Source organism: Stenotrophomonas sp. KH_029 (assembly GCF_057839765.1).
Genome location: NZ_CM174498.1, coordinates 422,501 through 479,267, shown reverse-complemented (window position 1 = coordinate 479,267; position 56,767 = coordinate 422,501). Strand labels below are relative to the sequence as shown.

The 56,767-nt window shown below is 67.3% G+C and carries 49 protein-coding genes, 3 rRNA genes and 1 pseudogene (2 of these 53 cut by a window edge); 21 read left to right on the top strand and 32 right to left on the bottom strand.

Annotated features, from left to right (window positions below; genetic code table 11):
- From hglS to AC3ITM_RS02110, 10 genes are all read right to left on the bottom strand, one after another.
- Positions 1–1,121, bottom strand: partial view of a 2-oxoadipate dioxygenase/decarboxylase HglS gene (gene hglS, locus AC3ITM_RS02155; RefSeq protein WP_489268062.1) — the 5' portion only. The gene continues 253 nt to the left of window position 1, outside the view; the window shows 1,121 of its 1,374 coding nt (coding positions 1–1,121); the start codon lies at positions 1,119–1,121; its stop codon lies beyond the left edge, outside the window.
- A gap of 199 nt (positions 1,122–1,320) precedes the next feature.
- Positions 1,321–1,863, bottom strand: coding sequence for a hypothetical protein (locus tag AC3ITM_RS02150; protein WP_489270006.1), 543 nt, complete (start codon positions 1,861–1,863; stop codon positions 1,321–1,323).
- Between the two features lie 6 nt (positions 1,864–1,869).
- On the bottom strand, positions 1,870–2,619 hold the full coding sequence (locus tag AC3ITM_RS02145; RefSeq protein WP_489268060.1) for an HAD family hydrolase: 750 nt from the start codon (positions 2,617–2,619) through the stop codon (positions 1,870–1,872).
- 48 nt (positions 2,620–2,667) lie between these two features.
- On the bottom strand, positions 2,668–3,081 hold the full coding sequence (locus tag AC3ITM_RS02140; RefSeq protein ID WP_489268059.1) for a hypothetical protein: 414 nt from the start codon (positions 3,079–3,081) through the stop codon (positions 2,668–2,670).
- Between the two features lie 155 nt (positions 3,082–3,236).
- Entirely contained in the window at positions 3,237–3,656 is a 420-nt protein-coding gene (locus AC3ITM_RS02135) for an EF-hand domain-containing protein (protein WP_489268057.1), read from the bottom strand.
- A 217-nt stretch (positions 3,657–3,873) separates the two neighbouring features.
- Positions 3,874–4,254 carry a hypothetical protein gene (locus AC3ITM_RS02130; RefSeq protein WP_228887369.1) on the bottom strand — a complete coding sequence of 127 codons (381 nt, stop codon included), beginning with the start codon at positions 4,252–4,254 and terminating at the stop codon, positions 3,874–3,876.
- A gap of 62 nt (positions 4,255–4,316) precedes the next feature.
- Positions 4,317–5,045, bottom strand: coding sequence for a M15 family metallopeptidase (locus AC3ITM_RS02125; protein ID WP_489268055.1), 729 nt, complete (start codon positions 5,043–5,045; stop codon positions 4,317–4,319).
- A complete protein-coding gene (locus tag AC3ITM_RS02120; RefSeq protein ID WP_489270005.1) occupies positions 4,999–6,528 on the bottom strand; it encodes a serine hydrolase in 1,530 nt (509 codons plus the stop codon). The genes AC3ITM_RS02125 and AC3ITM_RS02120 overlap by 47 nt, the downstream gene beginning before the upstream one ends.
- 148 nt (positions 6,529–6,676) lie before the next feature.
- On the bottom strand, positions 6,677–9,703 hold the full coding sequence (locus AC3ITM_RS02115; RefSeq protein WP_489268053.1) for a TonB-dependent receptor: 3,027 nt from the start codon (positions 9,701–9,703) through the stop codon (positions 6,677–6,679).
- 43 nt (positions 9,704–9,746) lie between these two features.
- Entirely contained in the window at positions 9,747–11,234 is a 1,488-nt protein-coding gene (locus tag AC3ITM_RS02110) for a transglutaminase-like domain-containing protein (RefSeq protein ID WP_489268051.1), read from the bottom strand.
- Positions 11,235–11,367: 133 nt separating this feature from the next.
- Between AC3ITM_RS02110 and AC3ITM_RS02105 the strand changes: the two genes are divergently transcribed.
- From AC3ITM_RS02105 to AC3ITM_RS02080, 6 genes are all read left to right on the top strand, one after another.
- Positions 11,368–12,807 (top strand): SH3 domain-containing protein, encoded by a 1,440-nt coding sequence (locus AC3ITM_RS02105; RefSeq protein WP_489268049.1) that lies wholly within the window; start codon positions 11,368–11,370, stop codon positions 12,805–12,807.
- Positions 12,804–13,910, top strand: a complete 1,107-nt coding sequence (locus tag AC3ITM_RS02100; protein ID WP_489268047.1) for a dipeptide epimerase — start codon at positions 12,804–12,806, stop codon at positions 13,908–13,910. Before AC3ITM_RS02105 ends, AC3ITM_RS02100 begins: the two co-directional genes overlap by 4 nt.
- Before the next feature lie 121 nt (positions 13,911–14,031).
- A complete protein-coding gene (locus AC3ITM_RS02095) occupies positions 14,032–14,880 on the top strand; it encodes a MurR/RpiR family transcriptional regulator (RefSeq protein ID WP_489268045.1) in 849 nt (282 codons plus the stop codon).
- A 15-nt stretch (positions 14,881–14,895) separates the two neighbouring features.
- Positions 14,896–15,672 carry a L,D-transpeptidase family protein gene (locus AC3ITM_RS02090; RefSeq protein ID WP_489268043.1) on the top strand — a complete coding sequence of 259 codons (777 nt, stop codon included), beginning with the start codon at positions 14,896–14,898 and terminating at the stop codon, positions 15,670–15,672.
- Positions 15,669–16,967, top strand: coding sequence for an APC family permease (locus AC3ITM_RS02085; RefSeq protein WP_489268041.1), 1,299 nt, complete (start codon positions 15,669–15,671; stop codon positions 16,965–16,967). The genes AC3ITM_RS02090 and AC3ITM_RS02085 overlap by 4 nt, the downstream gene beginning before the upstream one ends.
- A 104-nt stretch (positions 16,968–17,071) precedes the next feature.
- Complete coding sequence (locus tag AC3ITM_RS02080; protein WP_489268039.1) at positions 17,072–17,419, top strand: hypothetical protein; 348 nt, start codon at positions 17,072–17,074, stop codon at positions 17,417–17,419.
- A gap of 24 nt (positions 17,420–17,443) precedes the next feature.
- On the opposite strand, the gene yiaA is transcribed toward AC3ITM_RS02080, so the two are convergent.
- Positions 17,444–17,881 carry an inner membrane protein YiaA gene (gene yiaA / locus AC3ITM_RS02075; protein ID WP_228887358.1) on the bottom strand — a complete coding sequence of 146 codons (438 nt, stop codon included), beginning with the start codon at positions 17,879–17,881 and terminating at the stop codon, positions 17,444–17,446.
- A 175-nt stretch (positions 17,882–18,056) separates the two neighbouring features.
- On the opposite strand from yiaA, the gene AC3ITM_RS02070 reads away from it, so the two are divergent.
- Positions 18,057–19,205 (top strand): PQQ-dependent sugar dehydrogenase, encoded by a 1,149-nt coding sequence (locus AC3ITM_RS02070; protein ID WP_489268037.1) that lies wholly within the window; start codon positions 18,057–18,059, stop codon positions 19,203–19,205.
- A 66-nt stretch (positions 19,206–19,271) separates the two neighbouring features.
- Here AC3ITM_RS02070 and AC3ITM_RS02065 read toward each other — a convergent pair whose 3' ends face one another.
- The 5 genes from AC3ITM_RS02065 to tsaD form a co-directional block, all read right to left on the bottom strand.
- Positions 19,272–19,907, bottom strand: coding sequence for a hypothetical protein (locus AC3ITM_RS02065; protein ID WP_489268035.1), 636 nt, complete (start codon positions 19,905–19,907; stop codon positions 19,272–19,274).
- A 90-nt stretch (positions 19,908–19,997) separates the two neighbouring features.
- Positions 19,998–22,172: a beta-glucosidase BglX gene (gene bglX / locus AC3ITM_RS02060; protein WP_489268033.1), complete on the bottom strand. Its 2,175-nt coding sequence runs from the start codon at positions 22,170–22,172 to the stop codon at positions 19,998–20,000.
- A gap of 138 nt (positions 22,173–22,310) precedes the next feature.
- Positions 22,311–23,588, bottom strand: a complete 1,278-nt coding sequence (locus tag AC3ITM_RS02055) for a mechanosensitive ion channel family protein (RefSeq protein ID WP_489268031.1) — start codon at positions 23,586–23,588, stop codon at positions 22,311–22,313.
- A 17-nt stretch (positions 23,589–23,605) separates the two neighbouring features.
- Entirely contained in the window at positions 23,606–23,980 is a 375-nt protein-coding gene (gene folB, locus AC3ITM_RS02050) for a dihydroneopterin aldolase (RefSeq protein ID WP_228887353.1), read from the bottom strand.
- A gap of 299 nt (positions 23,981–24,279) precedes the next feature.
- Positions 24,280–25,305 (bottom strand): tRNA (adenosine(37)-N6)-threonylcarbamoyltransferase complex transferase subunit TsaD, encoded by a 1,026-nt coding sequence (gene tsaD, locus AC3ITM_RS02045; protein WP_228887352.1) that lies wholly within the window; start codon positions 25,303–25,305, stop codon positions 24,280–24,282.
- Positions 25,306–25,471: 166 nt separating this feature from the next.
- On the opposite strand from tsaD, the gene rpsU reads away from it, so the two are divergent.
- The 7 genes from rpsU (at position 25,472) to AC3ITM_RS02010 (ending at position 31,554) form a co-directional block, all read left to right on the top strand.
- Positions 25,472–25,687: a 30S ribosomal protein S21 gene (gene rpsU, locus AC3ITM_RS02040; protein WP_002808376.1), complete on the top strand. Its 216-nt coding sequence runs from the start codon at positions 25,472–25,474 to the stop codon at positions 25,685–25,687.
- A gap of 139 nt (positions 25,688–25,826) precedes the next feature.
- The gene (locus AC3ITM_RS02035; protein WP_228887351.1) at positions 25,827–26,273 is read left to right on the top strand and encodes a GatB/YqeY domain-containing protein; all 447 of its coding nucleotides are present in this window, start codon (positions 25,827–25,829) and stop codon (positions 26,271–26,273) included.
- Positions 26,274–26,375: 102 nt separating this feature from the next.
- Positions 26,376–27,314 (top strand): YihY/virulence factor BrkB family protein, encoded by a 939-nt coding sequence (locus AC3ITM_RS02030; protein ID WP_489268026.1) that lies wholly within the window; start codon positions 26,376–26,378, stop codon positions 27,312–27,314.
- Between the two features lie 64 nt (positions 27,315–27,378).
- Complete coding sequence (gene dnaG, locus AC3ITM_RS02025) at positions 27,379–29,106, top strand: DNA primase (protein WP_489268024.1); 1,728 nt, start codon at positions 27,379–27,381, stop codon at positions 29,104–29,106.
- Positions 29,107–29,126: 20 nt separating this feature from the next.
- Complete coding sequence (locus AC3ITM_RS02020) at positions 29,127–29,648, top strand: protein tyrosine phosphatase family protein (RefSeq protein ID WP_489268022.1); 522 nt, start codon at positions 29,127–29,129, stop codon at positions 29,646–29,648.
- 8 nt (positions 29,649–29,656) lie between these two features.
- Positions 29,657–30,658 carry a bile acid:sodium symporter family protein gene (locus AC3ITM_RS02015; protein WP_489268020.1) on the top strand — a complete coding sequence of 334 codons (1,002 nt, stop codon included), beginning with the start codon at positions 29,657–29,659 and terminating at the stop codon, positions 30,656–30,658.
- Positions 30,659–30,732: 74 nt separating this feature from the next.
- The gene (locus AC3ITM_RS02010) at positions 30,733–31,554 is read left to right on the top strand and encodes a calcium-binding protein (protein ID WP_489268018.1); all 822 of its coding nucleotides are present in this window, start codon (positions 30,733–30,735) and stop codon (positions 31,552–31,554) included.
- 23 nt (positions 31,555–31,577) lie between these two features.
- Here the strand turns inward: AC3ITM_RS02010 and cyoE are convergent, their stop codons facing one another.
- The 4 genes from cyoE to AC3ITM_RS01990 are packed head-to-tail and all read right to left on the bottom strand — an operon-like array spanning position 31,578 to position 35,030.
- The gene (gene cyoE, locus AC3ITM_RS02005; protein WP_489268016.1) at positions 31,578–32,471 is read right to left on the bottom strand and encodes a heme o synthase; all 894 of its coding nucleotides are present in this window, start codon (positions 32,469–32,471) and stop codon (positions 31,578–31,580) included.
- Positions 32,472–32,475: 4 nt separating this feature from the next.
- Complete coding sequence (locus AC3ITM_RS02000) at positions 32,476–33,681, bottom strand: COX15/CtaA family protein (protein ID WP_489268014.1); 1,206 nt, start codon at positions 33,679–33,681, stop codon at positions 32,476–32,478.
- Between the two features lie 11 nt (positions 33,682–33,692).
- Complete coding sequence (locus AC3ITM_RS01995; protein WP_489268012.1) at positions 33,693–34,268, bottom strand: hypothetical protein; 576 nt, start codon at positions 34,266–34,268, stop codon at positions 33,693–33,695.
- Positions 34,269–34,295: 27 nt separating this feature from the next.
- A complete protein-coding gene (locus AC3ITM_RS01990) occupies positions 34,296–35,030 on the bottom strand; it encodes an SURF1 family protein (protein WP_489268010.1) in 735 nt (244 codons plus the stop codon).
- Between the two features lie 57 nt (positions 35,031–35,087).
- Here AC3ITM_RS01990 and AC3ITM_RS01985 point away from each other — a divergent pair, with 57 nt between their 5' ends.
- Entirely contained in the window at positions 35,088–35,306 is a 219-nt protein-coding gene (locus tag AC3ITM_RS01985) for a twin transmembrane helix small protein (protein ID WP_228887342.1), read from the top strand.
- A gap of 55 nt (positions 35,307–35,361) precedes the next feature.
- On the opposite strand, the gene AC3ITM_RS01980 is transcribed toward AC3ITM_RS01985, so the two are convergent.
- The 5 genes from AC3ITM_RS01980 to coxB all read right to left on the bottom strand — a co-directional run bounded on the left by AC3ITM_RS01980 (position 35,362) and on the right by coxB (position 39,604).
- Positions 35,362–36,237 carry a cytochrome c oxidase subunit 3 gene (locus AC3ITM_RS01980; RefSeq protein WP_228887341.1) on the bottom strand — a complete coding sequence of 292 codons (876 nt, stop codon included), beginning with the start codon at positions 36,235–36,237 and terminating at the stop codon, positions 35,362–35,364.
- A 21-nt stretch (positions 36,238–36,258) separates the two neighbouring features.
- A complete protein-coding gene (locus AC3ITM_RS01975; RefSeq protein WP_489268009.1) occupies positions 36,259–36,852 on the bottom strand; it encodes a cytochrome c oxidase assembly protein in 594 nt (197 codons plus the stop codon).
- Complete coding sequence (locus tag AC3ITM_RS01970; protein ID WP_228887339.1) at positions 36,849–36,983, bottom strand: DUF485 domain-containing protein; 135 nt, start codon at positions 36,981–36,983, stop codon at positions 36,849–36,851. Before AC3ITM_RS01970 ends, AC3ITM_RS01975 begins: the two co-directional genes overlap by 4 nt.
- A 7-nt stretch (positions 36,984–36,990) precedes the next feature.
- Entirely contained in the window at positions 36,991–38,601 is a 1,611-nt protein-coding gene (gene ctaD, locus AC3ITM_RS01965; RefSeq protein WP_228887338.1) for a cytochrome c oxidase subunit I, read from the bottom strand.
- A 64-nt stretch (positions 38,602–38,665) separates the two neighbouring features.
- A complete protein-coding gene (gene coxB, locus AC3ITM_RS01960) occupies positions 38,666–39,604 on the bottom strand; it encodes a cytochrome c oxidase subunit II (RefSeq protein ID WP_489268007.1) in 939 nt (312 codons plus the stop codon).
- 505 nt (positions 39,605–40,109) lie between these two features.
- Between coxB and putA the strand changes: the two genes are divergently transcribed.
- Positions 40,110–43,334: a bifunctional proline dehydrogenase/L-glutamate gamma-semialdehyde dehydrogenase PutA gene (putA, locus tag AC3ITM_RS01955; RefSeq protein WP_489268005.1), complete on the top strand. Its 3,225-nt coding sequence runs from the start codon at positions 40,110–40,112 to the stop codon at positions 43,332–43,334.
- A 100-nt stretch (positions 43,335–43,434) separates the two neighbouring features.
- Complete coding sequence (locus tag AC3ITM_RS01950; protein ID WP_489268003.1) at positions 43,435–44,169, top strand: ThuA domain-containing protein; 735 nt, start codon at positions 43,435–43,437, stop codon at positions 44,167–44,169.
- Positions 44,170–44,458: 289 nt separating this feature from the next.
- Here AC3ITM_RS01950 and AC3ITM_RS01945 read toward each other — a convergent pair whose 3' ends face one another.
- Positions 44,459–45,802 carry an outer membrane protein transport protein gene (locus AC3ITM_RS01945; RefSeq protein ID WP_489268001.1) on the bottom strand — a complete coding sequence of 448 codons (1,344 nt, stop codon included), beginning with the start codon at positions 45,800–45,802 and terminating at the stop codon, positions 44,459–44,461.
- 225 nt (positions 45,803–46,027) lie between these two features.
- Between AC3ITM_RS01945 and AC3ITM_RS01940 the strand changes: the two genes are divergently transcribed.
- Positions 46,028–46,720, top strand: a complete 693-nt coding sequence (locus tag AC3ITM_RS01940) for a rhomboid family intramembrane serine protease (RefSeq protein WP_489267999.1) — start codon at positions 46,028–46,030, stop codon at positions 46,718–46,720.
- 165 nt (positions 46,721–46,885) lie between these two features.
- Here the strand turns inward: AC3ITM_RS01940 and AC3ITM_RS01935 are convergent, their stop codons facing one another.
- Positions 46,886–48,325 (bottom strand): S41 family peptidase, encoded by a 1,440-nt coding sequence (locus AC3ITM_RS01935; protein ID WP_489267997.1) that lies wholly within the window; start codon positions 48,323–48,325, stop codon positions 46,886–46,888.
- Between the two features lie 171 nt (positions 48,326–48,496).
- Positions 48,497–49,822 (bottom strand): murein hydrolase activator EnvC family protein, encoded by a 1,326-nt coding sequence (locus AC3ITM_RS01930; RefSeq protein WP_489267995.1) that lies wholly within the window; start codon positions 49,820–49,822, stop codon positions 48,497–48,499.
- A gap of 100 nt (positions 49,823–49,922) precedes the next feature.
- Between AC3ITM_RS01930 and AC3ITM_RS01925 the strand changes: the two genes are divergently transcribed.
- The 3 genes and pseudogenes from AC3ITM_RS01925 to AC3ITM_RS01915 all read left to right on the top strand — a co-directional run bounded on the left by AC3ITM_RS01925 (position 49,923) and on the right by AC3ITM_RS01915 (position 53,873).
- Entirely contained in the window at positions 49,923–50,585 is a 663-nt protein-coding gene (locus AC3ITM_RS01925) for a DUF4097 family beta strand repeat-containing protein (protein ID WP_489267994.1), read from the top strand.
- Between the two features lie 53 nt (positions 50,586–50,638).
- A pseudogene (locus tag AC3ITM_RS01920) lies at positions 50,639–52,356 on the top strand (M28 family metallopeptidase).
- 393 nt (positions 52,357–52,749) lie between these two features.
- Positions 52,750–53,873, top strand: a protein-coding gene (locus tag AC3ITM_RS01915; RefSeq protein WP_489264972.1) for an IS3 family transposase whose coding sequence is annotated in 2 segments (ribosomal slippage) — positions 52,750–53,002 and positions 53,002–53,873 — 1,125 coding nt in all. Because the reading frame shifts where the segments join, the coding sequence is not laid out codon by codon here.
- A 385-nt stretch (positions 53,874–54,258) separates the two neighbouring features.
- Here AC3ITM_RS01915 and AC3ITM_RS01910 read toward each other — a convergent pair.
- The 4 genes from AC3ITM_RS01910 to AC3ITM_RS01895 all read right to left on the bottom strand — a co-directional run.
- Positions 54,259–54,762, bottom strand: a complete 504-nt coding sequence (locus AC3ITM_RS01910; protein ID WP_489267993.1) for an REP-associated tyrosine transposase — start codon at positions 54,760–54,762, stop codon at positions 54,259–54,261.
- Between the two features lie 339 nt (positions 54,763–55,101).
- Positions 55,102–55,216, bottom strand: a 5S ribosomal RNA gene (rrf, locus tag AC3ITM_RS01905).
- Between the two features lie 131 nt (positions 55,217–55,347).
- Positions 55,348–55,462: ribosomal RNA gene (rrf, locus tag AC3ITM_RS01900) — 5S ribosomal RNA — on the bottom strand.
- Positions 55,463–55,634: 172 nt separating this feature from the next.
- A 23S ribosomal RNA gene (locus tag AC3ITM_RS01895) occupies positions 55,635–56,767 on the bottom strand; it runs 1,748 nt beyond the window's last position.

Genomic DNA, 56,767 nt, shown 5'->3' with positions numbered 1-56,767 from the left:
ACCGCGGCCGGATCGGCGCGACCGGCGGCGGTGAGGGCGTAGCGGTAATAGCCCAGGCCCTCGCTACGCAGGGTGGCGTGGTCATCGGGGAAGGCCTGGAAGGCCGCCGCCAGGCGGGTCGGGTAATCCTGGCCGGTGCTGCCGGCGCCGCCGCTGTCGCGCGCCTGGGCCAACAGCTGGTCGTACAGCGCGCGGCCCTTGCGGGTCAGTGCCAGGCCGCGCTGTTCGATTTCGCCAAAGCGCGCGGTATGGGTGCCGGCGTTGCCCGATGGCGCAGCGCCGGAGGGGAAATGCACGGTCTCCTGCAGTGCCTTGAAACTGGTCTGGCGCAGCAGGATCGGGCAACGGCGCGGCGGCGGGCCTTCGACCACGGCCTTGGCATCGATGCCGCGGGCGAGCATGGCGGCCTGGGCGGCGTCGATGTCCAGGGTGCGCGGGGTGAGGTGGTTGATATGCGGGCCGCGGAAGCAGACCACGTCGGCGATCAACCGGTGCGCATCGTGCAGGGCATGGTAGGTATCCAGCGACACGGTGGCATCGCCGTGCCAGCGGAAGGTTTCCAGCGATTCGATGACGAAGCGGCGGGCGTCGGCATCGTTCAGGCCACCGTCGCGCTCGGCCTGTGCGATCAGTGCCAGCGCGGTGTCGGTGAAGATCCGGCGCCGGGCCAGAATCTGCGCGGCGGTGTCGCGCAGGGCGGCGTCCTCGATCAGTTCCAGCCGCAGCAGCGAGGTGAACACGCGGAACGGGTTGTGCGCCAGCGCCTTGGCGGTGCGCGGGCGGAACGCGGTGGAATGCACCGGCACGCCGGCCACCGACAGGTCGTAGTAGCCGACCGGGTGCATGCCCATCACCGCGAACAGGCGGCCCAGCGTGGCCAGCTCTTCGGCGCTGCCGACGCGGATGGCGCCGTGGCGTTCCTGGCCCAGGCGGGCGCGCTCGTCGGTGCGGTCCAGTTGTTCGGCCAGCGAAGGATCGGCGGTGAGCACCGCGTCGTTGATCTCGGCCACCAGGTCGACCAGGGTGCCGTACAGCGGCACTTCGGTGCGGTACATGGTGGACATCGCCTGGGCGAACAGGCTGCGGATATCGTCGGGTGAAACGAAACGGTCGGTGCTCATCACGTACTCGGCAACGGATCACGGGGGAGGTACGGCAATCGCGCATTGTCGCCGAGGTGGTCGGTTACGGCCATCTGCATAGCAGCAAAGGCACAAGCCGGTTCGTGGGCGCCTTGGGGTTGGCGCGAACGGCATCCACGCATGGCGTGGATCTACGGGAATCCCGGCGTAGATCCACGCCGTGCGTGGATGCGCACCCTCACCGCCCGGCAGGCGCCTCGGCCGCCGCGCGCTGGCGCTGGGCGCGGTCGCCGAGCTGGCGCTGCAGGGTGGCATCCAGTTTCACCGGGCGGTCCCAGTGGTCGTGGCTGGCCACGATGGCGTGGCGCAACGCGCGCCAGTGCAGGTTGGTGGGCGTGACCGGCAGGTCGTCGAGCACCGCCTGCCAGCGCCTGGGCTGGCCTTCCTCCGCTACCGCGCGGCTCCACGCCTGGACGCTGTCGCGGCAGGAGCGCTCGATCGCATGGGCCCAGAAACAGGCGAAGTAGATATCCCCGGCCTGCCAGCCATGGGTGTACATCAACGCGGCGATATAGCCGCGCGACACGCCGGCATAGCGCGCCACCTCGTCCAGGAAACTGTCCGGGTAGCGCTCGGCGTAGTGGTTGATGTCCTGCAGCTGGGCGTCGACCCAGGTATCGCCGGTGTGGACCTGGTAGGCCTCGGATTTTTCGGCGGTCTGCTGCGCAGCCGCCAGCGCCGGCAGCACCAGCAGCAATACCAGCAGGCCCAGGCGCAGGATCACCGGTCAGCCCTGCGCGGCCTTGGCTTCGATCGCGCGCAGTGCCTGCGGCCAGTCGAAGGCGGTGGGCGCATCGACCATGCGCGGCTCGTCATCGGCCACACCGTGCTGGGTTTCGTGCGCCCAGGTCACCGCATACGGGGTATGGATGCCCCAACCGCCGAGGGTGACCACCGGCTCGATATCCGAGCGCAGTGAATTACCGACCATGCAGAACCGCTGGATCGGCAGGTCGAATTCTTCCAGCACGCGCGCGTAGGTTTCCGGATCCTTTTCGGACACGATCTCGATGCGCGGGAACAGGTCGCGCAGGTTGGCCAGTTTGATCTTGGCTTCCTGGTGGAACAGATCGCCCTTGGTGATCAGCACTACCGGATACTCGCCGGCGATCTCGGTGACCGACTCGCGCACGCCGTCGATCAGCTCCACCGGGTGGCGCAGGGTGGCATGGCCGATGTCCAGGATCTGCTGCAGGTCGCGCGCGTTGATCATCTGCTGGGTGATCTCGATGGCCGCCTCGACCATCGACAGGGTCATGCCCTTGACGCCATAGCCGAACACGCCCAGGTTGCGCTGCTGCACTTCCAGCAGGTGGCGCGCGGTGCGGGTGTCGTGCACGTCGATGTAGCGCGACAGGATGTCGAGGTAATCCTGCTCGGCCTGGCGGTAGTAATCCTCGCTTTTCCACAGCGTGTCGTCACCGTCAAAACCGACCAGACCGATGGCGCCGGTGGGCGCGGGTGTGGAGGTCATCATGCGGCAAGGATAGCAACAGCGGCCGGCCGGCCCAATCACGGCCCCGGCTCACTGCCCAAACGGGCGCGGGCCGTCCCAGCCCAGCACGCCCGGTTGCGGCGGATCGATGCGGGTCAGCTGCCAGTCGCCCGGCCCCCGCCAGCTGAGTTCGCGATAGCTGCAGTCCAACAGGCCGTTTTCCTGCCACCACGCCATCAGCGCGGCCGGGGATTCCAGATCCGCAGGTTGGTACTGGAACGGCAGGCCGCGGGCATTGAGGTCGGCCAGCATCCGGCGCAGCGCCGGGTTGGCCCAGCGCGGGCCGTGGTCGTCGAAGGCCAGCGTGTCGTAGGCGGTGTCGGCCTGCCCGCCGGCAGCCAGTACTACCTGGCCCGGGCGCAGGTGGGATACCCGCTGCGGTGCCGCCTGGCCGGGCGCGGGGAAATACACATCGAAGGGAGGCCGGCGGCCAGGATGTTCCATGCCGGCATCATAGTAAAAAGGGGACCGGTGTAATCAAGCGGGCTTGACTACACCGGTTCCCTTGAAAAAGAAGGGCGGCCGAAGCCGCCCTCCCCCTCCTTGCCGGCCGCCGGTGTCCAGCGGTGGCCGGCCCTTCTGCCTTGCTCCGGGTTGGCTTACTTGCCCGGCTGTGCGCCACTGCCGGACGCGGCGCCCTGCTGGGCGGCCACGTACGACTTGTATTCGTCCGGGGTGAGCTGGCCATCCTTGTTGGTGTCGGCCTGGTCGAACACCTGGGTCAAGCCGGCGTTGACCTGCGCTTCGGGCTTGCTGATGTTGCCGTTGCCATCGGTATCCACGCTGGCCCAGGTCTGGCCGCCACCACCGCCACTGGCCTGGGCCGAGGCCTGCGCGGCGGCACCGGCGGCCGAATCGGCGGCATCACCGGCCTGGGCGGCGGCCTGTTCGGCCTGCGCGGCCTGCTGCTGTGCCTGCGCGGCGCTCTGCTTGGCCGTCTGTGCCATCGCCGGAATGGCCAGCACGCTGCCTGCGGCGACGATCAGGGCGATCAGGGGCTTGCGGTTGCGAATAGTCATGGGTGGTCTCCTGGATGGTGGTGTCGCACGGTTCGTTGTTTCCGCACGGCCTCCACCCTGCCAGCCCGTTTGTGAATCGACATTGCGCCGCGATCGGCCTGCCCACGCGGCCTTAACCACCTGCGCGAGTACGTGCATTACCGCCTTGGTTAGGGCCAGGTGAGCGCAACGTAATACGGCCATTCAACCGGCGCGGATTTAACCGGATGCAAACGTCCTACGCGTCGTCGCTGGCGTTTTTTTCGCCTGAGCGCGAACTGAACAACAGCCAGCCCAGCGACACGCCGGCCAGCGCACCGGCCACTTCCAGCACTACCCGCGAGCCCAGTTCGTTCGGATCGTGGATGCCGGCCAGGAACAGCCGCGCATACAACGGCGACTCCAGCCGCATGATGCCCATGTAGAACAGTTTCCAGCTGTCGATGCCGGCCGCGCCGATCACCGCGATCACGCAGGCCCAGCCGATCGCATGGCCTGCCGACCAGCCGGCCCAGCGGCATACCCGGTGCCACAGCGCATACACCAGCAGCCCGAGCAGCAACGCGATCAGCCCCGCTTCCAGCGTTCCCAGCAATCCAAAATGCAGCGGCAGGTTCATCGTGGTCCGATCAGGCGGTCAGGCCGCATTGTAGCGGTGCACCGCGCCGGGCCGCGGCGCGCTCAACGCACCGGGACGTCGTAGGCGGTGTGCGGCGACGGCTCCGGGCTGAGGGTGTAGTGCCACCACTCCAGCGGATAGTTCTTGAAGCCCTGCCGGGCCATCGCCTGGCGCAGCCGCTGGCGGTTGTTGTACTGGTCCGGGGTGATGTCCGGCGCGTCGGTATGCGCGCGCGGGCCGAAGAAATCGAAATCGGTGCCCATGTCCAGCGCGGTGCAGCTGCCGCTGCGGCAGTCCAGCAGGGTCAGGTCGACGGTAGCGCCGCGGCTGTGGCCGGAGCTTTCGGCGATGTAGCCGCCCAGCAGCGCGGTTTTTTCCAGCCCGGGGTACTGCCGTGCCTTGCGCGACTGCTCCAGCGGATCGTGCGCCCAGTCGACGAAGGCCTGCACCGATTGCGCCGGGCGGTAGCAGTCGAACAGGCGCAGGCCATAGCCGTTGGCGCGCAGGTCGGCATCGACCGCGGCCAGCGCCTTGGCTGCCGAGGCCAGCAGGAAGCACTTGGGCGCCTCGTAGCCGGGCACCGGCCGGCCGGTGAAGTTGTTGCTGCCGGCGTAGCGCATGTCCAGATCGATATCCGGGGCCAGGCTGCGGATGTCGACCATCCCGGCCTGGGCGGTGGTGCGCACCAGCGCGATCTGCACCGGCTGTGCCGCGGCGATGCCGGCGGCCGACCACAGCAGGGTGCTAAGGACAATCGCCGCTACGGGTGAAGTGCAGGTCCTGGTAGTCATAACTGAAGTCGATATCCGGATCGATCGCGGCAAGCGCGAGGGTGGTCGGGTTGCCCGGCTGCACCTGCAGCCAGGGTTCTGCATCCGCCCCGAGGGTATCCCACTGCACCAGCCAGCGCGAACCGAGCTGCATCACCGTGCCGCGCAGGGCCGGGGATTTGTCCACGCTCAGGCGCAGCCGCCCGCCGTCCATGCAGACGCTGGCCGGCCCCAGCCAGGGATCGACGTAGCGCCCCTGCCAGGCGGCGGTGGCCGCGGCGGTGGCCGGTTGCCGCGCGCGGGTGTCCGGCCGTACCTGGCCGGCCGCGTGGCGCTGGTCGCGTTCGGCCGCCAGCTGGGCGGCATAGTCGAGCACGCCAGCGGCCGCGCCCGGCGCGGCGTAGTGCTTCAGCGCGGCCTGCATCAGCGCGGTGCGCGCCTGCTCGGCCTCGCCGTTGATCAGGATCACCACCCCGGTGCGGCGGTCGGGCAGCAGGGCCAGCGAGGAGTACATGCCCGACAGCGTGCCGGTATGGGCCACTTTCCACTGCCCGTCCATGTCCGACAGGCGCCAGCCGTAGCCGTAGGCGGAGAAGTGCGCGTTGTCCCACCGCCGTTGCCGCTCGCCGATCGGCATCGGCATGTGCGCGGTCCACAGCGCGCGGCGCTGGGTGTCGCCGAGCCAGCCGGGCACCAGCGCCGGGTCCAGCAGCACCTGCATCCAGCGGGTCATGTCGTTGAGGCTGCAGCGGATGCCGCCGGCGGCCATCGAGGCCAGGTCCGGGCTGAACGACGCGTCGGCGGCGGTGACCACGTTGCGGCCCTGGCGCCGGGTATGCGGCTGGGCCACATTGCCCACCGCGCGCACCGACCAGCGGCCGGCCTGGCAGCGGGTCATGCCCAACGGGATGAAGATTTCCTCGCGCAGCAGCTGGTCGTAGGGCTTGCCCGCGGCGGCGGCGGCGACTTCACCGGCCACCACATACATCAAGTTGTCGTAGGCATAGCCGCTGCGGAAGCTGGTGACCGGCTTGAGATGGGCCAGCCCGGCGATGATGTCCTGGCGGGTGAAGGCATTGGGTTCGGGCCACAGCATCAGATCGCCGGCGCCCAGGCCCAGGCCGCTGTTGTGGATGAGCAGGTCGCGCACCTGCATCTGGGTGGTCACCCACGGGTCGTACATGCGGAACTGCGGCAGGTGTTTGACCACCGGGTCGTTCCAGTCCAGCACGCCGCGGTCGACCAGCCGCGCCAGGACGGCGGCGGTCATCGCCTTGCTGTTGGAGGCGATCTTGAACAGGGTGTCGGCGTCGATGGCCTCACCGCTGCCGGCGATACGCTCACCGCGCGTGGCCGAGAACACCGGCTTGCCGTCTTCGACCACGGCCATGGCGATACCGGGCAGCTGCGCGTGCGCGACGGTCTGGTCGAGCATGCGGTTGAACAGCACCGTGCGCTCGTCGGTGTCCGGCACGGCGGCGGAGGCCGGCAGCATCGCCAGCATGCAGGCCAGCGCGCAGGTGATGCGGTGGCGGTAAGCGTGGGCTGGCGATGCAGCGGGCATGTCGGGTCCCTTCAGCGCAGGCGCCCTGCCATGACAGGGCGCCTGCCGTGATGCAGCGCACCGGCCAGCGGCCGGGCGCTGCGCTGGATCAGAAGTTCCAGGTCGCCATCAGCTGGGTGTAACGCGGCGCCTGCCAGCGGGTGCCGGTGTTGAAGGTGTTTTCGCGTACCTGACCGGGCTGGCTCTCATAGCGCTGGTGCACGTTGACCACGGTCTGGTTGTTGAACAGGTTGTACACCGACAGCCGCACGCTCAGGTCCACGCCCTCCACCGGCAGGCGCCAAGTCACATTGGCGCCCATGGTCCAGGTCCAGGGCAGGCGCCCGAACGCGCCGCGTGGCGAGTATTCGAACTGGCGCTGGCTGTAGGGGCCCGAACAGTTGGCCACGCACAACCAGCCGGTGCCGCCGCCGCTGCCTTCGCTGGAGGTACTGCCACCGGCGACGGTGTCGTTGGGCCACATCACGCCGAAGGCGGTGATCGGGCCACCGGACTGCACCTGCAGGGTGGTGCCGAACGACCACTGTTCGTTCAGCGCATAGGCGGCGCGGAACTTGAACTGGTGGCGGAAGTCGTTGAACAGCACGCCGTAGCGTTGGTTGTTGGAAGGGTGGTCCCAGTGCTGGACCATGCCGGTATCGCCGTAGTTGGTATCGGAGTTGACCGGCCCCTCGAAGTTGCCGTCGCTGCGCGACCACAGGTAGGACGCATTGAACATCCACTTCTCGTCCCAGGCGCGGTCGATCTGCAGCTCCAGTGCCTTGTAGGTGCGCTTGGGCTTGGAGTAGCCGACCACCTCGCCGCTGCCGCCCTTGCGATAGCCGCTGTTGGCGGTATCGATGGTGATCCAGCCTTCCTCGGCGCAGCCGATGCTGGAGTCGCCCCAGATGGTCAGGCTCTCACCCGGGTTGGCGATCGGCCACAGCGTGCTCGGGGTCGGCCCGCACGGGGTGTAGTTGATGCGCATGTCATCCAGCGCGCGGGTCATGCTGCGGTAGGTCGCGTTGACGCCCCACGACCAGGCCTGGTTGATCATGGACTGGAAGCCGAGGATGTACTCGTCCTGGTAGACCGCCTTGAGGTCCCGGTCCACGCTCTGGCGCAGATCGGCCGCCCCGGTATTCATGCGGGTGTCGACCGGGCCGATCTGCTGGCCGATGACCGGCGCCATGTACGGCGCGCCGGTGATCGGATTGGCCTGCTGCTGCCAGCCATCGAGCACGTAGTAGGAGTATTCGTCGGTGAGGCCGCCGGCGAAGTTGACGTTGATGTTGTTGGTGACCGGCAGGTAGTAGCGGCCGGCATTGCCGAACAGCTTGGTGCTGCCGTCGCCCTTCATGTCCCAGGAGAAGCCGAAGCGCGGGGCGATCAGGTCGTCCATCTTGATGAAGGCATCGCCATCGGCGGTGCGGTTCTCGAAGCGGTCCCAGCGCACGCCCAGGTTGAGCATCAGGTTGGGGGTGATGTTCCAGATGTCTTCCAGGTAGAAGGCATTGGCTTCGGTCTCGAAGGTGCCGCCGGAAACCCGGTTGCGCCCGCGCAGCATCTCGGTGACGCCGGCCGGTACGTAGGCGCCGGCACCGTCCCAGACTTCATCGCCGGGGCGGGCGACATAGGCGGTGTAGCTGAGCTGGGTGGGCCCGGGATAGCGGGTGGCCTGCTTGGTGGTCATCAGCTCGCGGTCCACGCCGAAGCGCAGCAGGTGCTGCCCGAGTTGCCATTCGAAATCCAGCCGGGCCACTTCGCGGGTGTCATCGCGCTCGGCCACGGCCGCGCCGGTGGGATGGCAGCCCGGCCGCAGGCCGTTGAGTTTGTACAGCCGCGAGGCGTAGGTGCTGTCGGTGAACACCGGGCTGCAGGCTTCGTCCAGCGAGGAGCGGGTGAAGGCGCGCTGGTTGTTCTCGCCGACCATGGCGCGCGCGGTGAAGGTTTCGCCGAAGTGGCCGGTGTAGGCGGCCGACCAGTTCCTGCCACCGCTCTCGGTGACCGAATCGCCACCGTAGGCACCGATCTCGGCATCGTCCCAGTCGTAGTTGTAGGACGCGTTGGTGACCTCGCCCTCGTCGGAGAACGCCAGCAGGGCCAGGCTGTGGTTGTCGGTGATGTTCCAGTCCAGCTTGGCGCCCCAGAAACCGTTGTCGGCCTTGTTGTCGAACCAGGTCAGCGCGTCGGAGGAGGTGTTGTGGCCCTTGTCGCTGCGGTCTTCGTACATCGCAAACAGGAACAGCTTGTCCTGCACCAGCGCGCCGGAACCCCACACGTTGGTCTTGAAGAAGGAGTTGTCGTCGCGGCTGGCATAGGAATGGGCGGTGCCGTCGCGGTGGAAATGGTCGCGCCCGCTGGAACGCCAGGCGCTGGGTTCGGCGGTGACTTCGATGCCGCCCTGCAGTTCGTTGCTGCCCGAGCGGGTCACCGCGTTGATCACCCCGCCGGTGGAGCGGCCGAACTCCACCGAATAGCCGCCGGTCTTGACCTGGAACTCGTTGAAGAAGGCGAACGGTGCGCTGGAAAAGCCGCGCCGGGTATACATGTCGGTGACGTTCAGGCCGTTGATGAAGACCGCGTTCTCGGCCACCGACGAACCGGCGAAGGACAGCCCACCGAACGACGAATTGCCGCCGACCACGCCCGGGGCCAGCAGTGCCACCGCCGACAGGTCCTGGGCCACCGGCAGGCGCGAGATCTCCTGCCGGTTGACGTTGAACGAGGTCTCGGTCGAGTACACATCGACCCGGTTGATGACACGGGTGCCCACCACCTGCAGTGCATCCAGGTTGACCACCCCGCCGCCGCCGGCCAGGTTGACCGTGGTGGTGCCGCCGACCGCCACGCTGACCGCGACCGGTTCGCCGAGCGCCTGCCCGTCGCGGCTGAGCTGCAGGCGATAGTCGCCGATCGGCAGCTGGCCGAGGCGATAGCTGCCGTCGGCGTTGACCGTCACTGTGCGGGTCAGGCCGGTGCCGGTGCTGATCACGGTGACCTGGTCACCGGCCGTGGCCCGGCCGGCCACCGCCCCGCTGACATTCTGTGCCGAGGCCAGGGTGGGCAGCAGGCTGCCCAGACAGACACCCAGTGCGGCATACAGCGCCGCCCGCTTCATACGATGTGCATTCATTCCCTGCTCTCTCCTGCAGATATGGAATCGTGGATACCGCCGTTTACCGCGTGGCCTCCAGTGGCACGATGCGCGACTGGAAGTCGTAGTTCCATTGGTCGAAGTACAGGTTGCCGCCGGACCATTCGGCCTCGCCCCGCTGCGAATCCACCGTGTCCGAACGGTCGTGCCGCTTGGCCGGCACCAGCGGCTGGGCGTAGTCGTCGTTGAAGGCGATGCGGTAGGCATCCAGCCCGCCCAGGTAGAAATCGCGCAGCGCCGGCTGCGGGCTGTCCAGGCGGCCGGTGGTCACGTCCATCGGCACCCAGCCGTACGGCGCCAGGTACACCGCGCCCCAGTCGTGCAGGTTGTTGTAGCCCACCGCATCATCGGAATAGACCATGCCCGACTGCCAGCGCGCCGGAATGCCGTTCAGGCGCAACAGGGCCATCAGCAATAGGGTCTGCTGGCCGCAGTCGGCATGGCCGGCGTGCAGCGCGTAATCGCTGATGTTGGAGAGGGTGGAGTACTCGCGCGCGCCGCCCCAGGGAATCTGGTCCACCGCGTCGAACAGCCTGGCCACGATGCGGTAGGGGTGGGTTTCATTGCCCACCACGCGCTGCGAGAACGCGCGCAGCGCCGGGGTGAACTGGATGTGCGGCGCGCGCTCGGCCAGGTAGGGCTGCAGCGCCGGGTCCCGGGGCGTGGGCAATACCTTGGCCGGGTCGATCGGGATGTGCCGCGCGTACACCGTGACCTGGTAGCGGATCTGGAACTGGGTCGGCGTGCCGGCCACTGCCTTGCGCTCCAGGTAGGCGGTGCGCTGCAGGGTGGCGTCCGGGGCGATGCGTGCGCCGGCCGGGGTGCTGGCGATCCACTGGATATCCTGCTGCTGGCCGGGGATGGCGCGCGGGTACGGAATCCAGGCGCGGATGGTCTCACCGGCCGGTACCGCGTCGGCCTTGACCACCAGCGACTGGGTCACTTCGACCCGGCGCGGCACCACGCTGCTGCCACCACTGGCGCGCGCGGCGGCGACGATTTCTTCGTGGTGCGGGCCAAGATGTTCGTAGGGACCGTCCTTCGGCAGCGGAGCGTCGGGCGCGCGCCGCGCACGGGCCTGGGCGCTGACCCGGAACAGATTGGACGGCGCGCGCTTGAAGTAGCGGCGCTGGCCATTGATATCCAGGTGTTCGATCAGGCCGGCGGCATCCCAGCGCGCGAATTCGTCCTCGCGCAGGTCCGGAATCTGCCGTCGCAGCTGCGCCTTGGCCGCCTCGGCATCCAGGCTGAAGTCCAGCCGCATGCGACGCATGCGTTCGCGCTGGAAGGCGTAATCGCGCCGCGCGGCGTCATCCAGCGCGGGATCCTGCAATGCCGCGGCGATCTGCACATCGGCGGCGGCGAAGGCACCGCGGTCGATCTGCGCGACCAGCGCCGGCAACGGCGTGGCTGCACCGGCGCACAGCGGCGCCAACGCCAGCAGCAGGCAGGCCGCGGCGCGCCGAGGGGCGGTAGGCAAGGAACGCGGTTTGCGTGCAGCAGGATCCACGGCGACACTTCCCAAGGTGCGGGTGGTAATCGCTGTGTAACACGGGCCTGAGAGCCGGTCAATAATTTATTCTTGCTTTCGCTGAAAAAAGGAATAAATATTCCTGACGCTTCCTGAGGAGGGTGACCGCTTGATGATCCTGGCTTCCCCCCACCGCCGTGCGCGGTCCCCGTGGCTGGCACGCGCGCTGTTGAGCGCGCTGCTGGCCGCCACCACGGCAGGCAGCTGGGCGCAGGTGCCGGTCGACGCCGATGTCGGCGGGGTGATCGGCCTGCGCGAGGCCTACCTGGAGCCGGCGTTCTGGGCCGCGCGGCTGCCCGACCCGGACCGGGTCATCCTCGACCGCGCCGGCATCGATGCGCAGAACGCGCGGATGCGTGCCCACGACCGCTCCATCCACGACCTGCGCGCCCTGCCCGCACAGCTGCCGCGTGCGCAGGTGCTGGCGCAGATCCAGGCGCTGTCGAAATGGCCGGACAAGGCCACGTTCGGCCAGGACGGTGCGCCGATCGCCCCGGCGCAACGCAGCGCGGCCATCACCAACCTTGCCCTCGACGCCATCCCCGCGCAGCGGCCATTGCAGTACGGCCTGGTCACCCACCGTGCCGCGCTGCGCGCCTTCCCCACCCCGCTGCGAGTGTTCACCACCCGGGGCGACACCGATATCGACCGCTTCCAGGAATCGGCGCTGTTCCCCGGCGATGCGGTGGCGGTGCTGCACGAAAGCGCGGATGGGCAATGGTGGTTCATTACCAGCGAGCGCTATTCGGCCTGGATCGAGAAACGCTTCGTCGGCATCGGCGATGCCGCCACCGTGCTGGGCTATGGCCAGCGCGGGCCGTACCGGGTGATCACCGGCGCCACCGCGTACACCGCCTACACCCCCGAGCAACCGCGCGTGTCGCGGCTGCAACTGGACATGGGCGTGCGCCTGCCGGTGCTGGCCGACTGGCCGGTGGAGCAGACCGTCAACGGCCAGCAGGCGCACGCCGGCTACGTGCTGCAGCTGCCGGTACGCAACGACGACGGCAGCCTGGCGCTGGTCCCAGCGCTGCTGCCGCGTTCGCAGGACAGCGCGGCCGACTACCTGCCGCTGACCCCGCGCAACCTGCTCGCCCAGGCCTTCAAGTTCCTCGGCGAACGCTATGGCTGGGGCCACGACTACGACACCCGCGACTGCAGCGGCTTCGTCTCGGAGATCTACCGCAGCTTCGGCGTGCTGATGCCGCGCAATACCAGCGCGCAGGCGGTCAGCCCGGCACTGGACCGGATCGCCTTCGCGCCGGAAGACGGCAAGGCCCGGCGCGACACCGCGGTCGGGCAACTGCAGGTCGGCGACCTGGTCTACATCCCCGGCCACGTGATGGTGGCCATCGGCCATCTGGACGGCCGCACCTGGCTGATCCACGACACCGCCGGCGGCAGCTGGTCCGGCGCCGGCGGCAAGCGCGTCCAGGCCCACCTCAACGGCGTGTCGGTGACCCCGCTGGAGCCGATGATGGCCAGCGACACCGTCAGCTACGTCGACCGCATCACCAACATCCAGCGCATCCGGCCACAGACCCCTGAATGAAGATCACCGACATCGAACTCGGCATGCTGCGCGTGCCGCTGAAAACCCCGTTCAAGACCGCGCTGCGCACCGTGGACACCGTCGAGGACGTGGTGGTGCTGGTACGCACCGACAGCGGCCACACCGGTTACGGCGAGGCCGCGGCCACCGCGGTGATCACCGGCGACACCCACGGCTCGATCATCGAAGCCATCGACGGCTTCATCAAACCCCGCCTGATCGGCCAGGACGTGGCCAACCTCAACCACGTCTGCGCGCTGATCCAGGGCTCGCTGGAGCGCAATACCAGCGCCAAGGCGGCGGTGGAGATCGCCGTCTACGACCTGTGGGCGCAGCTGCACAACGCCCCGCTGTACCGCATGCTCGGCGGTGGCGACCCGGTGATCACCACCGACATCACCATCAGCGTGGACTACATCGACAAGATGGTGGCCGACTCGCTGTCGGCGATCGACCGCGGCTTCGAGTCGCTGAAGATCAAGGTGGGCAAGGACATCGGGCTGGACATCGAGCGGGTCAAGGCCATCCACGCCGCCGTACAGGGCCGCGCCCTGCTGCGCCTGGACGCCAACCAGGGCTGGACCGCCAAGCAGGCCGTGCATGCCATGCACGCGCTGGAGGAAGCCGGGGTGGTGCTGGAACTGCTGGAGCAGCCGGTCAAGGCCGCCGACATCAGCGGCCTGAAGTACGTCACCGACCGGGTCAACACCCCGGTGATGGCCGATGAAAGCGTGTTCAACCCCGGCCAGGTGTTCGACCTGATCCAGCAGCGCGCCGCGGACATCATCAACATCAAGCTGATGAAGACCGGCGGGCTGTCCAACGCCATCCGCATCGCCGACATCGCCGCCATCTACGGCGTCCCGTGCATGATCGGCTGCATGATCGAATCGAGCATCAGCGTGGCCGCCGCCGTGCACCTGGCCGTGGCCAAGAGCGATGTGATCACCAAGGTGGACCTGGACGGCCCGTCGCTGGGGCAGTTCAACCCGGTCACCGGGGGCGTGAACTTCAACGAGTCGGAAATCACCATCAGCGATGCGCCGGGGCTGGGCATCACCGAGGTACGCGGGTTGGAGATGATCAAGCCGCAACGGTGGTGAGCGTTGTATCCGCCTCGCCGGTCGCCTACGGTAGCGCCACGCCATGCGTGGCTGCCGTTCGCGCAATCCCACCTGCCGCAGCCGCCCATGGGGTGGCTCTACCGGACCTGATGCCCCACCCATGCCGCCCCTGGTGAAAATCCGCTCCGAGCGTGACCACATGTCGGCGATCGAACGCCGCATCGCCGACTTCATCCTCGACAACGCCCACCTGCTGCGCGACTACTCTTCCCAGCAACTGGCCAGCGCGCTGGGCATCAGCCAGTCCAGCGTGGTCAAGTTCAGCCAGAAGCTGGGCTTCAAGGGCTACCCGGACCTCAAGTATTCCATCGGCGAAGCGGTCGCCCGCGCCGGCAACGACCCCGCCACGCGCCCGCCCACTCCGGCCGCGACCGACGACTACGCCCAGATCGCCGAGCGGCTGCGCCTGAGCAAGGCCGCCGCCGAGGAAGAAACCCGCCTGGCCAACCCGCAGGCCGACGTCGAGGCCATCGTCCAACTCATCGACAGCGCGCCCAAACTGTTCGTCTACGGGCTCGGCGATGACGGCCTGTATGCCCGCGAATTCGCCATGCGCCTGTCCCTGCTGGGCATGCTCACCGTGCACCACGCCGACCCGATCCTGATGATGGCCAACCTGTCGGCGGCGCGCCCCGGGGACGCGATGCTGGTGTTCTCCGAGTTCGGCAAGCTGCCGCAGCTGTTCCAGCTCTCCCGTCAGTTCCAGGACATGGGCGGCAAGGTGGTGTCGATCACCCGGCACAGCGCCAACCCGCTGCGCGCCCATGCCGATGCCAGCCTGGTGCTGTGCGCGCACGACCCGGCGCCGCACGTGGCGCAACTGCTGTACCGTTCTTCATTGCAGTCCCTGCTGGACTTCGTCTTCGTGCTGCTGTGCCACGCCAACCCGGACCGCCACCGCCAGCTCGGGGTGAACCTGGAACGGATCGAACACCTGATCGATACCTGATTGCCGGAGTAAACGATGCTGCCGTTGCTGCGTACCGCCCTCGCTGTCACCGCATTCGCTGCCGCACTGCCCGCCGCTGCGCTCACTCCCCTGCCACCGATGGCAATCAGCCAGCAGGCCATCGTGGTGGTTACCGACAGCTGGGATGCCACCCAGGGCCGGCTGCAGGCCTATGAGCGCAAGGGCATCGACGGAGCCTGGCGCCCGCACGGCCCTGCCTTCACCGTAGCCGTTGGGCGCAACGGCAGTGCCTGGGGCATCGGCCGTGCGTCGCTGCGCAACCAGGGGCCACAGAAGAAGGAAGGCGACGGGCGCAGCCCCGCCGGTATCTTCGAGATCGGCCCGGCGTTCGGGTACGCACCAAAGATCGCCAGTGCCATGCCCTACCAGCCGATGACGGCCACCCACTACTGCATGGATGTACCCGGTTCGCGCTACTACAACCGCATCGTCGATGCCCGGGACGTCGGCACCGCCGCAGTGAAAGGGTCCACCGAACCGATGCGGCTGGACCTGCACAACAAGGGCGATGTGCGCTATCGCGAGGGCTTTGTGATCGAGCACAACAGCAGCCACACCCCTGGCGCCGGCAGCTGCATCTTCGCCCACCTCTGGCGCACGCCGGGCGAGGCCACTGCCGGCTGCACGGCCATGCAGCCCCGGCACATGAAGGCCCTGCTGGCCTGGCTGAAGCCGGATACCCGCCCGGCATTCGTCCTGCTGCCGAAGGACGAGTACGAGCACCTGCAGTTCGCATGGCAGTTGCCGGCCCTGACGGGAGCGAAGCGTTGAGCGCCCCGGCCGAACCGCAACTGGAACGCGCAGTCAGCCGCTGGCAAATCGTTGGGCTGTCGATCAACGATGTGATCGGCAGCGGCATCTACCTGCTGCCCGCCGCCACGGTCGCCCTGCTCGGGCCCTTCAGCCTGTGGGGCGTGGTGGCCGCCGGTGTCGTGGTGGCGCTGCTGGTGCTGTGCTACGCGCAGGCGGCCAGCTACTTCGACGAGCCCGGCGGCAGTTACCTGTATGCGCGCGAGGCGTTCGGGCGGTTTGCCGGCTTCGAGATCGGCTGGATGATCTGGCTGACCCGGATCAGCTCGGCGGCTGCGCTCAGCAACGCACTGGCCGATGCGGTGGCGCGGTTCTGGCCATGGGCCGGCCACGACATCGGCCGGGTCGCGATCATCGTGGTGTCGCTGGGCTTCCTTACCGCAGTGAACGTGGCCGGGGTGCGCTCGGCTGCACGCACCGGGGTGATCCTGGTGATCGGCAAGCTGCTGCCGCTGCTGCTGTTCGTGGCGATCGGCGCGTTCTATGTGGACCTGGACCTGGCTTTCTCGGGCGTGCGCCCGGACCCGCACGACCTGCAGCGCATGGGCGAGGCGGCACTACTGCTGCTGTACGCCTACGCCGGCTTCGAGAACATTCCCGCCGCCGCCGGCGAGTACAAGAACCCGCGCCGCGATATTCCCTTCGCGCTGATCACCATGATCATCACCGTCACCGTGATCTACGGCGCGGTGCAGTTCATCGCGCAGGGCACGCTGGCCGGGTTGGCCAGCTCGCCCACGCCACTGGCGGACGCGGCCGCCAGTTTCGGCGGGGTTGCGCTGGCGCTGATCCTCACCGTGGGCGCCACCATCTCCATCCTGGGCACCAACAGCAACACCATGATGATGGGCCCGCGCTTCCTGTTTGCGTTGGCCCGCGATGGCTACGGGCCGAAGATTCTGGCGCACGTGCATCCGCGTTTCCGCACGCCGGCGGCGGCGATCGTCACCCAGGGCCTGATCGCGCTGGCGCTGGCGCTGTCGGGTTCGTTCGTGCAGCTGGCGCTGCTGTCGATGACCACGCGCCTGTTCGCCTATATCGGCACCGCCGCGGCGGTGATCGTGCTGGCGCGTCGCTTCGCCAACCGGCCCGGTGCGCTGAAACTGCCTGGCGGGCCGTTGATTCCGGTACTGGCGCTGCTGCTGTGCCTGGCGCTGTTTGCCAGTGCCAGCTGGCAGAACATCGCCGCCGCCGGCATTGCCTTCGCCGTGGGCGCGGTGATCTACCTGCTGCCGCGCAAGGACCAGGTGCGCTGACCGGTGCGCGGGTGGATGGCACTTGATGTGTCATTCACCCGGTCGGCCCGCGACGTTAACCGGTGCCTGGCTATGGTGAAGCCTCACCCCACCGGAGCCAGCACATGAGCCCTGACTACCAGATTCCCGGCCGGGTGCCGGAAGACGGCCTACCGCGCCAGGCGGTATCGGACTATTGGCGCGAGCGCTTTCCCAGCGAGCCCTACTACGACAACAGCCAGTTCTTCGATGACTACGAGCCGGCCTACCAGTTGGGCCACAACTCCCGCGCCGCCGAGATGATCCGCGCCTATGAAGAGGTGGAAGCCGAATTGCAGACCCGCTGGGCCAGCGAGCGCGGCAACAGCCGGCTGGCGTGGGAACAGGCACGCAATGCGGTGCGCCGCGGCTGGGAGGAATCCACCGCGTTGCGCCAGGCGCACCTGGACAAAGGCGTGCCGCGCGGTACCTGAGGCACCGCGCGGCCGGAGGCGCGCTTATTCGCCGCTGGGCAGCGGCGGGATTTCACGCTCATCGGCGCCCGCGGCCAACAGGTCGCGGGTGTTCTTCTGCACGGCCACCGCGCCGAACAGGCTCAGGGCGAAGGCCATGCCGTAGAAGCCCTTCTCGCTGAGCAGCAGGGTGGCGTTCCACAGGCCCACCAGCAGCAGCAACAGTGCGGCCAGCAGCGCAAACCAGCACAGTGCGTAATACAGGCCGCTGACCGGGATGGCCTCGACGCGATCGCGCACGCTCTTCTGCAGCGACACCGCGGCAAACAGGCCGAACAACAGCAGGGTCAGGTAATACCCCTTCTCGTTGAGGGCCATCTCGGCGTTGAACAGGCCGACCAGGTAGGCCACCGCGCCCAGCAGCAATGCCGTCCACGAGGCGGCGATGAAAGCGGGGGACGGTTTGTGCACCTGTTGCTTCATTGTTCAATCTCCAGTTGAGGGCGGCAGTCCGTGCAGGCCGCGCGCAGGCGGCGGCGCCAACGTTAGCCGATCCGGGCAGGCGCGCCTACCGTGGGTGACGTATGGTCCACGCTGCCGCGGCGGGCATGGTGTAAAACTCATGGCTGGCCATCGCATCCCCACCCGGAGATATCCCATGACCCGCAAGCTGCTGCTCTCACTCGCCGTCACCCTTACCCTGCCCCTGTTCGCCACCGCCTGCGTGGCGGCCGACAAGGCCGCCGCCCCGGTGGTGAAGAAAGCCCAGTGGCCATTTGCCGCCACCGAGGCCGGAACCTTCAAGGAACCGTGGGCGATGAGCTTCCTGCCCGATGGCAGCCTGCTGGTCAGTGAAAAGGCCGGCGCCCTGCAGCATGTGGACCTGAAAACCGGCAAACGCGCCGCCATCGGCGGCCTGCCCAAGGTGGCCTATGGCGGCCAGGGCGGCTTTGGCGACGTGCTGCCGCACCCCGGCTTTGCGAAGAACCAGCTGCTGTACGTGAGCTACGCCGAAGCCGGCGAAGGCGATACCCGCGGCGCCGCCGTGGGCCGCGCCCGCCTGGTGCTGGCCGCCGATGGCAGCGGCACCCTGCAGGACTTCAAGGTCATCTGGCGCCAGAGCCCCAAGGTGGAAGGCGGCGGCCACTACGGCCACCGGCTGGCGTTCGGCCCGGACGGCAAGCTGTGGATCACCTCCAGCGAACGGCAGAAGTTCGACCCGGCCCAGGACATGGGCGGCAACCTGGGCAAGATCATCCGCCTGAACGACGACGGCAGCGTGCCGGCCGACAATCCGTTCGCCTCGCAGGGCGGCACGGCCGCGCAGGTGTGGTCGCTGGGCCATCGCAATGCGCTGGGCATCGCCTTCGATGCGCGCGGCAAGCTGTGGGTACACGAGATGGGCCCGGCCGGCGGCGATGAGCTGAACCTGATCGAGCGCGGCGCCAATTACGGCTACCCGGTGGTGTCCAACGGCAACCATTACGATGGCCGCGAGATTCCCGACCATGCCACCCGCCCGGAATTCGCCGCGCCCAAGGTGAGTTGGACCCCGGTGATTTCCCCGGCCGGTTTCATCATTTACAACGGCACGCAGTTCCCGCAGTGGCAGGGCAGCGGCTTCATCGGCGGGCTGTCGTCCAAGGCGCTGGTGCGGGTGGCCTTCGATGGCGACAGCGCGCGCGAAGCCGAACGCTTCGACATGGGCGAGCGCATCCGTGAAGTGGAACAGGGCCCGGACGGTGCGATCTGGCTGCTGGAAGACGGCAGCAACGGGCGGTTGTTGAAGCTCACCCCGAAGGGGTGATGCGCGTCGGGGGTACCGACCAACGGTCGGTACCTACCGGATTGATGGCCGCCCAGGCGGCGCCCATCAATCCTGCACGGTGATGACCTTGACCTCTGAACGGGTGCAGGCCTTGTCCAGGCATTTGCCACCGATCCAAACCTGGCCCTTGCCGATCATCGCCCCTTCCCAGTTCACGAACAGCCCGTCGAAGGTCTGCGCGGCAATCGCCTTGGCAATGTCGGGGGTGATGATCTGCTGGTACTCGCGCTTGAAGGTGGCCGCGTCAGTCACCTGGCGCTTCTTGCCGCCCACGTGCACCAGCAGCGGGTAGCGCATCAGTGCGGCGACGGCATCGACATCATTGGCGGCCACGCTGCGCTGCAGATCGTTGAACACGGCCTGGTAGGCGTCGGCATCGCCGAGCAGGCTTTCAATGCGCTGGCGCGCATCGCCCTGGCCTTCTTCGGCCTGGGTATCGATGGCATCGGATGCGTCGGGGCTGCCGTTGACCGGTGCCGGCGGGGCGGCGTCGGGGGCCGGTTCGGCGCCGGCGTTCACGGCATCGGGGGACAGCCCGGCCGCCGGCACGCTGTCGCCGGGGGTGGCAGCGGTGGCCGGCGCCGCGGTGGCCGGCGCGGCGGTCGCATCGGCCGGCGGCGGGGCCGGCTGCGCGCACGCCGCCAGCATCAGGGTGGGAAACAGGATCCGGGTCAGGCGCATGTGCAGCTCCAGGGTTTCGCGGGGGCGACAGCGTAACCGCCCCGGCGTCACCCGGCGATGACGGGCCGGCCCAACCACGAGGCCGGCCGGTCAGCCGGCCAGCAGCTCGAAGCTCACCGGCTCGCCGCTGGCCGAAGACGCGCAGACCCACAGCTCGAACTGGCCCGGCTCGGCGCCGAACACGCCATCGCGGCCGGTGAAGCCCAGTGCATGGCGGTCCAGGCGGAACTGCACCTGGGTGCTTTCACCGGGCTGCAGCGCGACCTTGCGGAAATCCTTGAGCTCGCGCACCGGCCGCACGCGGCTGGCGACGCGGTCGTGGATATACAGCTGCACCACTTCCTCGCCGGCTACCGCACCGGTATTGGTCAGCGTGGTGGTGATGGACAAGGTGTCGTCCCAACCCAGCGTGGCGCTGCTCAGCTGCGGCACGCCATAGCTGAAGGTGGTGTAGCCCAGGCCATGGCCGAACGGATACAGCGCCGCGTTCGGAATCTCGCGCCAGCGCGCCTTGAACTCGGACATGGTCGGCAGCTCGGGGCGGCCGGTGCGCGGGTGGTTGTAGAAGAACGGCTGCTGGCCGGACACCTGCGGGAAGCTCACCGGCAGGCGGCCGGAGGGGTTGTAATCGCCGAACAGCACATCAGCCACCGCCGGCCCGGTCTGGGTGCCCAGGTACCAGGTCACCGCGATCGCCTGCGCGTTGCGCACCGCGCCCTGCAGCGCCAGCGCGCGGCCATTGCGCAGCAGCACCACCAGCGGCTTGCCGGTCATCGCCACCGCCTCGGCCAGCGCCTGCTGCGCGGCCGGCAGGGTGATTTCCACCCGCGACTGCGCTTCGCCGCTGTAACGCTGCGGCTCGCCCAGCGCCAGCACCACCACGTCGGCGCGCAATGCGGCCGCCACGGCCTGCTCGATGCCGTCCTGCAGCGGTGCTTCCAGCGCGCAGCCGGGCACGATTTCCAGCAGCGACGTGTCGCCGATCGCCGCCGTCACGCCATCCTCAAGGGTGACGTAGCGCGACTTGTCGCCAAACAGCGTCCAGCAGCCTTCGATGTTGTCGCGGTCCTGCACGAACGGGCCGATCAGCGCGATCTTCTGCCCGGCCTTGCGCAGCGGCAGTACCGCATCGTCGTTCTTGAGCAGCACGATCGAGCGCCGCGCCGCATCGCGCGACAGCGCATCGTGCGCGGCCAGGTACGAGGTGTCCGCTTCGCGGGCCAGGTCCAGCGAACGGTAGGGGTCCTCGAACAGGCCGATGGCCTCCTTCAGGCGCAGGATGCGGCGTACCGATTCGTCCAGGGTGGCCATCGGCACTTCGCCGCTTTCGACCAGGCCCGGCAGGTGCTCGGCATAGAAGCCGCTCTGCATGCTCAGGTCCAGCCCGGCGGTGAACGCCTTGGCGGTGGCGTCGCGGTCATCGGCGGCGTAGCCGTGCGCGACCAGCTCCATGTCGGCGGTGTAGTCGGAGATCACCACGCCGGGGAAGTTCCATTCACCGCGCAGGATGTCGGTCAGCAGTTCGGCATTGGCGCTGGCGGGCACGCCATTGATGTCGTTGAAGGACGACATCACGGTCAGCGCGCCGGCTTCGAAGGCCGCCTTGAACGGCGGCAGGTGCACATCGCGCAGGGTCTGCGGGGAGATGTCGACCATGTTGTATTCCATCCCGGCCATCACCGCGCCGTAGGCGGCAAAGTGCTTGGGGGTGGCCAGCAGCGCATCGGCCGCGCGCAGGTCCGGGCCCTGGAAGCCGCGCACCCGGGCGGCGGCGAACGCACAGCCCAGCACCACGTCTTCACCGGCGCCCTCGGCGCCCCGGCCCCACCGCTGGTCGCGGGCGATGTCCACCGCCGGCGCATAGGTCCAGTGCAGGCCGGCGGCGGTGGCTTCCACCGCGGTGGCGCGCGCGGTGCGCTCGGCCAGTGCCGGCTCGAAGCTGGCGGCCTCGCCCAGCGGGATCGGGAACACGGTGCGCATGCCATGGATGACATCGGCGGCCAGGATCACCGGGATGCCCAGCCGGCTCTCTTCCAGGGCAACCTGCTGGATGCGGCGGCCGGCTTCCACGCCGACGCCGTTGAACAGCGACCCCACCTTGCCCTCGCGGATCTGCTGCAGCACCTGGTCGGCATTGCTGACATTGGCCTCGGGGTTCACGTCCGGGGCGAACGGCCGGACCATGTCGGCGAACACACCCAGCTGGCCGACTTTTTCTTCGACGGTCATCTGGGCAATGAGGGTTTCGATGCGATCGGCGGCCACCGGCTGTCCTTATGAAAACGTTTACAAGGCCGAGATTCTAGCGTTCCCGGGCCCGTTGTGAATGGTTTTTGCGTTCATTTTTCTTCCCCGGGGGAAAGAACCCCGCCGCCACGAGCATGGCGGCGGGCGCAGGCGAGCTTACTCCGCGGCGGCCAGGCGTTGCCGTCCGGCCATCAACATCGCATCGCTGGAGGCCTGGAACACGCGCAGCCCGAACACCGGCAGGATCGCCAGCAGGTGGTCGAACACATCGGACTGGATGCCTTCGTACTCGCCCCAGGCGGTGGTGCGGGTGAAACAGTAGACCTCCAGCGGCAGGCCCTGGGTGGTGGGCTCCAGCTGCCGTACCAGCAGGGTCATGCCGGTATGGATGCCCGGATGCTGCTGCAGATAGCGTTCCACGTAGGCGCGGAAGGTGCCCAGGTTGGTGACCCGGCGCGCATTGACCGGCGCTGCGCCCCTGGCCAGCAGCCCCTGGTTCCACTGCTGCAGTTCGGCCTGCTTGTCGCGCAGGTAATCGCCCAGCAGCGCGAACTGCCGCAGCTCGTCCAGCATCGCCGCATCGACGAAGCCGACGCTGTGCTGGTCCAGGTACAGCGCGCGCTTGATCCTTCGCCCACCGGCCTCCTGCATGCCGCGCCAGTTCTTGAACGACTCGGTGACCAGCTTCTTGGTCGGGATGGTGGTGATGGTCTTGTCGAAGTTCTGCACGGTGATGGTGTGCAGGGCGATGTCGATGACATCGCCGTCGGCGTTCTGGCTGGGCATTTCGATCCAGTCGCCCAGCCGCACCCGGCCATCGCCGCTGATCTGCACGCTGGCCACCAGCGACAGGATGGTGTCCTGGAAGACCAGCATCAGCACCGCGGTGGCCGCGCCCAGGCCGGTGACCAGGTAGCGCAGGTCCACGCCGGCCAGGGTGGCCACGATCAACAGCCCGGCAATGACGAAGATGACGATCTTGCCAACCTGCAGGTAGCCCTTGATCGGCTTGTTGCGCGCGTCCGGGCGGCGCTCGTAGATGTCGTTGGCGGCGTCCAGCGCATGCGCGATCGCCAGTGCCACGGTCAGGATCGCCCAGGCCTGGCAGGCACCGATGACGAAGGCGACCAGCGCCGGCGGCAGGTCGGGCACGATGCCGATGCCCGCGGCGATGACCTGGCTGGGCACCACGTTGGACAGGCGCGAGACCACCCGCATCACGTTGCTGCCGCGCCCGCCATTGGCGCTGCCGCCGGGCAGGCGGTTGATCAGCCCGCGCAGGCCGCGCAGCAGCACCTTCTTGGTGATGAAGTTGGCCAGCCAGGCGGCCAGGCCCAGGGCGGCCAGCACCAGCAGGGTGTAGGCCCAGGGCCAGGGTTCCAGGGTGTTCTGCAGGCCGTCCAGCCAGCGGGTTGCCACAACTGCATCCAACATCGTGTATCGATCTCCGTTCAGGGGGTTGCCGGGCCGTGCCCCGCACTGCTGCGCTCGATGATCACCCCGACCGCCCGCGCGCCGCGCACGGCACCGGGCTTGCTGAGTTTCAGGCGCAGCCATTGCACGTTGAACTCGGCCAGCACGATCTCGGCAATGCGTTCGGCCAGGGTTTCGACCAGGCCGAAATCCGAGTCGCGCACGAACTGCTCGATGCGCTTGCTCACCGCCTTGTAGTTGAGGGTATCGGCGATGTCGTCGCTGGCCGCAGGCCGGCGGTTGTCGAAGCCCATTTCCAGATCGAAGCGCAGGGTCTGGCGGATCCGCCGTTCCCAGTCGTAGATCCCGATCAGGGCATCGATCTCCAGCCCTTCGATGAATACCTTGTCCATAGGAATGCCACGTGGAAGATGGCGACCATGGTAACGGGACGGTCCGGAACCTGCCGGGAACCGCGCCCCCGGACCAGCGGGCGCCGTTTGTTCCAGCGCGTCGCCACGCGCCCCTGTGTCGCCGCGCAGCCCTCGGCATGCTTCGTTCTTTGCCGTCGCTGCGCCCGCGCCCTGGGCGTCGCTTCGCCGCCATCCACCGCGTCGTACGGTTGCGCTGCACGCTCACCGCCGGCTGGATGTCCGGCCATGAAGCGGTCACTCCGCTGCTGCGCGATTGCCCGATCCGGGCCCGGCCAGCATTACACCGCCGGCAGCGTGGCCATGTCCCAGCGCGGGGTGACCTGCACCTGCGGCGGGTTGTGCTGGCCGGCCTGCAGCCGCAGCGCGCCGGCGAAGGCGATCATCGCGCCGTTGTCGGTGCACAGCGCCGGGCGCGGGAAGCAGGCGCGGCCGCCGCGGCGGGCGGCCATCTGCTGCAGCTTGGCGCGCAGGCGCTTGTTGGCGCCCACCCCGCCGGCCACCACGATCACCTCGGTGCCGGCCGCATCCAGCGCGCGCTCGCACTTGATGGCCAAGGTGTCGACCACCGCATCTTCAAAGCCACGGGCGATGTCGGCGCGGGTCTGCTCGCTCTGGTCGCTGTCGCGCCAGGCCAGCAGCACCTGGGTCTTCAGCCCGGAGAAGCTGAAGTCCAGCCCCGGGCGGTCGGTCATCGGGCGGGTGAACCGGTACTTGCCCGGGGTGCCGCGCTCGGCCAGCGCGGCCAGCTGCGGGCCGCCCGGATAAGGCAGGCCCATCAGCTTGGCGGTCTTGTCGAAGGCCTCGCCGGCCGCATCGTCCAGGGTCTGCCCGAGCAGGCGGTACTGGCCGATCCGGTCCACCGCCACCAGCTGGGTATGCCCACCGGACACCAGCAGGGCCACGAACGGCGCCTGCGGCGGGTCGTCCTCCATCAGTGGGGCCAGCAGGTGGCCTTCCATATGGTGGACCCCCACCGCCGGCACCTCCAGCGCCCAGGCCAGGGAACGGGCCACGCCGGCCCCCACCAGCAGCGCCCCGACCAGGCCGGGGCCGGCGGTATAGGCCACCCCGTCGATGTCGGCCACGGTCATGCCGGCCTCGGCCAGGGTCTGCCGGATCAGCGGCAGCAGCTTGCGTACGTGGTCGCGGCTGGCCAGTTCAGGCACCACCCCGCCGTACTCGGCGTGAAGGGCGATCTGGCTGTAGACCGCATGGGCGCGCAGCGCGGCAACGCCGGACAGGGCGGTGTCGTACACCGCCACGCCGGTCTCATCACAGGAAGATTCGATACCAAGGACTCGCATAACGCGTATTATGGACCGCTTGAGGCCCGGCAGAGGTACCGCCAGCCCATCCGACACCACCCGTGGCCAAGAAGTTCGCCGGGGTGGGTTGCAACTTCTTTTGTCGCCGCTATAATGTGCGGCTCTCACCGGGCGTGACCCGGTTCTACTGTGTCCCGGAGATTCCATGCCCAGCGTTAAAGTCCGCGAGAACGAGCCCTTCGAGTTTGCGCTCCGTCGCTTCAAGCGCACCTGCGAAAAGGCCGGCGTGCTGGCCGAAACCCGCAAGCGCGAGTTCTACGAAAAGCCGACCCAGGAGCGCAAGCGCAAGGCTGCCGCTGCTGTGAAGCGTCAGCTGCGCCGCTCGTCGCGCGACGTTACCAAGCGTCAGCGCCTGTACTGAGTCGGACGCAACTTCGATGCGACAGGCTTCGGCCTGTCGTGGCGGAGCCGAAGCCGGAACGCGCGAGCGTTGCCGGCTTTTTGCGTTCCAGCCGACTGGCGTCCCAACCCGCCCTTTCCGACCGAATACGAGGTGTTCCATGAGCCTGAAGCTGCAGCTCACCGATGACATGAAGACCGCCATGAAGAGCGGCGAAAAGCACCGCCTGGGCGTGATCCGCCTGATGCTGGCCGCCATCAAGCAGCGCGAAGTGGACGAGCGCATCGAGCTGGACGACGCCGCAGTGCTGGCCGTGCTGGAAAAGATGGTCAAGCAGCGCAAGGATTCGGTCAGCCAGTTCGAAGCGGCCAACCGCGAAGACCTGGCGGTGATCGAGCGCGAGGAAATCCTGGTGATCGACCAGTACCTGCCGGCCAAGCTGGGCGAAGCGGAGATCGTGGCCGCCATCCAGGCCGCCATCGCCGAAACCGGCGCCACCAGCCCGGCCGACATCGGCAAGCTGATGGGCGCGCTCAAGCCCAAGCTCGCCGGCCAGGCCGACATGGGCCTGGTGTCCAAGCTGGTCAAGCAGCAGCTGGCCGGTTGATCGGGCCCAGGTAGCGACCGTTGGTCGCTACCTGCCCGGTGCACGCATCCACCCGCGCGACGCTTCACCGTGTCTTCGTCCACCGCCTGCTAGAAAAGGCCCATGGTCGAATCCACCGCCCCTCCTGCCGACGACCGCCTCGACGGCGTCCCCGCTCCCCTGCGCAAATACGCGCGGCGCCTACAGCGCAGCCTGCCGGCGGCGGTGGGCAAGCGTTTCATCGACATCGACGTGCTCACCCAGGCCGCGTCGGTATCCTTCTATGCCCTGCTGTCGATGGCGCCATTGCTGGTGCTGCTGCTGTGGCTGACCGCCTCGCTGTACCCACCGGCGCAACAGGCGCTGATCGGGCAGATCGGCGATGTGGCCGGCGCCAGCGCGGCCAGCGTGGCGCAGACCGTACTCAGCAATGCCAACACCCAGCCCGACATCGGTTCGCTGGCCGGGGTATGGAGCACGCTGCTGCTGTTCATCGGCGCCACGGCGGTGTTCGCCCAGCTGCAGAATGCGCTGAACCGCATCTTCCACACCGATGCCCAGCGCCTGGACGGCCTGGCCGCCTGGCTGCGCAAGCGGGTGTTCTCGTTCGGGGTGGTGCTGGCGCTGGGCTTTGTGCTGCTGCTGTCGATGACCGCCACCACCGCGCTGCAGGTCGCCTTCGCGCGGCTGCCCTCGGTGCTGCCGGCGATCGGCTACCTGACCACCCTGCTGCTGTACGCGGTGGCCTTCGCCTTCCTCTACCACTACCTGCCCGACCGCCGCGTGGCCTGGCGCCAGGCCTTCATCGGCGGGGCCATCACCTCGGCGCTGTTCGCGCTGGGCCGCTATGCGATCGGGCTGTATATCGCCACGGTGGCCCCGGGCAGCGCATATGGGTCGATGGGCGCGCTGGTGATCCTGCTGGTCTGGATCTACTACGCCACGGTGACCTTCTTCGTGGGCGCGCTGATGACCGCGGTGATCGATGAGCGCCAGCGTGCCCGGCTGCAGCTGGCCCGGGCCGGGCTGGGTACCGACTCCGCCCCGGCGGGCACGCTCTAGTACACTCAGCACCGTTCCCGAGAATCCTTAGCCGCGCACGCACCACGCGCGCGCGCCCGCTGCCATGGCCCGTATCCCCGACGCATTCATCGACGACCTGCTGGCCCGCTCCGACATCGTCGAGGTGGTGGGCAGCCGCGTGCCGCTCAAGCGCCAGGGCAAGGAGTACGCCGCACGCTGCCCATTCCATGACGAACGCTCGGCCTCGTTCACGGTGTCGCCGACCAAGCAGTTCTACCACTGCTTCGGCTGCGGCGCGCACGGCACGGCGATCAGCTTCCTGATGAACTACGACCGCCTGGAGTTCCTCGACGCGGTCGATGAACTGGCCAAGCGGGTGGGCATGGACGTGCCGCGCGACACCCAGCCGCGCAGCGCCCAGCAGCAGGACGACAGCCGCGAACTGTATTCGGCGCTGGATGCGGCCACGCGCTTCTTCCAGAAATCGCTGGAGGACAGCGACAAGGCCCGCGCCTACCTGGACCAGCGCGGCGTGGACGAGGAAAACCGCGCCCGCTTTGCGATCGGCTATGCACCGGACGGCTACAGCGCGCTGAAGGATGCGCTGGGCAAGGACGAGCGGCGCATGAAGCTGCTCGACCGCGCCGGGCTGTTTTCCAAGAACGACCGCGGCCACGTCTACGACAAGTTCCGCGACCGGGTGATGTTCCCGATCTTCGACCGCCGTGGCCGGGTGATCGCCTACGGCGGCCGGGTCATGGAGAAGGACGACGGCCCCAAGTACTTGAACTCGCCCGAGACCGCGCTGTTCCACAAGGGCCGCGAGCTGTACGGCCTGTGGCAGGTGCGCCAGGCCAACCAGAAGATCGAACGGTTGATCGTGGTGGAGGGCTACATGGACGTGGTCTCGCTGTTCCAGTTCGGGGTCACCCAAGCGGTGGCCACGCTGGGCACGGCGACCACCCCGGACCACGCCGAGCTGCTGTTCCGCAACGCGCCGGACGTGTTCTTCTGCTTCGACGGCGACGCCGCCGGCCGCCGCGCCGGCTGGCGCGCGCTGGAATCGGTGCTGCCGCGCATGAAGGATGGGCGCCAGGCGTTCTTCCTGTTCCTGCCCGACGGCGAAGACCCCGACACCATCGTGCGCAAGGAAGGCCGCGAGGGCTTCGATACCCGCCTGAAACAGGCCACGCCGCTGTCGCAGTTCTTCTTCGACGAGCTCACCCGCGAGGTCAACATGGCCACGCTGGACGGCAAGGCGCGCTTGGCCGAACGGGCCAAGCCGATGCTGGCGCAGATTCCCGACGGCGCCTTCGGCGACCTGATGAAGCAGCAGCTGGCCACGTTGACCGGGCTGGGTGCCAGGCCTGCCGCGTCTGCGCAGCCGTCGCGCGCGCCCTCGCGTGCGGTGGCGCCCACCCAGCGGCGCAGCCTGGTGCGCGCGGCGATCGCCATCCTGCTGCAGCAGCCGTCGCTGGCGATGACCCTGGAAGGCCATCACTTCAACGGCCTGCGCCTGCCCGGCATCGACTTGCTGCTGGAACTGCTGAGCCTGGTCGAACAGCGCCCGGACATCAGCACCGGCGCACTGCTGGAGCATTTCGAAGGCCGCGAGGAACAGGAGTCGCTGCACAAGCTGGCCGCGCAGACCCTGCCCGGCGAGCAGGCGATGTGGACCCAGGAACTGCACGATGCGGTGGCCCAGCTGGAAAAACAGCTGCTGATGCAACGTCTGGACGAGCTTCAGGCAAAGCATCGGCAGCAGGGCCTGGACGATACTGACAAGTACGAACTGCGCGAGCTGCTCAAGGCCCGCGCCACCCTGCGCTGAGCCCCGAGGAGCCCGCTGACATGACCACCGCCACCCTCCAGCCTAGCGCTCCCCTGTTGGTCGGCCTGCTCCTGGCGGCACTGTCACTGCTGCCGCTGGCCGCCAGCGCCGGGGAACTTCCGTTCGCACAGCCGCGCCCGCAGCTGTACAGCGCCGGCCAGCCCAGCGCCGCCCAACTGCAGCAGGCCGCCGCCGCCGGCATCACCACCGTGATCGACCTGCGCCAGCCCGATGAAGACCGTGGCTTCGATGAAACCCGTGCCGCCGAGCGCATGGGCCTGCGCTATGTGCGCATTCCGGTGGCCGGCGCCGCCGGGCTGAGCGAGGCCAACGCGCGCGCCCTTCACGCCGCGCTGGCGCAGAGCCAGGGCCCGGTGCTGGTGCACTGTGCCTCGGGCAACCGTGCCGGTGCGCTGCTGGCCCTGCTGCAGGCACGCGACGGTGCCTCGGTCGACCAGGCCCTGCAGTTCGGCCGCGACGCCGGCATGAGCTCGCTGGAAGCGCCCACCCGCGCCCTGCTCGAACAGCAGGCCGGGCGTTGAGCGGGGGCATGCCGCGCAGGCAGCCCTGGTGGTCGCGGTTGCGGCCGGACAACTTCACCCTCGCCCTGCTGTGCACCGTGCTGCTGGCCTCCCTGCTGCCGATGCATGGCGCGGCGGCGATGGTGCTCGACGATGTCACCGATGTGGCCATCGCCGCGCTGTTCTTCCTGCATGGCGCGCGCCTGCCGCGCGAATCGATCGTGGCCGGCGTGCTGCACTGGCGCCTGCACCTGACCATCCTGGCCTGCACCTTCGTGCTGTTCCCGCTGCTGGGGCTGTTGTTCAAGCCGCTGGACGGCGGGCTGCTCACCCCGGAGCTGTATATCGGCGTGCTGTTCCTGTGCGCGCTGCCGTCCACCGTGCAGTCCTCGATCGCGTTCACTTCGATGGCGCGCGGCAACGTACCGGCGGCGGTGTGCAGCGCCTCGCTGTCGAGCATCCTGGGCGTGTTCCTGACTCCCCTGCTGCTGGCCCTGCTGGCCGGTACCGCCGGCGGAATGCACAACCCGCTGCAGGCCATCGCCAGCATCATGCTGCAGCTGCTGGTGCCGTTCGTGGCTGGCCACCTGCTGCGCCCGTGGATCGCCGGCTGGGTGGAGAAACAGCGCGCGCTGCTGCGCTACACCGACCAGGGCACGATCCTGCTGGTGGTGTATTCGGCGTTCGGCGAGGCGGTCAGTGAGGGGCTGTGGAGCAAGACGCCGGTGCTGTCGCTGCTGACCGTGGCGGTGGTGGCGGCGGTGCTGCTGGGCATCGCCATGCCGACCATCGGCTTCATCGCGCGGCGGCTGGGCTTCAACCGCGCCGACCGCATCACCATCCTGTTCTGCGGCTCCAAGAAGAGCCTGGCCACTGGCGTACCGATCGCCAAGGTGCTGTTCGCCGGCGGCAGCCTGGGCGCGATCGTGCTGCCGATCATGATCTACCACCAGATCCAGCTGATCGTCTGCGCGATGATCGCCCAGCGGTATGCGCGCGATCCGGTCGTGGAGCCCACACCTCGGGAATGACGGAATGCTCCAAGCCCTCTTGAGTTCCCGGCGGCAGCCGCCATTGCTTTCCTGACCACTCATGGAGCGATGGCATGAAGCAATGGGCATGGACGGTGGCATTGGCACTGGCCTGCGGGGCAGCGGCTGCTGGAACGCCGCCAGCACAGGACGATGTCACCGCGCAGATCGTGGCCGGCGCCGGTGACCACCGCTTGATCGTGCTGGGCGAGCTGCACGGTACGCGAGAAACGCCCCTGCTGGTGAGAGCCTTGGTTGAACACTATGCAGCCGCAGGGGCACCGCTGCAGCTGGGTATCGAGCTACCGGAAACCGAGAACGCAGCGCTGGCGGCGTACCTGGGATCCAACGGCAACGATGCCGCCCGCCATGCCGTACGCGATACCGCCTACTGGCGCGTGGCAGACCACCTGCACGATGGCCGCCGCAGCCAGGACATGCTGGACCTGATCGACGCCGTGCGCGCGCTGCGCGCCAGCGGCAGAGATGTACAGGTGTTTGGATTCGACCGAGTGCTGCCAGCCGCGCAGGCCGGCAGCGGTGCACGCGACGCGGCAATGGCAGACATTCTGCGCGAACGCTACGCTGGCCTGCCTACATCGGGGCGCCTGCTGGTGTTGACCGGCAACATGCACGGCATGCGCGTCCAGCCCCGCAATCTGCGTTATCCGCCGCTGGCCGCGCTACTGGCGGATCTGCCCTTGTACAACGTCCGCATTGAGGCGCGCCGCGGCGAATTCTGGGGGTGCATACAGCATCGGCGTTGCGGTTCGCGGCCGCTGATCACCTACGATGGCCCCGCACCGAGGGCCTACAGCGCACCGGATCGCGATTACGACCTGATGGTATTCCTACCGCGCTTCACGGTGGCGCGATTGCTGGATACGAAGCGGTAGGTACCGACCGTTGGTCGGTATGCCTACAACCAGGGCAGCATCCAGTGGTCCACCATCAGGAAGGCGAACAGCGCCATCAGGTAGACGATGGACCAGCCGAACATCTTCATCGAGAACAGCTCATCGGGCGGGTTCAACATGCGCCAGGCGTACCAGAGGAACACCGCGTTGAGCACCACGGCCCCGCCCAGGTAGAACATCCCGCTCATGCCGACCAGCACCGGCAGGAGGCTCACGATCGCCAGCACGATCGAATAGACCAGGATCGACTTGCGGGTGTACACCACGCCGTGGGTGACCGGCAGCATCGGGATGTCGGCCTTGGCGTAATCCTCGCGACGGAAGATCGCCAGCGCCCAGAAATGCGGCGGGGTCCAGATGAAGATGATCAGTACCAGCAGCGAGGCATACGCCCAGTCCGATGGGCCCTGCATGCCGGTGATCGCCGCCCAGCCCAGCATCGGCGGGGTGGCGCCGGCCAGGCCGCCGATCACGATGTTCTGCGAGGTCGCGCGCTTGAGGTACACGGTGTAGATCACCGCATAGCCGATCAGCGAGGCGAAGGTCAGCACCGCAGTGATGGTGTTGACCCAGATGATCAGGATGGCCATCGACAGCGCGATCAGGATCCCGGCAAACACCAGTACCTGCCACGGCTTGACCTTGCCCACCACCAGCGGCCGCCACGAGGTGCGCGCCATCTGCGCATCGATGCGCGCGTCCAGCAGCTGGTTGATCGCCGCCGCCGCCGAGGCCGCCAGCCAGATGCCGGCGAAGCCCAGCGCGCCGTCGATGGCCTGCTGCGCGGTAGGCATGCCCGGGATGGCCAGGAACATGCCCACCAGTGCGGTGAACACGATCAGGGCCACGACCTTGGGCTTGGTCAGGTCCCAGTACTGACGATAGTTGTTGAACATGTCCTCAGCCCACCACGCCGGTGCCGGCGGCCGCCGGCCGCACATCGGCATCCGGCGCGCGCAGGCGCGCCAGCAGGGTGACCAGCACGAACAACAGCGCCACCGCGCCACCGCTGTGGGCCACCGCCACTTCCAGCGGCACCGCCAGCTTCACGTTGAGGATGCCCAGGCAGACCTGCAGCAACACCAGCAGGCCCAGCGCGGCAGCCCAGCCGCGCATGCTCGGCAGCCGGAACAGGCGCACCGACAGCCACAGCAGGTACAGCGCCACCACCACCGCCATCAGCCGGTGCGCCATCTGGATGGCAATACGCGAGGCGCCATCGAGCACGCCGCCTTCGTAATCCACGCCGATGCCGCGCCACAGGGTGAACCCTTCCTTGAAGTCATGCTGCGGCCACCACTGGCTGACGCAGCGCGGGAAGTTGTCCAGCGAGGCACTGCCGCCGCCGCAGGCCAGCGCGGCATAGTTGGCGCTAACCCAGCCGCCCAGGGCGATCTGCAGCACCAGCACCGCCACGCCGGCGCGGATCAGCCAGGCCAGCTTCGGCGCTTCGGCCAGGGTGATCGGCATGTGCGTGGCGCGCCACGCCATCCATACCAACAGGCCGAACATCAGCATGCCGCCGAGCAGATGGCCCATCACCACGATCGGCTTGAGCAGCAAGGTCACCGTCCACATGCCCAGCAATGCCTGGAAGATCACCACCGCCAGGGTCAGCAGGGCAGCGCGCGCCAGGTCGATGTTGTTCCAGCGCAGCGCGGCGACCAGCAGGATCACCTCGCCGATGATCGCTAGGACGCTGGCCGGCACGTGCATGCCCATCATGTACAACGGGATGCCGGTGGCCACCAGCACACAGGCGGCGACCACCGCGGTGCTGCCCCAGCGGCGGCGGCGGGTGGCCAGCAGGGCCAGGGTCAGGATTTCGATGCCGAGCGCGCCGGCCAGGAAGCGGTGCACCTGCTCGCGCCACGCCTTGTGGGTTTCCAGCGGGCGGATCGCGGTCGCCTCATGGCCGACCACCTCGGCGGCGTGCTGCGGCCAGGTAACCCGGCCATAGCAGGTCGGCCAGTCCGGGCAGCTCAGGCCGGCATCGGACAGGCGCACGAACGAACCGAACATGATCGTACTGGCGGTCATGATCAGCGCAAACCACGCCAGACGGTGGAAATTGCGGTGCAGCGCCGGGCGTGCGGAGGGGCTCATCTAAACGGAACTCACTTCAGTTTCAGCAGCGTTGCCAGGTCTTTGCGCAGACCGGCCATATCGAATCCCGGCGCATAGCGCATGATCACGAAACCGTTGGGATCGATCACATACACCGGCGTTCCGGCGGCGTCATCCACAGCGGGCAAAGCGGCACGCAGGTCCGGTTGGGCGCGCAGCGCGCGCAGTGCGGGCATGCCCTGGACCTCGGCCGGCGGCGTGCCCAGCCACAGGATCTCGACATTATCGGCGTTATGCCCGAACAGCTGCCACACCTTGCCCAATCCCTGCGACAAAGTGACGCACTCGCGCGTACAACCCGATGCCGGGGCCACCAGGATGCGCCACGTGCGCGCCTTGGGGTTCCATGCATACACCTGGCCATCGGCCAGGGTTGGCGGCTGCGTGCGCAGATCCAGCGGTGGTTGCAGCAACTGCCCGCTGTTGCGGTGCGCGGCCGGCTGCCAGCCGGAAAAACGCAGCACGCCAGCCAGCGCCATGGCGCCGAAGAACACGCCGAACAGGGCGATCAGGGTCCAGCGGCCGCGTGAACGCGACGGCAGCCGATCCGAAGAGGTGGCATTCATGGGCGGTATTTTCTCATGTTGGGCCGGTCAGCGCCGGGAAGGAACCACAGGGCGGCGGCGGGAACGCAGTTCCAGCACCAGCGCGACCACCAGCACGGTCAACGCCAGCCCGAACCATTGCACCGCATAGCCCAGGTGGCGGCTGGGCGGCAGGGTGTTGGGCAGCAGGTCCAGATCGCGCGCATAGCCGCCGGGCAAGGCCGGATCCAGCCGCAGCACGCGGCCGGGCAGGCTGCGCGGCGGCAGCGACAGCGTCCCGGCGAGCTGTTCGGGGTCCATCCGGCTGGCCAGCCAGAGCCCCGGCTGGGCGGTGGCCGACAACGCCGGCCCCAGCGCCAGCCCGGCCGCCGGTGGCGGCGCCAGCAGGCCGGCGATGCGGGCCGCGCCGCTGCGCGCGTGCAGGGTGGGCAGGGTGCGGTCGGCCGGCATCGGCAGCCAGCCCAGGTCGACCAGCACCAGCGCGCCGGCGTCGCTGCGGAACGGCTGGTAGAGCTTGATTCCGGCACGGCCGCCGCGGGTCTGGTTGTCCAGCGCGATGGTGCCGGGCAGGAACCGGCCGTGGTCGTCGACCCAGCGCAGGCGCGGCGGCGCGGCCAGGGCCTGGGCCAGGCGCAGCGATTGCGCGCGCGCAGGCGCCTGCTGTGCCAGCAGCGCCTGTTTCTCATGCATGCGCTGCAGCTGCCAACGGCCCAGCTGGCAGAACCCGGCGATCACCAGCAGCGCGGCCACCCAGCCGATCAGGCGCGTGTGCTTGCGCATCATGACAACGCCGGCAAAACGCGGTCAGATAGGCATACCCGCCCCGCCATCGAGCCGCGCATGAATGATTCGTTGAAAACCCTGCTGGTAATCGCGTTTCTGATCGTCATCGTCTGGAATCTGGGCGCCGGGCTGTACTACCTGCTGGTTGACCGCGGGCAGACCAAGCGCACCGTCAATGCGCTCACCCGCCGCATCGCGGTGTCGGTGGCGCTGATTGTGCTGGTCGTGGTCGGCATCTACAGCGGCTGGATCAAACCGCACGGCATCGGCGGCTGAAGCAGCATTGCCGGGAGCCGCACCCTCATCGGTGCGGCCCGGTGTCGCCCCGACGCTACAGCACGTAGACGAACAGGAACAGCATCAGCCACACCACATCGACGAAGTGCCAGTACCACGCGGCCGCTTCGAAGCCGAAGTGGTTGTCGCGGGTGAAGTGGCCCTTGGCCGAGCGCAGCCACATCACCAGCAGCATGATCGTGCCCAGCAGCACGTGCGCGCCGTGGAAGCCGGTGAGCATGAAGAACGTCGAGCCGTAGATGCCCGAGCCCATGGTGAGGTTGAGTTCCTTGTAGGCGTGGATGTACTCCTCGGCCTGCAGGATCAGGAAACCGATGCCCAGCAGCACGGTCAGGCCCAGCCACACCAGCAGCTGGCGGCGGTGGCCGGCCTTGAGCGCATGGTGGGCGATGGTCAGGGTCACCCCCGAGGTCAGCAGGATCAGGGTGTTGATCAGCGGCAGGCCCCAGGCCGGGATGGTCTGGAAGTGCCCGCCGATCGCGCCCGGGCCGTTGGTCGGCCACGCCGCCGAATAGCCGCTCCACAGCAGTTCATTGGTCATCACCCGGTCGCCCTCGCCGCCCAGCCACGGCAGGCCCAGGTTGCGGGTGTAGAACAGCGCGCCGAAGAACGCACCGAAGAACATCACCTCGGAGAAGATGAACCACACCATGCCCATCCGGAACGAGCCGTCGACCTGGTGGTTGTAATGGCCGGCCTGCGATTCGCGCACCACGTCGCTGAACCACCAGAACAGGGTCAGCACCAGCATCGCGATGCCGGCGTAGAAGGTCCACTTGCCCCAACCGGAATCGTTGAGCCAACTGGCCACGCCGACCATGGTCACCATCATCGCAATGGAACCGATGAACGGCCATTTGCTGTGCGTGGGCACGAAGTACACATTGGCATCGGGGCTTTGCTGGGCCATGGTCTTGGGATCCGGTGCGTATCAGGGGGCGGCGTGTGCGCCGGCCGGTACCGCCGCGGCGGCAGGCAACTGCGCCGACAGCGCGTCGTTCTTGTAGAAGGTGTAGGACAGGGTGATGGTCTTGATGTTGGCCGGCAGGTCCGGGTCGACGATGAAGCGCACCGGCATGTCGCGCTTCTCGCCGGCCTGCAGGGTCTGGGCGGTGAAGCAGAAGCACTCGGTCTTGCTGAAGTATCCCGATGCCTTGGCCGGGGCCACCGACGGCACCGCGCTGCCGACCAGGGCACGGTCGCTGTCGTTGCGCGCGTAGTACAGCGCTTCGTTGAGCTCGCCGGGTACCACGTCCATGGTCAGCTGCTCGGGGTGGAAGGCCCACGGCAGCTTGGAATTGACCCCGCCGTCGAACTCCACCCGCACGGTGCGCTTGCCGGTGCCGACCGCGCCGGTTGCGGCCGCGCCCGGGCCGCGTTCCAGGCGCACGCCGAACACCTTCTCGCAGGCGATCCGGTACAGCGGCACCAGCGAGAAGGTCAGCACGAACACCGCCACCGCCACCCCGATCAGGCGCGGCAGGCCCGCGTTGCGGGCGGCACCGGTGGGGCGTGCCTGGCTCATCGCCCGATCACCCCGCTGAGGATGAAACCGGCATAGACGGCCAGCGCCACCAGCCCCACCTTCCACGCGGTGCGGTGGGCGCGGCGGCGCTGCAGGGCCTGGGTGTCGGGCGTGTGCGCGGGAGAATTCATGCTGGCCTCAATGGGTGACATCGTCGTGGGCCAGGTCGCCCGGGCGGATCGTCGGCGGCGTGGTGAAGGTATGCGCCGGTGCCGGCGACGGAATCGTCCACTCCAGCCCGCGCGCGCCCTCCCATACCCGGTCGGTGGCCTTCTCGCCATTGCGCAGCGAGGACCACAGGATCGCGGCCATCATGAACGGGGTGACGAACATGCCGAACGCGCCGATCGAACTGATCAGGTTCCAGTCGGCGAACGCCACGCTGTAATCGGGGATGCGCCGCGGCATGCCGGCCAGGCCGAGGAAGTGCTGCGGGAAGAACAGCAGGTTGACGAATACGATCGACCACCAGAAGTGCACCTTGGCCCAGGTTTCGCTGTACATGCGCCCGGTCCATTTGGGCCACCAGTAGTACACCGCAGCGATCAGCCCGAACACCGCGCCGGTAACCAGCACGTAGTGGAAGTGGGCGACCACGAAGTAGGTGTCGTGGTACTGGAAGTCGGCGACCACTATCGCCAGCATCAGCCCGGAGAAACCGCCGATGGTGAACAGGATCACGAAGGCCACCGCCCACAGCATCGGTGCTTCGAAGGTGAGCGAGCCGCGCCACATGGTGCTGACCCAGTTGAACACCTTCACCCCGGTCGGGATGGAGATCAGCATGGTGGCGAACATGAAGTAGATTTCCCCGCCCAGCGGCATGCCCACGGTGAACATGTGGTGGGCCCAGACGATGAACGACAGGAAGGCGATTGCCGCCACCGCGTAGACCATCGCCTGGTAGCCGAACAGCGGCTTGCGGCTGAAGGTGGGGATGATTTCGCTGACCACGCCGAACGCCGGCAGGATCATGATGTACACCTCCGGGTGGCCGAAGAACCAGAAGATGTGCTGGAACATCACCGGGTCGCCACCGCCGGCGGCATTGAAGAAGCTGGTGCCGAAGAATTTGTCGGTGAGCAGCATGGTCACCGCACCGGCCAGCACCGGCATCACCGCGATCAGCAGGAAGGCGGTGATCAGCCAGGCCCAGCAGAAGATCGGCATTTTCAGCAGGTCGATGCCCGGCGCGCGCATGTTCAACACGGTGGCGATGATGTTGATCGCGCCCATGATCGAACTGATGCCGGCCACGTGGATGGCAAACACGGTGAAGGCCACGTTGTAGCCGCCCTGCAGCGACAATGGCGGGTACAGCGTCCAGCCACCGGCCGGTGCGCCACCGGGCAGCAGGAAGGTCAGCAGCAGCAGGCTGAAGGCCACCGGCAGCAACCAGAACGACCAGTTGTTCATGCGCGGCAGCGCCATGTCCGGCGCGCCGATCTGCAACGGAATCATCCAGTTGGCCAGGCCGACGAAGGCCGGCATCACCCCGCCGAAGATCATCACCAGCGCATGCACGGTGGTGAGCTGGTTGAAGGTTTCCGGCTTGACGAACTGCAGGCCCGGTTGCATCAACTCGGCGCGGATGATCACGCTCATCGCCGCGCCGATGATGAACATGATGAAGCTGAAGAGCAGGTAGAGCGTGCCGATGTCCTTGTGGTTGGTCGAGAACAACCAACGCTCCACAAAGCTCTGCTGATGCCCGTGGTGCCCATCGTGGTCAACTGCGGAATGCGCCATCGCAACTACACCTCACTGGATCCGGTGGAACCCGCATCCGCCGGCTGGCGGACGCGGCTCGATTTCAGGCGTTGCTGTCTGCTGCGGCCGGTGCGGCCGGCGCCACCGGTTCGGTGGCCGGCGCGGGCGCTGCAGGCGCCGTTGCCGGTGCCGCAGCCGGAGCAGGCTCAGGTGCGGGCGCCGGCTTGCGCGAGGCCAGCCATTTCTGGAAGTCCTCCTTGGACACCGCCTCGACCACGATCGGCATGAACCCGTGGTCCTTGCCGCACAGTTCGGCGCACTGGCCGCGGTAGACGCCGGGCGTTTCGATGTTGGTCCAGGCCTCGTTGATGAAGCCGGGAATGGCGTCCTGCTTCCAGCCCAGCGCCGGTACCCACCAGGCATGGATCACATCGTCGGAGGTGATCACAAAGCGCACCTTGGTATCCACCGGCAGCACCAGGCGGTTGTCCACTTCCAGCAGGTAGTGCGGGTGCGATGCCAGCGTGGGCACCTTGCCGCTCTGCCGCACCCGGTCCGACTCGCGGTCCAGGCGGCTGGTGAAGGTGACGTCCTGCCCCAGGTACTCGTACTTCCACATCCACTGGTAGCCGGTGACCTTGACGGTCATTTCCGAATCGCGGGTGTCGTAGAACTTGATCAGGTTGGCCGTGGCCGGCCACGCCATCACCACCAGGATGATCACCGGGATCACCGTCCAGATGATTTCCGCCTTGGTGTTGTGGCTGAAGGTGGCGGCCACCGCGCCCTTGGACTTGCGGAACTTGAAGATGGCATAGAACAGCGCACCGAACACCAGCACCCCGATCACCGTGCACACCCACAGCGAGAACATGTTGGATTCCCAGGCCAACCGCGCGCTCTGGGTGACCCCCTTGCCCATGTTCAACTGCCAGGGTTTGGGGTCGGCCGCCTGGGCCCACGCCATTGCCGGCGCCAGCAGCGCCACCCCACCCATTACCGTCTTGCCGAACGTGCTGCCCCACTTTCTGCGTTGCTTCATTGCCTAGACCCTTAGCGTCGTCGGTTGCAGCCATCGCTGGCCACGAGCAAGCCTTCTGGTTTTCCGGGCCGATGCCTGGCCCGGGCGGTCCTTCTCGTCACCGGCGCAACACCTCCCCCATTCAGGGCGACGGCGCGTGCCGGTCACTACCCGGCGGCGGGGGATGACCTCGCGCTCCGGGACCTTCAAACACAGCAAACAACTGGACAGACAGCGGTGGCAACGAGCGCCTGTGGGGGACGCCATTCCTGTCGCAGGAAACGTCTCGATGGTAGCCCTGCTTTCCAGCACCTAGCAAGGGTCCATTCACACTGGGCCCAATGGTGCAATACAGCATCGTCGTCGGCGGCACTTTTGCCGAATTCAGCACACTTATTGCAATCTGCGCCATCTGGCGCAATCCCTCTGTATGAAAGGCTATGGGCGGGATGGGGCGGGTTTCCGGAATCGCTTTACGCGCCCGAAAAGCGATTAAAATGGTCAAGTTCTCCACGAGCCAACCGGCATGACCGCACCCTCCGCCCCGATTTCCAGCCCGGCCCCGTCCGGCGCTCCCCGCCCGCCGCTACTGTCCCCCGAGCTGCCGACGACGCCTCCCGCATTCCGCCAGGCCATCACCGATGCCTGGATGAAGGACGAGGCCAGCCATGTGCGCGAACTGCTCGAGCAGGCCCGCCTGCCGGCCGCCGAACAGGCACAGGTGCAGGCCACCGCCGCCGACCTGGTCAAGCGCGTGCGCGTGCGTGCCCAGGACCAGGGCGCGATCGAAGCCTTCATGCGCCAGTACGACCTGGGCAGCGAGGAAGGCGTGCTGCTGATGTGCGTGGCCGAAGCGCTGCTGCGCATTCCCGACCAGGACACCGCCGACAAGCTGATCCGCGACAAGCTCGGCGATGCGGACTGGAAGAAGCACATGGGCGGCAGCGATTCGGTGCTGGTCAACGCCTCCACCTGGGGCCTGATGCTGACCGGCCGCCTGGTGCAGATCAACGATGCCACCCGTGCCGACGTGCCCGGCGCCTTCAAGCGCCTGATCGGCCGCGTCGGCGAGCCGGTGATCCGCCTGGCCGTGCGCCAGGCGATGAAGATCATGGGCCATCAGTTCGTCATGGGCCGCAGCATCGACGAAGCCCTGTCGCGCTCGCACAAGGGCGACAACGCCAACTACCGCTATTCGTTCGACATGCTCGGCGAAGGCGCGCTGACCATGAAGGATGCCAAGCGCTACCTGGAAGACTACCGCCGCGCCATCCACGCCATCGGCGGCGACCACAAGGCACGCGGCGGGCGTGCCGATGGCGACGTCAATGCGGCACCGGGCATCTCGATCAAGCTGTCTGCGCTGTATCCGCGCTACGAGCACGCCAAGCGCGCACGCGTGATGGCCGACCTGGTCCCGGGCGTGCTGGAACTGGCCCAGCTGGCCAAGTCCTACGGCATCGGCTGCACCGTCGACGCCGAGGAAACCGACCGCCTGGAACTGTCGCTGGACATCATCGAAGCGGTGGTCAGCGATGCCTCGCTGGCCGGCTGGGAAGGCTTCGGCGTGGTCGTGCAGGCCTACCAGAAGCGCACCCCCTACACGATCGACTACCTGGCCGACCTGGCCCGCCGCATTGGCCGCCGCCTGCAGGTGCGGCTGGTCAAGGGCGCCTACTGGGACGCGGAGATCAAGCGTGCGCAGATCGACGGCCTGCCGGCCTACCCGGTGTTCACCCGCAAGCAGAACACCGACGTGTCCTACCTGGCCTGCACCCGGCGCCTGTTCACCCACGCCGATGCGCTGTACCCGATGTTCGCCACCCACAACGCGCACACCATCGCCGCGGTGCGGGCAATCGCCAGGGGCGGCCAGTACGAGCACCAGAAGCTGCACGGCATGGGCGATGACCTGTATGCCGAAGTGGTGCCGGCCGACCGCCTGAACGTGCCGTGCCGGGTGTACGCACCGGTCGGTTCGCATGAAGACCTGCTGCCCTACCTGGTGCGCCGCCTGCTCGAGAACGGCGCCAATTCCAGCTTCGTCAACCGCATCACCGACGACAACGTGGCCATCGACGACCTGATCCGCGATCCGGTCGAAGCGGTGGCCTCGTTCGACTCGATCCCGCATCCCAAAATCCCGCTGCCGGTCGACCTGCTGCGCAGCCAGAACCATGACAGGAAGAACTCCATGGGCGTCAATCTCGCCAACGACAACGACCTGCGCGCCTTGGCCGAGCAGCTCAACGCCGCCGTGAAGCCATGGCACGCCGCACCGCTGGTGCCCGGCGCCAGCCCGACCGGCGCACTGTTGAACGTGACCAACCCGGCCGACAACCGCCAGGTCGTGGGCCAGTGGCAGCCGGCCGACAGTGCCACCGTGGAAAAAGCGCTGGCCAATGCCGTGGCCGCGCAGCCGGCCTGGAACCGCACCCCGGCCGCCAGCCGCGCGGCGATCCTGGAACACGCCGCCGACCAGCTCGAAGCGCGCCTGCCCGAGTTCATGGCGCTGTGCGTCAAGGAAGCCGGCAAGAGCCTGCCCGACGGCATCGCCGAAGTGCGCGAGGCGGTGGATTTCCTGCGTTACTACGCCAAGCAGGCACGCGAGCAGTTCGGCCATGCCGAAAAGCTGCCCAGCCCCACCGGTGAATCCAACGAACTGCAGCTGCACGGCCGTGGCGTGTTCGTCTGCATCAGCCCGTGGAACTTCCCGCTGGCGATCTTCCTGGGCCAGGTCAGCGCCGCATTGGCGGCCGGCAACAGCGTGATCGCCAAGCCGGCCGAACAGACCAACCTGATCGGCTACTACGCGGTGAAGCTGCTGCTCGACGCCGGCGTGCCCGACGGCGTGCTGCAGTTCCTGCCGGGCGACGGCGCCACCGTCGGTGCCGCGCTCACCGCCGACCCGCGCGTGGCCGGCGTGGCCTTCACCGGCTCGACCGACACCGCCCGCGCGATCAACCGCGCGATGGCCGCACGCGATGCCGCGATCGGCGTGCTGATCGCCGAAACCGGCGGCCAGAACGCCTTCATCGCCGATTCCTCGGCGCTGCCCGAGCAGCTGGTCAAGGACGCGATCGGGTCGGCCTTCACCTCCGCCGGCCAGCGTTGCTCGGCCGCGCGCGTGCTGTTCGTGCAGGACGACATCGCCGACAAGGTAATGACCATGCTGGCCGGCGCGATGGCCGAGCTGAAGGTCGGCGACCCGGGCCTGCTGTCCACCGACGTCGGCCCGGTGATCGATGCCGACGCCCTGCAGATCCTGCAGGACCACGCCGTGCGCATGGAAAAGGAAGCCCGCCTGATCGCCGCCGCCGAACTCAGTGAAGCGGCCGCGCATGGCTGCTTCTTCGCCCCGCGCGCCTATGAGCTCAAGGGCCTGGAGCAGCTGCACAAGGAAGTCTTCGGTCCGGTACTGCACGTGATCCGTTGGAAGGGCGACCAGCTCGATGCGGTGATCGACCAGATCAACGCCACCGGCTACGGCCTGACCCTGGGCGTGCATTCGCGCATCGATGAAACCATCGACCGCATCGCCTCGCGGGTCAACGTGGGCAATGTATACGTCAACCGCAACCAGATCGGCGCGGTGGTCGGCGTACAGCCGTTCGGCGGCCAGGGCCTGTCCGGTACCGGCCCCAAGGCCGGCGGCCCGCACTACCTGCTGCGGTTTGCCACCGAAAAGACCGTCACCGTGAACACCACCGCAGCCGGCGGCAACGCCTCGCTGCTGACCCTGGGCGACTGAACCGGGGCGTGGCGGAGTACAGGAAGAACCCCGCGCAAGCGGGGTTTTTCTTTTGCCCGGCAGCTTCGCCGCGCCCGGCCTCGCATGGCATGATCTGCCGATGCGAACCCCAGCCCTGCTTTCCCTGCTGCTCTGCCTGCTCGCCCCGGCAACCGGCAGCGCCGCCGACGCTGTGCCGGCGCAGCGCGTGCTGGTCTTCAGCCGCACCGAGCAGTTCCGCCACGATTCCATCCCCACCGCGGTGGCCACATTGCAGGCGCTGGCAACCGGCGAGGGCATGCTGGCCGACCACAGCGAGGATGCCGACGATTTCAGCCCGGCCAACCTGGCCCGCTACCGGGTGGTGGTATTTGCCAGCACCACCGGCGATATCCTCGATGCCGGGCAGCAGGCCGCGCTGGAGGGCTTCATCCGCGCCGGCGGCGGCTTCGTCGGCGTGCATGCCGCCGCCGACACCGAGTATCAGTGGCCCTGGTACGGGCAGCTGGTGGGTGCGTACTTCAAGGCGCATCCACCGGGCCTGCAGGACACCCGCGTGCAACCCGAGCGTGATGGCCGCGCGCACGGCAAGGCCTGGGCGATCCGCGACGAGCTGTACAACTACCGCGACAATCCGCGCCCGCGCGTGCAGGTGGTGGCCACGGTGGACGAACGCCTCTACCAGGGCGGCACGATGGGTGCGGACCACCCGATCACCTGGTGCCACGCCTTCGATGGCGGCCGCAGCTGGTACACCGGGCTGGGCCATGACGAGGCGGTATACCGCGATCCGGATTTCCTTGCCCAGCTGCGGCAGGGGCTGCGTTATGCGGCGGGGCGTTCAGCGCGGTGCTGAGCACGGCGATGCGGTGATGGGCGGCGTGGCGGTGCGCCCTTGGTAGGGTCGCATCCCGATCGACTGCCATTGCACGATCCGCGCCCGGTAATGGCGTTGCAATCAACCGGGAAGGCGCTGCACGGCAAAGGCACCGTTTCGATACGGGCCCCTGCGCCAATGCACCCACAGGCGCTGCCGGCAGTGGTTTGGGAACCGACCCTGCCTGTGCTGCGCCAGAGAACCAAAAACAAAAGGCCCCGCTTGCGCGGGGCCTTCTGCATTCAAACAACCGTTACCGCTGGTTCGATCAGAACTTGTAGTTGAACGAAGCAGCCAGCACGTCGCCGCGGACCTTGTACTTGCCGTTCAGCGAATTGCCCTGGTTGTTGGTGGTGCCGGCAATGTTCACGTCCGGATCCTTGGTGAACAGGTGGGTATAACCGAAGTTGTACTCCATGTTCTCCGACGGGGTCCAACCCACGCCGAACGACAGCCACTTGCGGCTGGTGTCGGGCACGCGCACGTCGCGGTGGGCGTTGGTGGTCGGGGTCTGGTCCAGCGCGACGCCGCCGCGCAGGGTGACGGTGTCGCTCAGCTTGAAGTCGGCACCCAGCGAGACGAAGGTGGTGTCGCGGTAGGCGAACTCCAGCACCGAGTCCGGCTGCGCCGAGCCGTAATCGATGGTGACCTGGTCGAACGCGGTCGACCATGCGGTACGGGTGACATCACCCATCACGGTCCAGCGGTCGTTGACGTTGTGGGTCACGCTCAGCGTGGCCGACGCCGGCAGGGTCAGCGTGGCCTTGCCCGAGGTGTTCACGAAGCGGCCCGGCTGGGCCACGGCCAGCACGGCGGCAGCGTTGGCCGGCACGTCGAAGGTGGCGTCGCCGCCGGTGATCTTGTGCTCGACCTTGGAACGGTAGCTGATACCGATGTGGGTGTTCTCATCGGGGCTGAACAAGCCACCGACGGTCCAACCCACCGCGTTGTTGTCACCTTCCATGGTCAGCTTGCCGTCGGCGCTGCCCGGGGCGAAGCCCGGCACGCGCGACTGCGCCAGTGCGGTGCCGAAGTCGATGTTGTTGCTCAGTTCGATGGTCAGGTGCTCAACGAACACCGACGCGCCGAAGGACACGTACGGGTTGACGTCGTAGGAGGCGGCAAAGCCCAGGTCGATCGCCTTCATGTCGGTCTTCATGCCGCTGTAGCGGCCGACCCAGCCATTGTCGTAATCGGTCTTGAAGCCGAACGGTGCGGTCAGCGATACGCCGAAGTGGGCCTTTTCGCCGAGCGGCATGTGGAAGTACGCCGCCGGAACCGGGGCGATCATGCCGGCGTCGCCGCCGTCACCGCCGGTCTGCGGCTGGCCGGTCGGCTTGCGGCCGGTACCGCTGAACTTGGCCGAGAAGCTGATGGCGCTCAGGTCACCCTGGATCTGGGTGCCGTCCAGCTGGCGCATACCGGCCGGGTTGACGGCCATGATCGAGGCGTCGCCCTGGGCGCTGCCCGAGCCGGCGAAGGCGCGGCCGAGGCCCTTGGCGCTGTTTTCCTTGAGCTGGAAGGCGGCGGCGTTGACGTGGCCAACGGCCAGGACACCGGCAATGCCGACGGCCAGGGCGGTGACGCGGGCGAGCGTGGAAGCGGTATGCATGTTTGGTTCTCTCCGGAATTGCGGTGGTTTTTGGCAACGCGCGCCTGCGTCATCCCTGCCCTGGGGCGGGAACAACGCGCCGGATTCCCCTCCCGACATACGACGCCGTATTGGAGTATACCCAGACCGGTTAATGAAACAATAACGGCTGACGCCTTGTGGCTATTCAGCCTGAACGGGTTGCTCTCCCCCCGTGACCACCGCCGCGCTAGGCTAGTGCCATCCATGTTCGTGTCGACCCCCTCCCGCAACAAATCCGCCATCCGCTGGGCCACCCCGCTGCTGTTTGCCGCGCTGTGGCTGGCCTTCCTGTGGTCGATCTCGCGCCCGGGCGATGCGCGGCGCAGCCTGTGGCTGGACTGGGGCGCCCTGTCCACCGGGCTGACCCAGCCACAGGACTGGTGGGCCACCCTGCAGGACGGCAGCGTGCTGCGCCTGTTCACCGCCTTGTTCCTGCACGCGGACTGGTCGCACCTGCTGGGCAACCTGGTGTTCCTGCTGATCTTCGGGTTGCCGGCCGAGCGGGTGCTGGGCCCGTGGCGGCTGATGCTGCTGTTCCTGCTCGGTGGGGCGATCTCCAACCTGACCGCGATCTACACCATGGGCAGCCCGGACCAGATCATCATCGGTGCCAGCGGGGCGGTGTCGGCCCTGATCGGCGCCTACCTGGCGCTGTTCCCCGGGGCCAGGCTGGGCGTGGTGATTCCGCTGGGGTTGTTCCTGGAATTCGTGCGCGCCCCGGCCTATCTGCTGATCGGGGTGTGGGCGGCGCTGCAGGTGGTGTTCGCCTATATCGGCCCGAGCTTCGGCATGGTGGCCTGGTGGGCGCATATCGCCGGTTTCGTGTTCGGCCTGGCCTACGGCGTGTATGTGCGCGCGGCGATCGCGCGGCGGCTGCGCAAGCGGCACGGGTTCTGAAGGGGCCGCACCGACCAACGGTCGGTGCCTACCGCTGCGTGTCCGCGGGGTTCTCAGGTAGGTACCGACCGTTGGTCGGTACACGGGCACCCGGTAATGCCGGCCGCTGGCCGGCTCTGCATCGGGCTGGATGCACGCAGAGCCGGCCAGCGGCCGGCACTACCGTCAGGGTTTGGTGGCTTCCGGTTTGGTGGCTTCCGGTTTGGCTGCTTCCGGCTTCACCGCATCCGGCTTCTTCGCTTCGGTCGTCGCATCCGGCTTCTTCTGCGCGGCCGCCTTGGCCGCTTCGGCTTTCTGCTTGGCCAGCACCGAACCGGGTTGCTTCAGCTCGGCCAGCGCGTCATTGATCGGGCCATCGCCGGGCAAGACATCGCCGGCCGTGTAACCGTCACTGCCTTCCTCGTCGCCACGCAGGTGGCCGGGCAGCGTGGCCTCGCTGTAGTCGGTCAGGCTGGCCGGCAGCGCGTCTTCGCCGTCGCGCTTGTCCGGCTGCAGCACCACGTCGGGCACGATGCCGGTGGCCTGGATCGACTTGCCACTGGGGGTGAAGTAGCGCGCCGTGGTCAGCTTGACCGAGTCGCCGTTGTCCAGCGGCAGCACGGTCTGCACCGAGCCCTTGCCGAAGGTGCGGCTGCCGACCACGCGTGCGCGGCCGTTGTCGCGCAGTGCGCCGGCCAGCACTTCGGAGGCACTGGCCGAGCCGGCGTCGGTCAACACCACCACCGGGGCGCCCTTGAGCAGGTCGCCCGGGGTGGCATCGAAGCGCGCGTCGCTGATCGAAATGCGGCCGCGGGTGCTGACGATGTTGCCCTTGTCGAGCAGGTCGTCGGCCACCTGCACCGCGGCGGTGAGCAGGCCACCGGGGTTGCTGCGCAGGTCCAGCACCAGCCCCTTGAGCTTGCCGCCGGCCTGCTGCTGGAGCTGGGTGACCTGCTTCTGGAAATCGGCGCCGGTATCGGCCTGGAACGTGCTCAGGCGGATATAGCCATAGCCCGGCTCCAGCATGCGGCTGCGCACGCTGGTGACGCGGATGGTCTGGCGGGTGACGGTGACGTCGAACGGCTTGGGCTTGCCTGCGCGCACCAGGGTCAGCACCACCTTGGTGCCGGCCTTGCCACGCAGCGGCTCGGTGGCTTCGATCGCACTGATCGGCTTGCCGTCGATGGCGATGATCAGATCGCCGGCCAGGATGCCCGCCCGCGCCGCCGGGGTGTCGTCGATCGGCGAGATCACTTTCAGGCTGCTGTTGTCGGGCTGCTGCTGCAACTCCACGCCGATGCCTTCATAGGCACCGTTGGCCTGCTCATCGAAGGCTTCGGCGTCTTCCTTGTCGAAGTAGGTGCTGTGCGGGTCCAGGTCCAGCAGCAGGCCGCGGATGGCCGACTGCATCAGCTTCTTGTCGTCCACCGGATCCACATAGGCGGCGCGTACCGCGTTGTAGACCGCCACGTAGCGCCGGATTTCTTCCAGCGGCACGCGCGATGTCACCGCCTCTTCACTGGTGGCCGCATCGGTGCTGCGGCTGGGTGCCGGGCCGGTCTGCTGTGCCCAGGACACCGCCGGCAGCAGGGCCAGCAGCAAGGTGGCGGATCGGGCTACGCGCATGAAGCACTCCAGGGTCGGCGGGGACGGTAACGCGCACAGGGTGCGTGGCCCGATTATGCGCGAAGCGGCGATAAATTCCCGTTGAACCGCCTGCCGCAGCGCGGTGCGGCAGTTGGCTGGCTTTCATGTGCCTGCCGCATGCGTGGGCGCGTGCGCGGCCGGGCAGACCGGTCAGCGGCGCTGCAGCCACGACCCCGGGTCGACCGGCTGGCCATTGCGGCGCAGTTCGAAGTACAGCGCGGTCACGCCCTGTCCACCGGAATTGCCGACCTTGGCCACCGCATCGCCCTTTTTCACCGCCGCGCCGGCATCGCGCAGCAGAGTGTCGTTGTGGGCGTACAGGCTCATGTAGCCGTTGCCATGGTCGACGATCAGGATCATGCCGTAGCCGGTCATCCAGTCGGAGAACACCACGGTACCGTCGGCCACCGCGGTGATCGTGCTGCCGGCCGGCGCACCGATCAGCACGCCGCTGCTGGTGCGCCCATCGGGCAGCTTGCCGCCATAGCGCGCCAGCAGATTGCCCGACAGCGGCCAGCCCAGCCCGCCGACCTTCGGCGGTGGCGCCGAAGCGACCACCGGTGGGGTCTTGCCGGGGCGCGGCGGCGGGCGCGTGCCGTTGGCCGCGGCGGCCTTCTCGGCCTTCGCTGCGGCCGCTTTCTCGGCAGCGGCACGGCGCGCGGCGGCACGCCGTTCGGCCTCGGCACGGGCGGCAGCGGCACGCAGGTTGGCCAGCAAGGTTTCCAGCGCCTTGGCGTCCTGGCCCAGCGCCTTCTCGCGTTCGCTGCGGTCCTTGTAGCGTTCGTCCAGGCTGGCCACGGTGGCCGCGCGCGCGCGGCGGTCGTCGGCCAGCGCCGCGGCCTGCTGCTTCTGCTGCTGGCGGGTGCCCTCCAGTGCCTGCCGGCGCTGCACGATCTCGGTCTCCACCGCCTGCAGTTCGGCCAGGTCGGTGGTCAGGGCCTGGATGCGGCGGGCGCGTTCGCGCTGCAGGTAGCGGTGGTAGGCCAGGCTGCGGTTGGCGTCGGCCACGCGGTCCTGCGACAGCAGCAGCTTGAGCGGCGCGTTGTTGCCGATCCGGTAGGCCGAGCGCAGCAGCGCGGCCAGTTCCTGCCGCTGTTTGCCCAGGCCGGCCTGCAGGTCGCTGCGCTTGCGCTGCAGTTCTTCCATGGCCCGGGTTTCGCGCTGCAGCGCGGTCTCGGTCTGGGCCAGCACCCGGCCGGTACGTGCGACCTTCTCGTCGGCGTCGCGCAGCTGGCGCGAGGCCTGGCCACGCTGGCCTTCCAGGTTGCGCCGTTCCTGCGCCACGCCCTTGAGTTCGCTGCGCAGTTTCTGCAGCTTGCGCTCGGCCTCCTTGGGGTTCTGCGCCAGGGCCGGGCTGGGCAGCACCACCACCAGGGCCAGCAGCAGGCCACCCAACGCGCCCCACAGGGCCGGTCCGCGGCGGCCTGCGGCCATCGGTTTGTTATTCCGGCGTGAGGAGAATGCGTTGGCGCGCAAGGGCTTTCCAGTGACTTCAGGCAGATGCGGATTGCAGCGATGCATGGTGACATTCCTGCAGGCGGCCTGCCAACCGCATACCGAACCACGAGGTCCCCCGATGAAACGTTTCCCGCTCCCGCTGCTGTTGGCCCTGGTGCTGCCGTGCGCGCCGGCCCTGGCCAATGAGGGCATCAGCAAGGTCAACGGCAGCATCCATGCCGAGTCCGGCCAGGTCTATGGCGACCTGGATACCGTCAATGGCGGCATCAACGTCGATGCGTCGGCGGTCACCGGCGACATCGAGACCGTCAACGGCGGCATCCGGATCGGCGACAACGCCCGCACCGGCGGGGTGTCCACGGTCAACGGCAGCGTCCGCATCGGCCGCGAAGTAATTGCCGCCGGCGACGTCGAAACGGTGAACGGCAGCATCTTCATCGATCGCAGCAGCCAGGTCGAAGGCGAGCTGCAGACCGTCAACGGCAGCATCGGGCTGGTGGAGGCAAGGCTGGACGGCAGTATCGAGACGGTCAACGGCGACATCACGGTCGGGGTCGGCTCGCAGGTCGATGGCGGGATCCGGGTCAAGAAGCCCAGCTTCAGCCTGTCGCTGACGCCCGGGCGCAAGCCGCGGGTCATCGTCGGCCCCAACGCCGTGGTCAATGGCAGTCTGGTGTTCGACCGCGACGTGACCTTGTATGTCCATCGCAGTGCCCGCATCGGGCCGGTCAGCGGCGCCCAGGCGCAGCCGTTCGATACCGACGCCGCGCCGCAGGATTGATACCCTCTTCCCGGTGCCCTCGGGCACTGGCCCTTTGTCTCCAGGAATCGATGATGCCCCGCAAACTTCTGTTGTGCCTCGCCGCCGCCGCCGCCCTGAGCGCGTGCAAGGGCGAAGCCACCGCACCCACCGCCCCCGCCGGCGACACCACCCCGGCCGCCGCCGGCCATGCCTTCTCGGCCGAGATCAATGCCGGCGACTTCGCCGAGCTGGTCAAGACCCTGGCCTCGGACGAGTTCGAAGGCCGCGCGCCGGGCAGCAAGGGTGAAGAACTCACCGTCAACTACATCCGCGACCAGATGCAGCGCATCGGCCTGCAGCCGGGCAATGGCGACAGCTGGTTCCAGGACGTGGCGATGACCGAAACCACCGCCGACGAATCGACCGTGCTCAACCTTGACCAGGACGGCAAGACCCGCGCCCTGAAGTTCGGTACCGACATGGTGATCGGCACCCGCAGCGGCCAGCCGGACGTAAAGGTCGATGCCAGCGAGCTGGTGTTCGTCGGCTACGGCGTGGATGCGCCGGAGCAGAAGTGGAACGACTACGCCGGCCAGGACTGGAAGGGCAAGACGGTGGTGATGTTCGTCAACGACCCCGGCTTCCACGTCGACGATGCCAAGCTGTTCGATGGCAAGCGCATGACCTACTACGGGCGCTGGACCTACAAATTCGAGGAAGCCGCGCGCAAGGGCGCGGCCGCGGCGCTGATCGTGCACGACACCGCCGGCGCTTCCTATGGCTGGGATGTGGTCAAGAACTCCTGGGCCGGCCCGCAGTACGACCTGCCGGCCAAGGATGATGCCGATCCGCGCCTGCCCGCACAGGGCTGCTGAGCGCCGAGGCGGCGCGCCAGTTGTTCGCCGATGCCGGGCTGGACCTGGACAAGGCCTACAAGGACGCCAGCAAGCGCGGCTTCAAGCCGGTATCGCTGAAGGCCAAGGTGTCCTTCGACCTGAAGAGCACCATTGCCGAGAAGAAGTCGCGCAACGTGGTCGGCGTCCTGCCGGGCAGCAAGCGTGCCGACGAGGCGGTGCTGTACATGGCCCATTGGGACCACCTGGGCAAGCACGAGGGTGAGCAGGGCGACAACATCTACAACGGCGCGGTGGACAACGCCACCGGCGTGGCCGGCATCCTGGAAGTGGCCGACGCGATGGCCCACCAGCAGCAGCCGCCGGAGCGTTCGGTGGTGTTCCTGGCGGTGACGCTGGAAGAATCGGGCCTGCTCGGTTCCAAGTACTACGTCAGCCACCCGACCTTCCCGCTGGACAAGATCGCCGGGGTGATCAACATCGACGCGATGTCGGTGGCCGGGCGCGCCAAGGACATGACCGTCACCGGTTATGGCAGCTCGGAGCTGGAAGACATCCTCAAGCCGCTGGCCGCCAACCAGGGCCGCACCCTGCATGGCGAAACTGCGGTGCAGAGCGGCTTCTATTTCCGTTCGGACCACTTCAACTTCGCCAAGGCCGGCGTCCCGGCCCTGTATGCCGATGGCGGCGAAGACCTGCGCGACGGCGGCATCGACGCCGGCCGCAAGGCGGCCGAGGCCTATGGCCGCGATCGTTACCACGGTCCGAAGGACGAGTTCGATCTGGCCACCTGGAAGCTGGACGGCACGGTAGAAGACCTGCAACTGCTGTACGGCGTGGGCAACGAACTGGCCACTGGCGACCGCTGGCCGAACTGGTATGAAGGCAACCCGTTCAAGGCGGCGCGCGATGCGATGATGAAGCCGAAGGCGGCAGCGGCGGCAGCGGCACCCTGACCGGTCGGGTGTGATCCATGGAATGCAGAAGCGGCGCCCAGTGGGCGCCGTTTTTGTTGGGGGGGGGATGGCGATGGGGGGACGGTGGGTTCGCCGGTAGGGTCGCATCCCGATCGACTGCCGTTGCACGGCCCGCATTCGGTGAGGCATTGCAATCACCGGGGAGGGCTCTGTATGGCTGGGGCACCGCTTCGATAGGGGTCCGGGCGTCAAAGCACCCATCGCCATTATCGGCAGTCGTTTGGGAACCGACCCTACCGAGGGCTATGCACGACCCGAATGCCGCCGCGCCGGCAGGGCCCCGCATTGGTAGGGTCTGACCTCCTCCCAGTAATTTAGACCAGCCAGAACTATAAAATTCGGCGACACTCAGGCCCAAGGAGGCCCGTCGCCATGAAGAAGTCGAAGTTCACTGAAGAGCAGATCGCGTTCGCCCTGAAACAAGCCGAGAGCGGCACGACGGTCGAAGAGATTTGCCGCAAAATGGGTATCAGCCAAGCTACGTTCTACGCTTGGCGCAAAAAGTTCGGCGGGTTAGGCGTGTCCGAACTACGCCGGCTACGTCAGCTTGAGGAAGAGAACCGCAAGCTCAAGCAATTGGTCGCCGATTTGAGTCTGGACAAAGTTATGCTGCAGGATGTGCTCTCAAAAAAGCTCTGAGGCCCACGCAGCGCAAGACGCTCGTGGGCCACTTGGTCGACCGTTATCGAGTTGGGGTTCGCCGGGCTTGCGAGGTCGTAAAGCAAAGCCGTTCGGCGTGGTATTACCAACCCCGTGAGAATGATGATGCGCCACTACTTCTGCGGATCGAAGAGATCGCTGCCACGCGGGTTCGCTACGGCTTCTGGAGAATATTCGTGCTGTTGCGCCGGGAAGGCTGGAAGGCCAACCACAAACGCGTCTACCGGCTTTACTGCCAAGCGGGCCTCAATCTGCGGCGTAAGCGTCCTCGCAGACGCAAGGCCGCAGCACACCGCCTGGAGCGCACGATGCTGACGGCTCCAAATCAGGTTTGGAGCATGGATTTCGTGGCCGATGCCCTATTCGACGGACGCCGCTTCCGGGCGCTGACCGTCGTGGACAACTTCACCAAGGAAAGTCTAGCCATCGAAGTGAATCAGCACCTCAAGGGCGAAGACGTGGTGGCCGTGATGGAACGCCTACGCCACCAGCGCGAGCTGCCGCAACGCATCCAGACAGACAACGGCAGCGAATTCGTCTCGATCGTGATGGATCGCTGGGCCTACGACAATGGGGTGACCATGGACTATTCCCGACCTGGCACACCGACCGACAACCCCTTCATCGAGTCGTTCAATGGCAGCTTCCGGGACGAGTGTCTCAACACGCACTGGTTCCTGTCGCTCGATGACGCCCGCCAGAAGATCGAAAGCTGGAGGGTCGATTACAATCATTTCCGGACGCACTCATCAATCGGCGATGTCCCACCAGCCGAGTTTGCCGCCCAATTCACGTCCCCACCCAACGCCGAATTTTCCACTTCTGCTCGGGCCTAACGCGGGGAGGAGGTCAGGTCGCATCCCGATCGACTGCCGTTGCATGGCCCGCGCCCAGTAATGGCATTGCAATCACCGGGGAGGGCTCTGTGTAGCTGGGACACCGCATCGATAGGGGTCCCGGCGTCAAAGCACCCATCGCCGTTATCGGCAGTCGTTTGGGAACCGACCCTACCGAGGGCTATGCACGACCCGAATGCCGCCGCGCCGGCAGGGCCCCGCATTGGTAGGGTCGCATCCCGATCGACTGCCGTTGCACGGCCCGCGCCCGGTGATGGCATTGCAATCACCGGGGAGGGCTTTGTGCAGTTGGGGCACCGCTTCGATAGAGCTCCCGGCGTCAAAGCACCCATCGCCGTTATCGGCAGTCGTTTGGGAACCGACCCTACCGATGGGAACCCTGCTCGGCCGGGGCGTCACCCGCAGCGGTTGGGGATGACTCCATCGGCCAGCGCGTCCAGAGATAAGGGTACTCACCTACGCCGGCGACCAACCCGGCGCGGATCGGGTTTTCGATCAGGTACTTGGCCTGGTTCTCCAGCGACTCATCCGAACGCACGCAGTGGTCGTAGAAACCACGCTGCCAGAGCGCCCCCTCCGTATGGCGGTGCAGGTTCAAGGCGCGCGATGAGCGCGATTTGAATGCCTGCATGCAGCGGCTGATATTGCCTTCGCGCAACTGCATCAACCAATGCACATGGTCGGGCATCACCACCCAGGCCAGGGTACGCGAGCGGTGTTCGCGATCGGAACAGCGCAGCGCTTCCACCACGCATTCGACGCTGGCTGCGTCGACGAACACCTTGCGACGGTCGGCCACCCGGGTGGTCAACATGTAGAAGGCGCCCCGGAGCGAGCGGCGCCCGATCAGTAGACGGGAACTGGACATGCCTCCAGCGTCGGGCGTAGGCGTGGCCGGGGCCATCCGGAAGAGGCGGAATCAGGCGTCGGAAGAATGCGGAATGCGTGATCGGGCGTTGTGCGACCGTGGCGCTGGTAGGGTCGCATCCCGATCAACTGCCGTTGCATGGCCCGCATTCGGTGAGGCATTGCAATCACCGGGGAGGGCTCTGTGTGGCTGGGGCACCGCTTCGATACGGCTCCCGGCGTCAAAGCACCCATCGCCATTATCGGCAGTCGTTTGGGAACCGACCCTACCCGCGTCATGCCGTGCGGACGCACAAAGAAAAAACCCCGCTGCGTGAGCAGCGGGGTTTTTGGGTATAAACCCTGGCGATGACCTACTCTCGCATGGCTTAGGCCACACTACCATCGGCGCAGCTGCGTTTCACTTCCGAGTTCGGGATGGGATCGGGTGGTGCCACAGCGCTAATTTCACCAGGGAGACGGTTGGAGCGGCGCGTTGCGCCAGCTCGGCAGAGGTCTCTTCCGAGAAGCGGGCAACTGGAAAACCGGTTGCCTGCAAAAAAAGGAAAACCCCGCTGCATGAGCAGCGGGGTTTTCGGGGTATAAACCCTGGCGATGACCTACTCTCGCATGGCTTAGGCCACACTACCATCGGCGCAGCTGCGTTTCACTTCCGAGTTCGGGATGGGATCGGGTGGTTCCACAGCGCTAATTTCACCAGGGAGGCTTTTGGAGTGTCGCCGTGGGTGTCGTGTCTTTGCAGGGAGCGGGCACGGATGTGCCTGCTTTGCAAAGAGACGCGCCTACAGCGCCTGCCTCTCGTTTGGTCTTGTGACGTAGCGTGCACTTGGGATCTATCGACATGTCATGTCGGCCAAGGCAACTTGAGGTTATATGGTCAAGCCTCACGGATCATTAGTATCAGTTAGCTCAATACATTGCTGTACTTACACACCTGACCTATCAACCACATAGTCTATATGGTTCCTTCAGGGGGCTTGTGCCCCGGGAGATCTCATCTTGAGGCGCGCTTCCCGCTTAGATGCTTTCAGCGGTTATCGCTTCCGAACATAGCTACCCGGCAATGCCACTGGCGTGACAACCGGAACACCAGAGGTTCGTCCACTCCGGTCCTCTCGTACTAGGAGCAGCCCCTCTCAAATCTCCAACGCCCATGGCAGATAGGGACCGAACTGTCTCACGACGTTCTGAACCCAGCTCGCGTACCACTTTAAATGGCGAACAGCCATACCCTTGGGACCGACTACAGCCCCAGGATGTGATGAGCCGACATCGAGGTGCCAAACACCGCCGTCGATATGAACTCTTGGGCGGTATCAGCCTGTTATCCCCGGAGTACCTTTTATCCGTTGAGCGATGGCCCTTCCATACAGAACCACCGGATCACTAAGTCCTAGTTTCCTACCTGCTTGATCCGTCGATCTTGCAGTCAAGCACGCTTATGCCTTTGCACACAGTGCGCGATGTCCGACCGCGCTGAGCGTACCTTCGAGCTCCTCCGTTACTCTTTAGGAGGAGACCGCCCCAGTCAAACTACCCACCATACACGGTCCCCGATCCAGATTATGGACCTAGGTTAGAACGTCAAGCACGACAGGGTGGTATTTCAAGGATGGCTCCACTGCAGCTAGCGCCACAGTTTCATAGCCTCCCACCTATCCTACACAGACGAACTCAACGTTCAGTGTAAAGCTATAGTAAAGGTTCACGGGGTCTTTCCGTCTTGCCACGGGAACGCTGCATCTTCACAGCGATTTCAATTTCACTGAGTCTCGGGTGGAGACAGCGCCGCTGTCGTTACGCCATTCGTGCAGGTCGGAACTTACCCGACAAGGAATTTCGCTACCTTAGGACCGTTATAGTTACGGCCGCCGTTTACTGGGGCTTCGATCAAGAGCTTCGCCTTGCGGCTGACCCCATCAATTAACCTTCCAGCACCGGGCAGGCGTCACACCCTATACGTCCACTTTCGTGTTTGCAGAGTGCTGTGTTTTTGATAAACAGTC

What these genes read in the sequence shown, in the direction of transcription:
- AC3ITM_RS02055 (WP_489268031.1), bottom strand. Translation starts at nt 23,588, where the DNA reads ATGTTGGATGCAGTTGTGGCAACCCGCTGGCTGGACGGCCTGCAGAAC.
- tsaD (WP_228887352.1), bottom strand. Translation starts at nt 25,305, where the DNA reads ATGCGAGTCCTTGGTATCGAATCTTCCTGTGATGAGACCGGCGTGGCG.
- AC3ITM_RS02120 (WP_489270005.1), bottom strand. Translation starts at nt 6,528, where the DNA reads ATGCTGGCGATGCTGCCGGCCTCCGCCGCCGTGCCGGACACCGACGAG.
- AC3ITM_RS02115 (WP_489268053.1), bottom strand. Translation starts at nt 9,703, where the DNA reads ATGAATGCACATCGTATGAAGCGGGCGGCGCTGTATGCCGCACTGGGT.
- AC3ITM_RS02070 (WP_489268037.1), top strand. Translation starts at nt 18,057, where the DNA reads ATGACCCGCAAGCTGCTGCTCTCACTCGCCGTCACCCTTACCCTGCCC.
- AC3ITM_RS02065 (WP_489268035.1), bottom strand. Translation starts at nt 19,907, where the DNA reads ATGCGCCTGACCCGGATCCTGTTTCCCACCCTGATGCTGGCGGCGTGC.
- ctaD (WP_228887338.1), bottom strand. Translation starts at nt 38,601, where the DNA reads ATGGCGCATTCCGCAGTTGACCACGATGGGCACCACGGGCATCAGCAG.
- AC3ITM_RS01980 (WP_228887341.1), bottom strand. Translation starts at nt 36,237, where the DNA reads ATGGCCCAGCAAAGCCCCGATGCCAATGTGTACTTCGTGCCCACGCAC.
- AC3ITM_RS02095 (WP_489268045.1), top strand. Translation starts at nt 14,032, where the DNA reads ATGCCGCCCCTGGTGAAAATCCGCTCCGAGCGTGACCACATGTCGGCG.
- AC3ITM_RS01910 (WP_489267993.1), bottom strand. Translation starts at nt 54,762, where the DNA reads ATGTCCAGTTCCCGTCTACTGATCGGGCGCCGCTCGCTCCGGGGCGCC.
- AC3ITM_RS02010 (WP_489268018.1), top strand. Translation starts at nt 30,733, where the DNA reads ATGAAGCAATGGGCATGGACGGTGGCATTGGCACTGGCCTGCGGGGCA.
- AC3ITM_RS02090 (WP_489268043.1), top strand. Translation starts at nt 14,896, where the DNA reads ATGCTGCCGTTGCTGCGTACCGCCCTCGCTGTCACCGCATTCGCTGCC.
- AC3ITM_RS02105 (WP_489268049.1), top strand. Translation starts at nt 11,368, where the DNA reads ATGATCCTGGCTTCCCCCCACCGCCGTGCGCGGTCCCCGTGGCTGGCA.
- AC3ITM_RS01970 (WP_228887339.1), bottom strand. Translation starts at nt 36,983, where the DNA reads ATGAATTCTCCCGCGCACACGCCCGACACCCAGGCCCTGCAGCGCCGC.
- AC3ITM_RS01985 (WP_228887342.1), top strand. Translation starts at nt 35,088, where the DNA reads ATGAATGATTCGTTGAAAACCCTGCTGGTAATCGCGTTTCTGATCGTC.
- AC3ITM_RS02125 (WP_489268055.1), bottom strand. Translation starts at nt 5,045, where the DNA reads ATGACTACCAGGACCTGCACTTCACCCGTAGCGGCGATTGTCCTTAGC.
- AC3ITM_RS02020 (WP_489268022.1), top strand. Translation starts at nt 29,127, where the DNA reads ATGACCACCGCCACCCTCCAGCCTAGCGCTCCCCTGTTGGTCGGCCTG.
- yiaA (WP_228887358.1), bottom strand. Translation starts at nt 17,881, where the DNA reads ATGAAGCAACAGGTGCACAAACCGTCCCCCGCTTTCATCGCCGCCTCG.
- AC3ITM_RS02080 (WP_489268039.1), top strand. Translation starts at nt 17,072, where the DNA reads ATGAGCCCTGACTACCAGATTCCCGGCCGGGTGCCGGAAGACGGCCTA.
- AC3ITM_RS02000 (WP_489268014.1), bottom strand. Translation starts at nt 33,681, where the DNA reads ATGAGCCCCTCCGCACGCCCGGCGCTGCACCGCAATTTCCACCGTCTG.
- AC3ITM_RS01945 (WP_489268001.1), bottom strand. Translation starts at nt 45,802, where the DNA reads ATGCATACCGCTTCCACGCTCGCCCGCGTCACCGCCCTGGCCGTCGGC.
- rpsU (WP_002808376.1), top strand. Translation starts at nt 25,472, where the DNA reads ATGCCCAGCGTTAAAGTCCGCGAGAACGAGCCCTTCGAGTTTGCGCTC.
- AC3ITM_RS01975 (WP_489268009.1), bottom strand. Translation starts at nt 36,852, where the DNA reads ATGAGCCAGGCACGCCCCACCGGTGCCGCCCGCAACGCGGGCCTGCCG.
- AC3ITM_RS01935 (WP_489267997.1), bottom strand. Translation starts at nt 48,325, where the DNA reads ATGCGCGTAGCCCGATCCGCCACCTTGCTGCTGGCCCTGCTGCCGGCG.
- AC3ITM_RS01990 (WP_489268010.1), bottom strand. Translation starts at nt 35,030, where the DNA reads ATGATGCGCAAGCACACGCGCCTGATCGGCTGGGTGGCCGCGCTGCTG.
- AC3ITM_RS02100 (WP_489268047.1), top strand. Translation starts at nt 12,804, where the DNA reads ATGAAGATCACCGACATCGAACTCGGCATGCTGCGCGTGCCGCTGAAA.
- cyoE (WP_489268016.1), bottom strand. Translation starts at nt 32,471, where the DNA reads ATGTTCAACAACTATCGTCAGTACTGGGACCTGACCAAGCCCAAGGTC.
- dnaG (WP_489268024.1), top strand. Translation starts at nt 27,379, where the DNA reads ATGGCCCGTATCCCCGACGCATTCATCGACGACCTGCTGGCCCGCTCC.
- AC3ITM_RS02130 (WP_228887369.1), bottom strand. Translation starts at nt 4,254, where the DNA reads ATGAACCTGCCGCTGCATTTTGGATTGCTGGGAACGCTGGAAGCGGGG.
- putA (WP_489268005.1), top strand. Translation starts at nt 40,110, where the DNA reads ATGACCGCACCCTCCGCCCCGATTTCCAGCCCGGCCCCGTCCGGCGCT.
- AC3ITM_RS02015 (WP_489268020.1), top strand. Translation starts at nt 29,657, where the DNA reads ATGCCGCGCAGGCAGCCCTGGTGGTCGCGGTTGCGGCCGGACAACTTC.
- coxB (WP_489268007.1), bottom strand. Translation starts at nt 39,604, where the DNA reads ATGAAGCAACGCAGAAAGTGGGGCAGCACGTTCGGCAAGACGGTAATG.
- folB (WP_228887353.1), bottom strand. Translation starts at nt 23,980, where the DNA reads ATGGACAAGGTATTCATCGAAGGGCTGGAGATCGATGCCCTGATCGGG.
- AC3ITM_RS02140 (WP_489268059.1), bottom strand. Translation starts at nt 3,081, where the DNA reads ATGGAACATCCTGGCCGCCGGCCTCCCTTCGATGTGTATTTCCCCGCG.
- AC3ITM_RS02030 (WP_489268026.1), top strand. Translation starts at nt 26,376, where the DNA reads ATGGTCGAATCCACCGCCCCTCCTGCCGACGACCGCCTCGACGGCGTC.
- AC3ITM_RS01995 (WP_489268012.1), bottom strand. Translation starts at nt 34,268, where the DNA reads ATGAATGCCACCTCTTCGGATCGGCTGCCGTCGCGTTCACGCGGCCGC.
- AC3ITM_RS01940 (WP_489267999.1), top strand. Translation starts at nt 46,028, where the DNA reads ATGTTCGTGTCGACCCCCTCCCGCAACAAATCCGCCATCCGCTGGGCC.
- AC3ITM_RS02145 (WP_489268060.1), bottom strand. Translation starts at nt 2,619, where the DNA reads ATGATGACCTCCACACCCGCGCCCACCGGCGCCATCGGTCTGGTCGGT.
- AC3ITM_RS02035 (WP_228887351.1), top strand. Translation starts at nt 25,827, where the DNA reads ATGAGCCTGAAGCTGCAGCTCACCGATGACATGAAGACCGCCATGAAG.
- AC3ITM_RS02135 (WP_489268057.1), bottom strand. Translation starts at nt 3,656, where the DNA reads ATGACTATTCGCAACCGCAAGCCCCTGATCGCCCTGATCGTCGCCGCA.
- AC3ITM_RS01950 (WP_489268003.1), top strand. Translation starts at nt 43,435, where the DNA reads ATGCGAACCCCAGCCCTGCTTTCCCTGCTGCTCTGCCTGCTCGCCCCG.
- AC3ITM_RS01925 (WP_489267994.1), top strand. Translation starts at nt 49,923, where the DNA reads ATGAAACGTTTCCCGCTCCCGCTGCTGTTGGCCCTGGTGCTGCCGTGC.